Consider the following 57671-nt stretch of genomic DNA (forward strand, 5'->3'; position numbering starts at 1 on the left):
AGGAACCAGCGGTCATGGCTGATGACGAAGGTGTTGCCGGGGAATTCCAGCAGCGCGTCTTCCAGCGCACGCAGGGTTTCGATGTCCAGGTCGTTGGAGGGTTCGTCCAGCAACAGCACGTTGCCGCCCTGCAGCAGGGTCTTGGCCATGTGCAGGCGGCCGCGCTCGCCGCCGGACAGCGAGCCCACCATCTTCTGCTGGTCCTGGCCCTTGAAGTTGAAGCGGCCGATGTAGGCGCGCGACTGGATCTCCACGCCGTTGATGTTGAGGATGTCCAGGCCGCCGGAGACTTCCTGGAACACGTTGTGGTTGCCTTCCAGCTTGTCGCGGCTCTGGTCCACATAGGCCAGCTTGACGGTCGGGCCGATGCTGATGGTGCCCGAATCCGGCTTTTCCTGGCCGGTGATCATCTTGAACAGCGTCGACTTGCCGGCGCCGTTGGGGCCGATGATGCCGACGATGGCGCCCGGCGGCACCAGGAAGCTCAGATTGTCGATCAGCAGGCGGTCGCCGAACTTCTTGGAGACGTTCTTGAACTCGATGACGCTGTTGCCCAGGCGCTCGCCCGGCGGAATGAAGATCTCGTTGGTCTCGTTGCGCTTCTGGTAGTCGACCGATTGCAGTTCGTCCAGGCGCGCCAGGCGCGCCTTGCCTTTGCTGCGGCCGCCCTTGGCGTTCTGCCGCGACCACTCCAGTTCCTTCTGGATCGCCTTCTGGCGGGCTTTTTCCTGGTTCTCTTCCTGCTTCAGGCGCTCGTCCTTCTGCACCAGCCAGTCGGTGTAGTTGCCCTTCCAGGGGATGCCGCGGCCGCGATCCAGTTCCAGGATCCACTCGGCGGCGTTGTCCAGGAAGTAGCGATCATGGGTGACCGCCACCACGGTGCCGGTGTAGCGGGCCAGGAACTGTTCCAGCCATTCCACCGACTCGGCGTCCAGGTGGTTGGTCGGTTCGTCCAGCAGCAGCATGTCCGGCTTCTGCAGCAGCAGGCGGCACAGCGCCACGCGACGCTTCTCGCCGCCGGACAGCTTGCCGACCACGGCCTCCCACGGCGGCAGCCGCAGCGCATCGGCGGCCACTTCCAGCTGATGCTCCAGCGTATGCGCGTCGCCGGCGGCCAGGATGGCCTCCAGGCGCTGCTGCTCGGCGGCCAGCTTGTCGAAGTCGGCGCCTTCCTCGGCATAGGCTTCATAGACGCGATCCAGCGCGGCCTGCGCCTGCAGCACTTCGCCAACGCCTTCCTCGACCGCTTCGCGCACGGTCTTGTTCGGATCCAGCTCCGGCTCCTGGGCCAGGTAGCCGACCTTGATGCCGGGTTGCGGGCGCGCCTCGCCCTCGAAGTCCTTGTCCACGCCGGCCATGATTTTCAGCACGGTCGACTTGCCGGCGCCGTTCAGGCCCAGCAGGCCGATCTTGGCCCCCGGGAAGAAGGACAGCGAGATGTCCTTGATGATCTGGCGCTTCGGCGGCACGGTCTTGCTGACGCCGTTCATGGTGTAGATGTATTGCGAGGACATGGGGGTAAAACTCCACAGGCGGGCAGCGGCGGCCTGGAGCGTGTCGTGTACTTTGGAGTGCTTTATCCGAGTGTCTGGGGCGCTGCGAGGCAAGGCGCGGGCCGCCGCCAAGGCTGGCCGCCTTGGCAAGGACCGCAACACCGCCTTGCAGCGTCCCAGGCGCGCGGGAAAGTGCTTCAAAGTGCACAACACGCTCTAAGCAGGGGCCGCGAAAGGAAATCGGGATAACCGGGATTATCGCGGATATGGGGGTGGCGCGCCAATTTGCCAGCCGTGGCCCGTCCGCTGCCGGTTCGCGGGTCGGGAAAGGCGGCCCGGGCAGGCGGCACGCCGGAGCCGGGGGCCTGTCCCGGGACCGGAACCGTTACAATCCAGGACCCTTACCCCTGCCCTCTGGAGTGACGATGTTCCCGCGCGACGCCCGTATCGAAGGTTATGACCCTGAACTGGCTGCGGCCATCGCCTGCGAGGCCCAGCGGCAGGAAGACCACGTCGAGCTGATCGCCAGCGAGAACTACGCCAGTCCGCGCGTGCTGGAAGCCCAGGGCAGCGTGCTGACCAACAAGTACGCCGAGGGCTACCCGCACAAGCGCTACTACGGCGGCTGCGAATTCGTCGATATCGCCGAGCAGCTGGCCATCGACCGGGTCAAGCAGCTGTTCGGGGCAAGCTACGCCAACGTGCAGCCGCATTCGGGCTCGCAGGCCAACCAGGCCGTGTACCTGGCGCTGCTGAACCCCGGCGACACCATTCTGGGCATGAGCCTGGCCCACGGCGGCCACCTGACCCACGGCGCCAAGGTCAACGTGTCCGGCAAGCTGTTCAACGCCATCCAGTACGGCGTCAACGACCAGGGCCTGATCGATTACGACGAAGTCGAAAGGCTCGCGCTGGAGCACAAGCCGAAGATGGTGGTGGCCGGTTTCTCCGCCTATTCGCAGAAGATCGACTGGGCGCGGTTCCGCGCCATCGCCGACAAGGTTGGCGCCATCCTGTTCGTCGACATGGCGCACGTCGCCGGCCTGGTGGCCGCCGGCGTGTACCCGAATCCGATCGAGCATGCGCACGTAGTCACCTCGACCACCCACAAGACCCTGCGCGGTCCGCGTGGCGGCATCATCCTGTCCAGCCGGCAGGGCAGCGGCGAAATGGGCGAGGAAATCGAGAAGAAGCTGCAGAGCATCGTCTTCCCCGGCATCCAGGGCGGCCCGCTGATGCACGTCATCGCGGCCAAGGCGGTGGCCTTCAAGGAAGCGCTGGAGCCGGAATTCACCGCCTACCAGCAGCAGGTGGTGAAGAACGCGCAGGCGATGGCGAAGACGATCATCGCCCGCGGCTACAAGATCGTCTCCGGCGGCACCGAAAACCACCTGATGCTGGTGGACATGATCGGCAAGGAGGTCAGCGGCAAGGACGCGGAAGAGGCACTGGGCAAGGCGCACATCACCGTCAACAAGAACTCCGTGCCGAACGATCCGCGCAAGCCCTTCGTCACCTCCGGCCTGCGCATCGGCACCCCCGCGGTGACCACCCGCGGCTACGGTGAGCAGGACTGCGTGGACCTGGCCAACTGGATCTGCGACGTGCTGGACAATCCGAAGGACGAAGCGGTTATTGCCCGGGTGCGCGAGAACGTCACCGCGCAGTGCCGCAGGTACCCGGTGTACGGATGAGAGCGAGGAACGAGTGATGAGAAACGAGAAACGAGTGATGAGAAGCGAGGATCGAGTGGAGGGGAGTGAGAAACGAGTAGAGGCGGTGTTTCCTGCCCCTCGATGCGCTGTTGCTTTCACTCGTTACTCACTCCTCGTTCCTCGTTTCTCGCTTCTCGTTCCTTCCACTCGTTCCTGACCCCATGCACTGCCCCTTCTGCCAGCACACAGATACCCGCGTCATCGATTCGCGCGTCTCCGAAGACGGCGCGACGATCCGGCGCCGGCGCGAGTGCGAGGCCTGCGGGGAGCGCTTCAGCACGCTGGAGAACATCGAAATCAAGCTGCCGGCGGTGATCAAGAGCGATGGCCGCCGCGACACCTTCGATGCGCGCAAGCTTCGCGCCGGTTTCGACCGCGCGCTGCAGAAGCGGCCGGTGTCCGAGGAACAGATCGAATCGGCCGTGCGCGCGGTGATCCACCAGATGCGCATGAGCGGGGAGCGCGAACTGCCGTCGCGGCGCATCGGCGAATTCGTCATGGCCGAACTGCGCAAGCTCGATCACGTAGGCTACGTGCGTTTCGCCTCGGTCTACCGCAGTTTCGAGGACGTGGCCGATTTCCGCGAGGAGATCGAGAAGCTCGAACGCGACCTGCCCACCGCCAGCGGCCAGTTGCCGCTGCTCGGCGGCGATGTGGTGCCGTTCGACAAGAACATCGACAAGAACAAGAAGCGCTGACCGGCTTGGAAATCGACTATCTCTGCGATCGGCCGGTCCTGATTCCCGAGCTGGCGCGGGCGCATGTGGCCGCTTTCGGCGCGCTGCTGCCGGACTGGACGGTGGCCCAGGCCGAGGACGAGTTGCGCAGCCATACCCGGCGGCGCGCCATCCCCACCACCTGGGTGGCGATGGAGGGCGAACAGTGGCTGGGATCGGTCAGCCTGCTGCAGAACGATCACGATGACATCCGCCAGTATTCGCCATGGCTGGCCAGTCTCTACGTCTGCCCGCGGGCGCGAAGCGGCGGGGTCGGGCGCGCGCTGGTGGCGCGCTGCGTGGAGGAAGCCGCTGCGCTGGCGGTGCCGCGGCTGTACCTGTATTGCACCGATGCGCTGACCGACTATTACCGCGCGCTCGGCTGGCGCATCCAGGACCGGCTGTTGCTGGGGCCGTTGTCGGTTGCCGTGATGGCCATCGAGCCGGCGCGCTGACCGGATGGGACGCGGCGCGCCTCTGCCTTGCTCCGGTTCGGAACCGCGCCAGCCGGTTCCGTTACCCTTGCGGACCCGGCGCTGTACGCAGATGGTGGCGGGCCGACGCATTCGGCGACAACAGGCTGCAAGAACATGACGACCGTGACTGAAGCGACATTCACCGCCTTCGACCATCAGTGCATGGCGCGCGCGTTGCGCCTGGCCGAACGCGGCGCCTACACCACCCGGCCCAACCCGATGGTGGGCTGCGTGATCGCCAGCGATGGCGAGGTGATTGGCGAGGGCTGGCACCAGAGGGCCGGCGAGGCGCATGCGGAAGTGCTGGCGTTGCAGGCCGCTGGCGATCGCGCCCGCGGTGCCACCGCCTACGTGACCCTGGAGCCCTGCGCGCACACCGGCCGCACCGGGCCCTGTGCCGATGCGCTGGTCGCAGCCGGGGTGGCGCGGGTGGTCGCCGCCATGCGCGATCCGTTCCCGCAGGTGGACGGCGCCGGCTTCGACCGGCTCCGCGCCGCCGGCATCGAAGCCTCGTCGGGGTTGATGGAAACGCAGGCGCGCCACCTCAATCGCGGCTACCTGTCGCGGCAGGAACGCGGCCGTCCCTGGTTGCGGGTCAAGCTGGCCACCAGCCTGGACGGCCGTACCGCCATGGCCAATGGCGATTCCAAATGGATCAGCGGCGAGGCCTCGCGGCTGGATGTGCAGCACTGGCGCGCGCGCGCCGGCGCCATCCTGACCGGCGCCGGCACCGTGCTGGCCGACGACCCTTCGCTGACGGTGCGGTTGGGCGACGGCACGCCGTTCGAGCCGCCGCTGCGGGTGGTGCTGGACCCGGGCCTGGCCACGGTGGCGCGGGGGCGGGTGCGCGAGGGGGACGCCCCAACGCTGTATGTGCACACCGCCGACGCCAAACCGCCGCGCCAGATCGACGCGCAACGGGTGGTGGCGCCGGCCCAGGGCAGCAACTTCGACCTGCTGGCGGTGTTGCAGCTGCTGGCCGCGCGCGGCATCAACGAAGTGCAGGTGGAAGCCGGCGCCACCCTGGCCGGGGCATTCATCGCCGCCGGGCTGGCCGACGAAATCCTGCTGTATGTGGCGCCGGTGCTGCTGGGCGACCGCGCCCGGCCGCTGTTCGGCGGGCTGGGCATCGACACGATGGCCCAGCGCACGCAACTGGAGATTGTCGACGCGCGCACGATTGGCGAGGATCAGCGTCTTCTGCTGCGGCCGCTTGCCGGCCGCTGAACCTCTGCGATAGCGACCATGGCCACCTTCAAAGACCATTTTTCCGGCATCGCCAAGACCTACGCCGCATCGCGGCCGGGTTATCCGGCCGCGCTGTACGACGCCATCTCCGCGGTCGTGCCCGCCAGCGCGCGGGTCTGGGAACCGGGCTGCGGCAGCGGCCAGGCCACGCGTGCGCTGAGCGAGCGTTTCGCGCATGTGTTCGCCACCGACCCCAGCGCCCAGCAGATCGAGCATCACTGGGCCAATCGCGAGCATCCGGCCAATGTGACGCTGGCGGTGGAAACCGCCGAAACCACCTCGCTGCCGGACAGCAGCGTCGGCCTGATCGTGGTCGCGCAGGCGCTGCACTGGTTCGACCGTACCCGCTTTTTCGCCAGCTGCGAACGGGTGATGCAGCCCGGCGGGGTGCTGGCGGCGTGGACCTACCAGGACATCGTGTTCACCGACGATCTGGCGCCGGCCGCCGAGGCCCTGCGCGACGATATCGACCGCTACTGGCCGCCGGAACGCGACGACGTCGATATCGGCTATACCGACTATGCCTGGCCGTTCGCCGCACTGCCGGCGCCGTCGATGTGGCTGACCGCCGAATGGAATCTGGCGCAGCTGCTGGGTTATTTCGGCAGCCTGTCGGCGACGGTGTGCTTTCGCGCCGATACCGGCCAGGACCCGGTCCAGCTCCATGCCCCGGCACTGGCCGAGGCCTGGGGCGATCCGGCACAGGTGCGCACGATGCGCTGGCCGCTGGTCCTGCATCTGCGCCGCAAACCGACCCTGGAAGAGCAGGCTGCGAAAGAGCAGGCAGCCGGGCCTTGACCGCTTTCGGTTTTCGGGCGCCGAATCCCGCCTCCGGTCGGAAACGGAACGGTTTGTTCAGCCTGCGCCGGCGGGCCGCTCTGGCGGGCAGTGCTAGAATGCCGGCGCCGGTTGTCCGGCATACCAGTAACGTCTTCAGGGCGGGGTGAGATTCCCCACCGGCGGTAGGCAACGCATTCCCCGGAATGCCTGCAAGCCCGCGAGCGCCTTCCCTGCGGGAAGGGTCAGCAGATCCGGTCCGATGCCGGAGCCGACGGTTGCAAGCGGCGGTTCGCGCCAGTCGCTCGCTAGAGTCCGGATGAAAGAAGACGGCAACGCCGCAACTGCGCGCTGGCGCGGCTGCGCGCGCCTGCCTCGCGCCTGTGGAGGCGTTTTTCGCTTTCTTCTGCGGGAAACGTCGATATGCAGCTCCTTCTGCCAAAACCCGGACACTCATGTGCGGGGAATCGTGAAAGAACACCGCTTCGCACCGGCATTCGCCGTGCCATGACGGGGGTGCGCTGATGTTCACTGGCATCATCGAAGGCGTCGGCGCGCTGGCCAAAGCCGAACCGCTGGGTGGCGACGTGCGGCTGACCGTGACCACCGGCACCCTGCCGTTTACCGGCGTGCGGCTGGGCGAGAGCATCGCCGTCAACGGCGTCTGCCTGACCGTTGTCGCTTTCGGCGAAGACTGGTTCCAGGCCGATGCCTCCAACGAAACGCTGGCCCTGACCACGCTGGGCGCGTTGAAGTCCGATGCGCAGGTCAATCTGGAGCGCGCCATGCAACCGACCGACCGGCTGGGCGGCCATCTGGTCAGCGGCCACGTCGACGGCGTCGGCCATGTGCTGTCCATCCACGAGGATGCGCGCGCGCAACGCTGGCGTTTTGCCGCACCGGCGCCGCTGCTGCGCTACATCGCCAGGAAGGGCTCGATCTGCGTGGACGGCGTCAGCCTGACCGTCAACCAGGTCGATGCCGAAGGTTTCGAAGTGGCGCTGATCCCGCACACCGTCGCGCATACCGCGTTTTCGCAAACCGGCGTTGGCGATGCGGTGAACCTGGAAATCGATCTGGTCGCCCGCTATGTCGAGCGATTGCTGCAGGGTTCCCCGGCGCCCTGACAGGACACGTACCGTCATCCCAGCGTGCCGGGATGATGGGCAGACAATCCCTTCCTGGAATTCCCATGCCTTTCGCCCCGATTCCCGAACTGCTCGAAGAAATCCGCAACGGTCGCATGGTCGTCATCGTCGATGACGAAGATCGCGAGAACGAAGGCGATCTGATCATGGCCGCCGAGCTGGTAAAGCCGTCGGACATCAACTTCATGGTCACCCATGCGCGCGGCCTGGTCTGCCTGTCGCTGACCCGCGAGCGTTGCGCGCAACTCGGTCTGGCGCCGATGGTGCAGAACAACACCGCGCAGTTCCATACCAATTTCACCGTCAGCATCGAGGCCGCCGAAGGCGTCACCACCGGCATTTCCGCCTACGACCGCGCGCACACCGTGCGCACCGCCGTGCGCCCCGATGCCAAACCCAGCGACCTCAGCCAGCCGGGCCACATCTTCCCGCTGATCTCCCAGCCCGGCGGCGTGCTGACCCGCGCCGGCCATACCGAGGCCGCCAGCGATCTGCCGATGCTGGCGGGATTGGAACCGGCCGGCGTGCTGGTGGAGGTGCTGAACCCCGATGGCAGCATGGCGCGGCGCCCGCAGCTGGAAGCGTTCGCGCGCGAGCACGGCTTGAAGATGGGTTCCATCGCCGACCTGATCGCCTACCGCCTGGCGACCGAGCACACGGTGGAACGCCTGGATGAGCGCGACATCGAAACCGAGTTCGGTCCGTTCCGGCTGGTCACCTACCGTGACCGCATTGCCCATGATCTGCACTTTGCGCTGGTGCGCGGCGCACCCGACAGCGCCACGCCCACCCTGGTGCGCGTGCAGGTGGAGAACCCGCTGGCCGACCTGCTGCACTGGCAGCGGGAGGATTTCGGCGTGGCCGGCACCGACGCGCTGCGCGCGATCGCGGCCGAAGGGCAGGGCGTGATGGTGGTGTTGTCGGCGCCGCGCAACACCGAGGCACTGTTGGCGCGGCTGCGCGCCGAACCCTCCGCCAACCGGCCGGAAACCGGTGCGCATGCCAAGGACGTGGGCCACTGGCGGCGCAACGGCGCCGGTGCGCAGATCCTGGCCGACCTGGGCCTGGGCAAGCTGCGCGTGCTGGGCACGCCGCGTCGGCAGGTCGGCCTGGCCGGGTTTGGCCTGGAAGTGGTGGAGTATGTGGTGGCTTGAGCGGGGCCAGGGACCAGAAGTGAGGAGCGAGAAACGAGGAACGAGAAACGAGAAACGAGAAACGAGAAGTGAGAAGTGAGAAGTGAGAAGTGAGGAACGAGAAACGCTCACGCCCTAGCCCTCCCTTGACCAGCCATTTGACTGTTGAAGTGCCTCGCAAGGAGGCTGTTTACCTGCTGGCTCAGCAAGGGGCCTGTTCCTAGGGCTGCCTCCCGCCTCCCGCCTCCCGCCTCCCGAGTCCCGAGTCCCGAGTCCCGAGTCCTGTTCCTCGTTTCTCACTCCTCGCCCCTCACTCCTCAATCCTCACCCGTCCCCCGGCTCCCCTTCCCCCGCCTGCTAAACTGCACAACCCCAAGGAACCCCAAGCCCCATGTCCCACTACGAAGGCGATCTGCGCGCCCCTGAAGGCGCCCGCTTCGCGATCATCGCCAGCCGCTGGAATCCGCGCATCGCCGATGTGCTGGTGGCCGGCGCGCGGCAGAGCCTGGCCGGCAACGGCGTGGGCGAGGACGCCATCGATGTGATCCGCGTGCCCGGCGCCTGGGAGATTCCGGCCGCCGCCGCGCGCATCGGCGCCGCTGGCGGCCATGCGGCGATCATCGCGCTGGGCTGCGTGATCCGCGGCGACACCCGCCATTACGAGCATGTCGCCGACGGTTGCGCCGAAGGACTGATGCGGGTACAGCTGGATTACGGGATTCCCGTACTCAACGGTGTGCTGGCGGTCGAACGCATCGAGGATGCCGAAGCGCGGGCCGGCGGCAGCCACGGCAACAAGGGCGAGGAAGCCGCATTGGCGGCCATCGAAATGGCGCAACTGCTCGAGCAGTTGTCTTGAACCGCGCTGCACAGGAGCGACCGTGAGCCGACATCATCATTCCCACCGCAAGGACGGCGTCGACCCGGTCACCCGCGCGCGTGCGCGCCGCCGTGCGCTGCAGGCGCTGTACGCCTGGCAGGTGTCCGGCGGCGAAATCGGGCAGGTGATCGCCCAGTTCGCCCATGAACAGGCGCACGAAATCGCCGACCTGGAGTACTTCGAGGACCTGGTGCGCGGGGTGGTCAGGCACCGGGCCGAACTGGATGAGGCCCTGCTGCCGCACCTGGACCGCGGCGTCGAGGAAGTGGACCCGATCGAACGTGCGGTGCTGCGCATCGCCGCCTACGAACTGCGCCACCGTATCGATGTGCCGTACCGGGTGGTGCTGAACGAGGCCATCGAGACCTCCAAGCGCTTCGGCGCCGAGCACGGCCATACCTACGTCAACGGCGTGCTGGATCGCGCCGCGCTGGAGTGGCGGCCGGTCGAGGCCGGCAACAAAGGCCGCTGAACCCTCAATGGGTGCGGTGCGAGCGCTGTCCCTGGCGCTCCTACCAACAGGCGGCTCCGTTATTCTCTGGCGATGAATCCTGGCGAGTTCGACCTGATAGCCCGCATCCGTTCGCGTATCGCTGCGCGCGCGGACGTGGTGCTGGGTATCGGCGACGACGCGGCGCTGCTGCAGCCGCCGGCGGGCATGCAACTGGCGGTTACCGCCGATACGCTCAATGCAGGCGTGCACTTCCCCGAATCGGCCGCGGCGGCCGATATCGGCTGGAAGGCGCTGGCGGTCAACCTGTCGGATCTGGCGGCGATGGGCGCGCGCCCGGCCTGGTGCACGCTGTCATTGTCGTTGCCAGTTTCCGATCCGGCCTGGGTCGATGCCTTCCTGGACGGGTTTCTGCCGCTGGCGCAGGCGCACGGTATCGGCCTGGTCGGCGGCGATACCACCCGCGGCCCGTTGTCGATTTCGGTGACCGCCATCGGCCTGGTCGAAAGCGGCTGCGCGCTGCGCCGCGACGCAGCGCAAGTCGGCGATGATGTCTGGGTCACCGGCACGCTGGGCGACGCCGGTGCCGCGCTGGCGCAACTGGATGCGTCCGAACCCGAGCCGTTCCTGCGTTCGCGGCTGGATCGCCCGACGCCGCGGCTGGCGGCCGGGCAGGCGTTGATCGGCCTCGCCCATGCCTGCGTCGATGTCTCCGACGGCCTGCTGGCCGACCTGGGCCATATCTGCGCGCGCAGCGGTGTCGCGGCGCAGGTGCAAGTGGCGGCGCTGCCGGCCTCCGCGGCACTGTTGCAAACCTTCGCCGTCGCACAACGCGCCGAATTCCAGGCCGGCGGTGGCGACGATTACGAACTGTGTTTCACCGCGCCCGCCGATGCGCGCGAACGCATCGAAGCGCTGGCGCAGATCCTTGACCTTCGCTTCACCCGCATCGGCATCATCCGGACAGGACAGGGTGTCCTGGCTGTCGATGCGCAAGGCAACCGCTGGCAGCCGTCGCGGCAAGGCTACGATCACTTCGCCTGACGGGGCCGTGATACCTGGAGCAAATGCAGCTAGGTGTTTCCCGCGCCCTTGATGGTTTACTCCCGCACAGGCGCCAGCCCAGCGCCGTCAGAATTCCTGCAAAAGTCGCCCGGCACCTGATGCGGAGACGCGCCTGCAAATGCGCGGATGTGGTGCTCGACCGCATGGTCGACGCCAGCGGAGCTAGCTTTGCCCATGTCGATGCCCGCGTCACGGTTCGATGCATTGATATTACGTTGTGGGAGCGACGCGAGTCGCGACGTTGATGCATCCGTCGCGACTCGCGTCGCTCCCACAAGCTTCCCATCGCCTCGGGTTCCCAACGGATGTGAACAAGCTGGGTTCGACGTGTGGGGACGGTCGTCGGCTTGCGAATACCCTCTACTGATTCGCCACCGGCGACCGTGCGGCCAACGCCGATCTGCCTCGCTCGGTCAGTCGCGCGGTGGTGCGGGCGCCATCGGTTTCCAGTTGCACCCAGCCGGGCCCGGGCGTGCCGCCGATGGCGTCTTCGCCCAGCCATGCCAGCGCGCGCAGCAGCGCGCTCATGCGCACATCCAGGCGCTTGCACAGCCGCGACAGCGAAACGCCTTCGGCATGCCGCGCAAGTTCGGCCAGCACGGCCTGCGCCAGCGGATCAGCGGACAAGGGCGGCCGGGATGTCGCGCGGCGCCGGCGCGCTGGCGTCGGGCCGGGGTTGGTGCGGCGTCGCGATCACCGGGATCGACTTGGAGGTCGGCGTGCGCGCTTCATCGGCAAAGCTGGACAGCGGTACCAGCGCATTGGTCTCCGGGTAGTACGCCGCCAGGCAGCCGCGCGGAATGTCGTAGGCCACCAGCATGAAACGCCGGGCGGTACGGCGCACGCCGTCGTCGGCCAGGCTCTCCAGATCGACCCAGTCGCCGGCGCCCAGGCCGAGCGCGGCGATGTCGTCGCTATGCGCGAACACGACCCGGCGTTCGCCGAACACGCCGCGGTAGCGATCGTCCAGGCCGTAGACCGTGGTGTTGTACTGATCATGCGAGCGCAGCGTGCTGAGGTTGAATACCGGCATGTCGGCGCGGCGCACGCGGGCGCGATGGATCGGGTTGTCGGTAGGCACCGGATGCGGGTTGAACACCGCGCGCCCGGCGGGATTTACCCAGATGCGGTCGCGCGCGGTATTGGGCAGGCGGAAGCCGCCCGGCACGCGCACGCGCGTGTTGAAGTCGTGGAATTCGTCGAACGTGCGGGCAATCAGGTCGCGGATGCGGTCGTAGTCCTCGGTCAGCCAGCGCCAGCGGATGGCGTTGCGCGTACCCAGCACCGCTTCGGCCAGCCGCGCGACGATGGCCGGCTCCGACAACAGCCCGTCCGCAGCCGGCGGATTGATGCCTGCGGACAGGTGCACCATGCTCATCGAGTCCTCGACGGTCACCGCCTGCGGGCCGCCGGCCTGCACGTCGATCTCGGTCCGTCCCAGGCACGGCAGGATCAGCGCTTCCCTGCCATGCACCAGATGGCTGCGGTTGAGCTTGGTGGTCACATGCACGGTCAGATCGCAGTTGCGCAACGCGCGGTGGGTGGCGGCGGTGTCCGGCGTGGCGGTGGCGAAGTTGCCGCCCATGCCGAAAAAGACCTTGGCGCGGCCGTCGCCCATCGCCTCGATCGCGCCGATGGTGTCGTAGCCTTCGGCGCGCGGTGGCTCGAAGCCGAACACGTCGCGCAGCCGGTCCAGGAATTCCTGCGGCGGCTTTTCGTAGATCATCATCGTGCGATCGCCCTGCACGTTGCTGTGCCCGCGCACCGGGCAGGCGCCGGCGCCAGGGCGGCCAAGGTTGCCGCGCAGCAGCAACAGATTGACGATCATGTGGATGGTGGCCACCGAATGCTTGTGCTGGGTGATGCCCATGCCCCAGCAGGCGATGACGCGTTCGGACTGCAGATAGATGTCGCCGGCGCGGCGCAGTTGCGCTTCCGCCAGCCCCGATTCCTCGACGATGGTCGGCCACGGTTCGGCTGCGACATCGGCGGCGAAGGCGTCGAAGCCGGTGGTGTGCGCGGCGATGAAGTCGCGGTCGAGCAGGGAGGCATCGCCGCGCGCCAGCGCCTCGGCATCGCGCTCGAGCACATGCTTGATCATGCCCTTGATCGCGGCCAGGTCGCCGCCGATCTTCAACTGGAAGTAGTCCGACGAGATCCGTGTCGAACCGCTGTGCAGCATCTCCAGTTTGTCCTTGGGATCGGCGAAACGCTCCAACCCGCGTTCGCGCAGCGGATTGAACGACACGATCGCCGCCCCGCGCTTGGCCGCGTCGCGCAGTTCGCCGAGCATGCGCGGATGATTGGTGCCCGGATTCTGGCCGAAGATCAGGATCGCGTCGGCCTGCTCGAAGTCCTGCAGCGACACGGTGCCCTTGCCGACCCCGATCTGCTGTTTCAGCGCCACGCCGGACGGCTCGTGGCACATGTTGGAGCAGTCCGGGAAGTTGTTGGTGCCGAAGGCGCGCACGAACAACTGGTACAGGAACGCCGCCTCGTTGCTGGTGCGGCCGGAGGTGTAGAAGATCGCCTGGTCGGGCGAATCCAGGCCGTTGAGATGCCGCGCGATCAGCGCGAAGGCCTGGTCCCATTGCACCGGCAGGTAGCGGTCGCTGGCGGCGTCGTAGCGCATCGGCGTGGTCAGCCGGCCCTGATCCTCGAGCCAGTGGTCGCTGTAGCCGGCCAGCTGCGCGACCGTGTAACGGGCGAACAGTTGCGGACCGGCGCGGTGCCGGGTCGATTCGGCAGCCACCGCCTTGGCGCCGTTTTCGCAGAATTCGAAGGTGGAGGCATGGTCGCGGTCGGGCCAGGCGCAGCCGGGGCAGTCGAAGCCGTCGGGCTGGTTCATCGACAGCAGCGTCCTGGCACCGCGCACCGCCACGTCCTGCGCCATCAGGTGCTTGGCCACGCTGCGCAGCGAATCCCAGCCGCCTGCCGGGCCGTCGTATTCGCGGATGGTCTTCTTGGTCATGGCGTTCTCGAACCGCAGGGGCTGTCGCTCATCGTTGCCGCGCCGGTGCGGTTTTCAATGGCCGGATGGATGCGCGCCGTCCGGCCGTTCCGGCAGCAGGCGTTGCGGGTGGGTATAGACGGCGTGGCCGTCCTGGCGCGCGAAACCGATCAAGGTGAGGTTGGCGCGTTCGGCCAGCGAGATCGCCAGCGCGGTCGGCGCCGATACCGCCGCCATCAGCGCGATGCCGGCGCTGGCGGTCTTCATCGCCATCTCGTAGCTGGCGCGGCTGGTGACCACCAGGAAACCGTTGCCCGCATCTTCGCCCGTGCGCAGCATCGCGCCGATCAGCTTGTCGAGCGCATTGTGGCGGCCGATGTCCTCGCGCAGCAGGCGCAGGCTGCCGTCCGGCGCCGCCCAGCCGGCGGCGTGGGTGGCGCCGGTGCGTGCGTTGAGCGCCTGCGCAGGCTGCAGTTCGCGCAACGCGCGCCGCAGCGCGGCGACCTGGATGCGGACATCGGCGCGGACCGGCGCCGGCTGGCGCAATGCGGTTTCCAGCAGTTCGCTGCCGCAGATGCCGCAGCCGCTGCGCCCGCCCAGGCCGCGCCGGCGTCGCTCCAGCGCGTCGGCGCGGGCTTGTGGAATCGTCAGCCGGATTTCCACGCCCTCCAGCGATGGCTCGATCCGCTCGATTGCGATCTCGGCGACAGCTTCGACGATGCCCTCGCTCAGCGCGAAGCCAAGTGCAAAATCCTCCAGGTCCGCCGGCGTGGCCATCATCACCGCGAACGGCTGGCCGTTGCAGACAAACGCCACCGGCACTTCCTCGGCAATGTGATCGGCAAGCCGACAGCGTTCGCCCTGGCGCCAGCGTTCGACCGGGCGCAGAGCGCTGCCGGGAGAGGGCGGCGTGGGCGCTGGTGGGGAAGGTGTAGTGGCGTGGGTCTTCATCGGCCTCGACTCAACGGACAGAAGCCGCGCCAGCCGCAACCGCAGGCAGCCGCCACGGCGATCCATGGCGGCTTGCGGCAGCAGCGAAGCGCCATCGATCGCGCCGCTCTTGCTGTCGCTCCGCCAGGGGCCCGGGTCCGGCGCTTTCTTCGCGTCCCGAATTCCGGGTCCCGTGCTTCAGCCGAGGGCTGATCTGTCCCGGCAGCATGCGCTCAACCATATCCATGGCGCTGTTGTACACCTGCGCAGGCGGCAGGCACAGACCCCTGTTGGTCTTCACGCCCGCCGCGCGTTGCCGGATGGCAGGCGCAGCAAGACTTTGCACAGGTTCTCAGGGCAGCACCTTGCCCGGATTGAGGATACCGTCGGGATCCAGTGCGGCCTTGACCGCGCGCATCGTCGCCAGTGTGGCCGGCTCGAAGGCATCGCGCATGAATTCGCGCTTGGCCACGCCGATGCCGTGCTCGCCGGACAGCGTGCCGCCCAGCGACAGCGTCAAGGCGAACAGCCGCGGCAACGCCGTCTGCGCGCGCAGGCTCTGCGCTTCATCGTCGGGGTCGAACAGGATGTTGACGTGCAGGTTGCCGTTGCCGGCATGGCCGAAGGCGACGATGGGTAGCGCGTACTCGGCGGCCATCGCTTCGACCCCCGCCACCAGTTCCGGAATCCGCGACACCGGCACCACCACGTCCTCGTTGATCTTGCCGCTGGCGATCGTGCGCAGGGCCGGCGACAGCGACCGGCGCGCGGCCCACAGCTTCTCCCGGGAGGCGTCATCGGGCGCATCGTCCAGCGCGATCAAACCTTCGCCGTTGGCGGCGCCGGCGATCGTTTCCAGCGCGTACGGCAGGGTTGCCGCATCGCCATCGGTTTCGATCATCAGCAACGCGCCGGCATCGGGGATATCCGCGCCGCCGACCTCGCGCGCCAGCCGGATGCAGGCGCGATCCATGAATTCCAGCATCGATGGCGTCTGCGGCTGGGCCATGATGCGTGCGACCGCCGCCGCCGCGCTGGACACGTCCGTGTACAGGGCACGCAGGCTGCCGTGCTGCGCCGGCAGCGGCAGCAGCTTCAGTGTGGCCTGGACGATCAACGCCAGCGTGCCTTCGCTGCCGATCAGCAGATGGGTCAGGTCGTAGCCGGTGGCATCCTTGCTGGTCAGGCTGCCGCAGGTAATCGGTTCGCCGCTGCCGGTGACCGCGCTCAGTCCCAGCACATTGTCGCGGGTGGCGCCGTACTTGACCGCATGCGGGCCGCCGGCGTTGCAGGCCAGATTGCCGCCGACGGTGGAGATGTCGGCGCTGGCCGGATCCGGCGGCCAGAACAGGCGGTGCGGCGCCAGCGCACGCTGCAGATCGCCATTGAGCACGCCCGGTTCGACGATGGCGTAGCGGTCGTGCGGATTCACCTCGAGGATCCGGTTCATCCGCTCGAACGACACCACCACACCGCCCTGGTACGGAATGACGGCGCCGGTGCTGCTGGTGCCGGCGCCGCGGGCGACCAGGGGAACCCGGTGCGCGCGGCAGGCGCGCACCAGCGCGATGACCTGTTGGCGAGTGCCCGGCAACGCCACGCCGGCGGGAAGCGCATAACGCTTGGAATTGTCTTCGCCATAGGCGCGCCGGGAAACGTCGTCGGTGCGCCAGTATTCGCCCAGCAAGGCGGACAATTCGGCATCGAGCGCAGAGGAAGGCGTGTTCACCTGGGCATTGTAGGGGCAGGAACGCCGTCCCCGGCGCAGCTGCCGTCGGAGGCCGCTGCTGCAATGGCGCTTCGCTAGATATCGTCGGCGCGGAAGGCGTCTTTGATCCAATGCAGTTGCGGCGCATCGGGAGCGCCGTCGGCTTCGACCACATCGAAACGGCAGGGAGCCTGCCGGTATTGCGGATGCCCGGCCAGGAACAGCTGCGCCGCGCGGACCAGCTTGCGCCGCTTGGCCAGGTTCACCGACGCGGCGCCGCCGCCGAATGCGGACGAGCGGCGGTAGCGCACTTCGACGAACACCACCGTGTCGCCCTCGCGCCCGCTACCGTCCAGCATGACCAGATCCAGCTCGCCGGCGCGGAAGCCGGCGTTGGCGGCGATGGGCCGCAGTCCGGCGCGGATCAGGTAGCGCTGGGCTGCGGTTTCGGCGGTATTGCCGCGGGTCTTGCGGTCAACCGCCATCGGCGACCGGCACCGTGCGCCCGCCGCTGAACGTCGACCAGGCCGGTGCCCGCATCACATTGCCGAAACCGTCGATCTGCAGGGTGCCGGTGGCGCCGCGCAGGTCGGCATTGGCGTTGACCGCCAGTTGCTCCAGATAGGCGGTCAGCAGCCAGGCGTCGTAACCGAACGCGAACAGGCGCGCAGCCGGCCCGCGCGCGGTCGGCAACTGCTCGCCGACTACGCTGGCGGCAGGCAGCCCGGCCACGCCGCGCGAGGTCCAGAGCTCGGTCGGGAAAATGATCCCGTCCAGCGCCATGTCCTCTTCCGCCTTGCCGGTGCCCGACAGCAGTTGCGAGGTGCCGACGCGGCTCTTGCCGCCCAGCCCGGCGAATGCCAGCTGCGGGGTAATCGCGCGCGCGGTGGCGCCCTTCACCGCCAGGAACACCGCATCCACGCCAGCTTGCGCGGCCGCCGTCAGCGCCGTGGACAGATCGCCCGGGGCATCGCCCACGCTGAGCGCCTGCACGATGTTGCCGCCGCGCTCGCGGAAGCGTTCGCCGAACGCCTGCGCGGCGCGGCGGCCGCTATCGTCGCTGCCGCCAATCACCAGCGCATTGCGGCGTTCGCGGTTGAGCAGGTATTCGGCAGCGGCCACGCCGTCGTCTTCCGGCGCCAGCGAAAAGCCCGCGTTGCCCGGCGGCGGCGGGGTGGCGCCGCGATTGAGCACCAGCGCCGGCACCGCCAGTTCGGGCCTGGCGAACAGTGCGCTGACCTCGTCGCGGCCCAGCGGGCCGAGCACGAAATCGGCGCCGGCGGCCACCGCACGGTCGTAGGCGGCCACCGCGCCGCCGGCCGAGCCGGCGGTGTCGAAGAAATCGATCTGTGGCCGGCGGCGGCGTTCGCCGTAGTAGCCGGCCAGCAGGCCGTCGCGCACCGGCGCGGCGGCGGTGGCCATCTCACCGGACAGCGGCAGCAGCACCGCCAGCTTGAGCGGCGGCCGATAGCCGTCGCGTTCGGCCGGCGGGCGGTTGCCGGCATTGAAACGCCATTGCTCGCCGCGGTCGAACGGACGCGGCAGCGGCAGCCCGCGGCGCAGCAGCGCGCGGCCGGCGAAGTTGTACATCGGGTCGCCGACCGGCAGCGCGGCGGCATCGCGCGCCAGTGTGGCGTCGTCCAGGCCCGACAACAGGCGTTCGATCTCGCGCGCGTTGTCGATCCGCGCCTGGCCGGTCAGCTGGGTATCGCCTGCGGCCAGCGCCGCGGCGGCGGCAAAGGCCGGATCCAGGTTGAGCGCCGGCTTGGCCGGGCCGCTGACCTGGGTGGTGGCGCAGGCGGCCAGCAGTACCGTCAGCAACAGGGGAAAAATCCTTCCGAATCGCTTGTCCATGGGCATAACTCAGCGGCCGTAGGTGGGAACCGGCTACGATTCTACCCTTGCGGAAGGATCGTCACTTAAATGACTGCTGGAACTCTGTTCATCGTCGCCACGCCCATCGGCAACCTGGCCGATCTGTCGCCGCGCGCATTGGAGACCCTGCGCGGGGTGGCCGCCATCTGCGCCGAGGACACCCGCCGCAGCGGCCAGTTGCTGTCGCACTTCGGCGTCAACAAGCCGTTGCTGGCCCTGCATGAGCACAACGAGGATGCGCTGGCGCAGCGCCTGGTCGCGCGGCTGGCGGCGGGCGAGTCGCTGGCGTTGATCAGCGATGCCGGCACGCCGCTGGTCAGCGACCCGGGCTATCGCCTGGTCCGCGCCGCGCGCGCGGCCGGCGTGCCGGTGAGCCCGGTTCCCGGCGCCTGCGCGGCGATTGCCGCGTTGAGCGTGGCCGGATTGCCCAGCGACCGGTTCGTCTTCGAAGGCTTCCTGCCGGCCAAGGCGTCGGCGCGGCGCGAACACCTGGCGCGGCTGGCCGGTGAAACCGGCACGCTGGTGTTCTACGAGTCCTCGCACCGCATCGCCGAATCGCTGGCGGACATGCGCGCGGCTTTCGGCGACGACCGCCCGGCGGTCATCGCCCGTGAGCTGACCAAGCTGTTCGAGACCGTGCTCGATGGCACGCTGGCCGAACTGCAGGCCAAGGTCGAAGTCGACGACAACCAGCGCAAGGGCGAGTTTGTGGTCGTCGTGCAGGGCGCCGGCGATGATGCCGAAGCGCAGTTGGCCGAAGGCCGGCGCGTCTACGCGATGCTCAGCCAGCATCTGCCGCCGTCGACCGCGGCCAAATTGGCGGCCGACATTACCGGTGCGCCGAGGAAAGCCTTGTACGGGATGAAGGACCCGCCGTGAAATCTGCGGGCCCGCATTGAGTTTCCGCCGTTGAACGCCGGCACCGTCTTTGTCGCCTTTCTGCGCCTGGGCCTGACATCCTTCGGTGGCCCCATCGCGCATCTTGGGTATTTCCGCGACGAGTTCGTCGTGCGCCGGCGCTGGCTGCCGGACTCCGAATACGCCGAGTTGGTGGCGCTATGCCAGTTCCTGCCCGGACCGGCCAGCAGCCAGGTCGGTATGGCCATCGGCCTTCGCCAGGCCGGCTTGCGGGGCGCGCTGGCGGCCTGGTGCGGGTTCACCTTGCCATCGGCCTTGCTGATGATGGCGTTCGCGTTCGGAATCCTGCGCTGGGGCCAGGGTTTGCCGGCCGGCGTGTTGCATGGCCTGAAGCTGGTGGCGGTGGCGGTGGTGGCGCAGGCGGTGTGGGGAATGACGCGGATGTTCTGCCGCGATGCTGCTTCCTGGCTGCTGATGCTGGCCGCTGCGGTGGCGATGTTGCTGTGGCCGCAGGCGACGACGCAGCTGTGGGTGATTGCCGTTGGCGCGCTCGTCGGCCAGTTCTGGTACCGGCGGATGCTGCCGGCAGCGGGGCCGGGATTTGCGGTGGCTGTGTCGCGCCGCTGGGGAGGCGTGGCGCTGGCGTTGTTCGCCGCATTGTTGCTGTTGCTGCCGGTAATGGCGGAGCGCAGCCCAAACGCGACGCTGTCGGTGTTCGATGCGTTCTACCGGGTCGGTTCGCTGGTGTTTGGTGGCGGTCATGTGGTGCTGCCGCTGCTGCAGGCCGAAGTGGTGGCGCCCGGCTGGGTCGCGGCGGATGAATTCCTCGCCGGTTACGGCGCGGCGCAGGCGCTGCCGGGGCCGTTGTTCGCCTTTTCCGCATTCCTGGGCACGGCGATGTCGGCCGGACCGGGCGGCTGGGCCGGGGGATGGTTGTGTCTGGTGGCGATATTCCTGCCGTCGCTGCTGCTGGTGATAGGCGTACTGCCGTTCTGGTCGCGCATCCGCCAATACCGTTGGATGCAGGCGGCGCTGGCCGGCGTCAACGCCGCGGTGGTGGGGCTGCTGCTGGCCGCGCTCTACGACCCGCTATGGACCACGGCAGTGCGCGACTGGCACGACGTGGCGCTGGTGATGCTGGCGGCTGCCGCCTTGATGTGGGCCAGGTTGCCGCCCTGGTGCGTGGTGCTGGCAATGGCGGCGGTGGCGTTAGCCGTGGGACTGGCCTTCCCCTGAACCTGTCCGCGCGCAACGCCGCGCTGGCGGTGTCCAGCGTGCGACAATGCGCATGGCGGAGTCGGCCAGACAGTCGCGTCATTGGAAACAATGCCGAGGAAAGTCCGGGCTCCACAGGGCACGGTGCCAGGTAACGCCTGGGCGGCGCAAGCCGACGGAAAGTGCAACAGAAAGATACCGCCGATGGCCCTGTCACCCCTGTATCGCCCAGTCATGTCCGGACTTGGCGGCGCGCGTAGCGCGGCGACCAAGTCCTCCCTCGGGGTTTGAGGGAGAGCTCGGGTACTTGGCGACGCGCGTAGCGCGGCGACCAAGTCCTTCCCTCGGGGTTTGGGGGAAAGCTCGGGTACTTGGCGACGCGCGTAGCGCGGCGACCAAGTCCTCCCTCAGGGTTTGAGGGAGAGCTCGGGTACTTGGCGGCGCGCGTAGCGCGGCGACCAAGTCCTCCCTCAGGGTTTGAGGGAGAGCTCGGGTACTTGGCGACGCGCGTAGCGCGGCGACCAAACCCATCCCTCAGGGTTGGAGGATGGTTTGGCGATACAGGGGTGGCAGGGCACAGGTAAGGGTGAAATGGTGCGGTAAGAGCGCACCGCGAGTCCGGTAACGGACCGGCACGGCAAACCCCACCGGGAGCAAGACCAAATAGGGAGGCTATGCTGCGGCCCGCAGTGCCTCCGGGTAGGTTGCTTGAGCGTAGCGGCGACGCTGCGCCTAGAGGAATGACTGTCCACGACAGAACCCGGCTTACCGGCCGGCTCCGCCGCTTTCATTGACGCTTGCGTCAATGAAAGCCCCACGATGCGTTCGCATCGCGGGCCCCAGGCTGGTGCTTCCACACCCCACTCGCGGCGTTGCCGCGAGTCGCCCCTGACTCAGGGGCTAAAAAACGTTTGCGGTAGTTCTTTTTTCGCCCAGGAAAAGCCCAAACTTTGCTTTGCAAAGTTCGGGCCCCGCGATGTCCTTCCACACCCCCGCTCGCTGCGCGAGCGCGCCCCTGACTCAGGGGCTGAGCAGCAGAACGTGGCGAAACATGCCCGATGCTCTGCGTCAATGAAAGCCCCACGATGCGTTCGCATCGCGGGCCCCGGCTGGTGCATCCAGACCCCACTCGCGGCGTTGCCGCGAGTCGCCCCTGACTCAGGGGCTGAACAGCGGAACGTGGCGAAACATGCCCGATGCTCTGCGTCAATGAATGCCCCACGATGCATTCGCATCGCGGGCCCCGGCTGGTGCATCCAGACCCCACTCGCGGCGTTGCCGCGAGTCGCCCCTGACTCAGGGGCTGAACAGTAGAACGTGGCGAAACATGCCCGATGCTCTGCGTCAATGAAAGCCCCACGATGCATTCGCATCGCGGGCCCCAGGCTTGTGCTTCCACACCCCACTCGCGGCGTTGCCGCGAGTCGCCCCTGACTCAGGGGCTGAGCAGCAGAACGTGGCGAAACATGCCCGATGCTCTGCGTCAATGAAAGCCCCACGATGCGTTCGCATCGCGGGCCCCAGGCTTGTGCTTCCACACCCCACTCGCGGCGTTGCCGCGAGTCGCCCCTGACTCAGGGGCTGAACAGCGGGCATGTCGAAGCCTTGCCCGACCATCTTCATTCATCTCTTTCCAACTGTGGGAGCGACGTGAGTCGCGATGGGGCTTTACCGGTAAAGCTCCATCGCAACACACCAATGCCGGCATGCCGGCACCACTCCCGCAGGATTTCAACAATCACATGGCCGCGTAGGGCGGGTCTGGAGCCGCGCCATGCAAAAAAGCCCGGTGCATCGAAGCGCTTTCGACACAGATGGAACGGGTATGGCGGGGAAGACATCCCGCTATTTATCTGCACTTGCCTGTGTCCAACCACCTTTGGGCGACACGGTCGCAACTGCCGTCGCTCTACCGGATTCCCTTCAATAATCGCCGGTGCGCAGCGTGGTTTCGCCTTCGAACATGCCGTCGAGACCGAAACGGCGTTCGCTGATCCAGCCGCGGCCGTCGTGACCGATGGCGATCAGCGTGCTGGCGCGGGTGCCGTAGACGGCGTTGTCGATGAATGCGGGGGAGAGCAGGCGCTCGCGTTCCAGGCCGATGCCGGTATCGGGCAGGTCTTCATCAGCGGCCGGGGTCCGGTCGGCCAATGCCTGCCACAGCGGTGACACTTCGTCCGAATCGCTGGCGACCCAGGCCGCCAGCCTGCGGCTCAGCCCCTGGGTCTTGGGCCACGGCTCGTCCAGATCCCCGTTCGACAGGCCATGGATGCCGGCAGCCACCGTCCGCTGGCGCGGGAATGGATGATTGCTGATGAAGCGGCAGCCGTCGGCATCGGCCAGCAGCAGATTGAAAGGCGCGTAGGCCGGGGCATGCGCCAGCAGATCGTTGGCGAATTCGTCGACGCTGCGCGCCTGCTGCAGGAACCCGCTGACCAGGCCGCCGCGCGATGGCGCCTGCGCCAGCGCCACCCGCGGGTCGCGGACGTTGGTGACCACCGCCAGCCGGCCGCGGTCGTCGATGCCGGCCCAGGTACCGCCTGACACCAGATCCCTGCCGGCCAGTAACGATGGCTCATCCGGCCAGCGGGACAGCGCCGCGGTCGGCCGCTGATGGAATTCGTCGCGGTTGCCGGCCAGCAGCAATCGCCAGCGCGGATGGAAGTTCCAGGCCAGGGCTAGGACGCACATGGCCGGATTCTGGACCCGCAGGACGGCTACGGCCAGTGGTGCGTCGCAACATCGCTTGAGACGCGCGTGAAGCTCTGCTCACGTCGGTGAATCATCGTCGAATCTCAAAATTTGAGACTAAACAGTGACTTGTGGATAAGCCTTGAACAATTCTATGAAGTTGCCTGCAAGCCATTGATACACAAGACGATTTCTTTGCTATCCGGCTGTTGACAACCCTGTGTGCGGTGCTAATGTGGGTATATGTGGGAAAACCGGGTTTTAAGTGGTTTTTCGTGTTTCAATTAACGCCTACAAGCGAACGGGCAGGGTGCAACGGCAGTGTTTCAAGGCGAGACCGCCATCACAGTTGACGACAAGGGCCGGATGGCGGTGCCCACCGCCTACCGCGAACTGGTCGCGCGCGAGTGCGGCAACCGCCTGGTCATCGCCTACAACCCGTTCGAGTCCGGTTCGCTGTACCTGTACCCGGAAAAGGAATGGCAGCGGGTCCGCGACTCGGTCAATGCCCTGCCCAGCACCCGCGCCGCCCACCGTGCGCTGCAGCTGAAGCTGGTCGGTGCCGCCACGCCGGTCGAACTGGACGGCAACGGCCGCATCAGCATTCCCGCCAGCCATCGCAGCGCGGTGGGTATCGAAAAGAAAGCCGTGCTGCTGGGCATGGGCGACAAGTTCGAACTTTGGAGCGAGCAGGCGCACCACGCGCAGATCCGCCAGACCATCGGCGACGACGATCTGAGCGACCACATGCTTGAGTTGAGATTGTGAGCAAGGGTGACGGCACGCGGCAGTCCGCGCAGGCCGCTCACCTTCCAGTGCAGCATTTGCCGGTGATGTACGCGCAGGTCATGGAAGGGCTGCAGGTGAAGGAAGACGGGACGTATCTGGACGGCACGTTCGGGCGTGGAGGGCACGCGCGCGGCGTGTTGCAACAACTGGGCCCGGGAGGCCGTCTGCTGCTGATGGACAAGGATCCTGAAGCGATCGCGCATGCCGAACTGACGTTCGCGGGCGATGACCGCGTCGTCATCCGGCGCGGCAGTTTTGCCGCCATCGCCGACTGGGACGCCGCCGCGCAGGGCCTGGACGGCGTGCTGCTGGATCTGGGCGTGTCGTCGCCGCAGTTGGACGTGGCCGAGCGCGGTTTCAGTTTCGGCAAGGACGGTCCGCTGGACATGCGCATGGATCCGGAAGCCGGCGAAAGCGCCGCCGACTGGCTGGCGCGCGCCGACGAGCGCGACATCGCCGATGTGCTGTGGACCTATGGCGAAGAGCGGATGAGCCGGCGCATTGCCCGCGCCATCGTTGCCCGCCGCGCGGAAACGCCGTTGACGCGTACGGCAGAGCTGGCCGATCTGATCGCCGCGGTGATGCCGCGCGGCAAGAAGCAGGACATCCATCCGGCCACCCGCAGCTTCCAGGCCATCCGCATCCATATCAACCGCGAACTGGCGGATCTGGAAACCGGCCTGGACGGTGCGCTGGCGCGGCTCAAGCCGGGCGGGCGCCTGGCGGTGATCAGCTTCCACTCGCTGGAAGACCGCATCGTCAAGCGTTTCATCGCCCAGCACGCCAAGGCGCCGCCGGGCAATCGCCGGTTGCCGGCGCCGGATGCCTTCGTGCCGACCCTGCGCGCCATCGGCGATGCGCAGCGCGCGCTGCCCGAAGAAACCGCCGCCAACCCGCGCGCGCGCAGTGCGGTGCTGCGGGTGGCCGAAAAGCTGGGAATCGGGAGTCGGGAATCGGGAATCGAAGAAAGCAAGAGCGCAAGCAAAGGCTCGAGGCGGGCTGCCGGACGCGGCGCGGCGCGGCTTTCCCGATTCCCGACTCCCCGCTTTCAACAGCCGAATGGCTGGTCTTCCCGTTTCCCGGCGCTCCAGAGGAGCGCGCCATGACCCGCGTGCTGCTGGCGGTGCTGATCGTCGCCACGGTCGCTTCGGCGATCGGGGTGATCTATGCGCGCCACCGCCACCGTTTGCTGTTCGTCGAGCTGTCGCGGCTGGAGCGCGATCGCGATGAGCTGAACATCGAGTTCGGCCGGTTGCAGTTGGAACAGGCGACCGTGGCCGAAAGCAACCGCATCGACCAGATTGCGCGTACGCGCCTGGGCATGAAGTTCCCCGAAGCCGCGGATGTGGTGGTGGTGCGCCCATGAACGCGTCCAGGAACATGCCGCCGCGCAATATGCCGCCGATCAAGAACCGCAACCGCGCGCGCTTCAACCTGCGCGGACGGCTGGCACTGGTTGTCGGCGCACTGGGCCTGTGCTCGTTCAGCCTGGTCGGACGCGCCGCCTATGTGCAGCTGATCAACAACGATTTCTACCAGCGCCAGGGTGATGCGCGGTTCCTGCGCGAAATCCCGATTCCGACCTCGCGCGGCATGATCACCGACCGCAACGGCGAGCCGGTGGCGGTGTCTTCGCCGGTCGAATCGGTGTGGGGCAATCCGCAGGAACTGCTCAAATTTCCCGAACGCCTGCCGGAACTGGCCCAGGCGCTGGATGTGCCGGCCGATCATCTGGTCAACCGGCTGTCGCAGCGCGCCGACAAGGAATTCATCTATCTCAAGCGCCGCATCAATCCGGACGAAGCGCGCCGCATTCTCGACCACCGCATCCCCGGGGTGTTCTCGCAGCGCGAATTCCGCCGCTTCTACCCGCAGGGCGAGGCGATGGCGCATGTGCTGGGCTTCACCAACATCGACGACCAGGGCCAGGAAGGGCTGGAACTGGCATTCGACGAATGGCTGCGCGGCACGCCCGGGGCCAAGAAGGTGATCCGCGACAACCGCGGGCGCATCGTCGAGAACGTCGATCTGCTGCGCGCCGCGCAGCCGGGCAAGGATCTGACTCTCAGCATCGATCGCCGCATCCAGTACCTGGCCTACCGCGAACTCAAGCGCCAGCTGCTGGAACTTGGCGCCAGCAGCGGTTCTGCGGTGGTGCTGGACGTCGCCACCGGCGAAGTGCTGGCAATGGTCAACCTGCCGACCTACAACCCCAACGCGGTCAACGCCGGCAAGCCCGATGCCCGCCGCAACCGCGCGGTCACCGATGTGGTGGAGCCGGGCTCGACGATGAAGCCGATCACCGTGGCCGCGGCGCTCAAGGCCGGGCTGGTGACGCCGGAAACCCGCATCGACGTCTCCCCCGGGCACATGGCGCTGGGCCGCTACACCATTCGCGATTTCCGCAACTACGGCGTGCAGACCGTCACCGGCCTGATCACCAAGAGTTCCAACATCGGCGCGGCGAAGCTGGCGGCCAGGCTGCCCAACGACTACTTCTACGAAACCCTGCAGAGCTTCGGCTACGGGCAGAAGCCCGGCAGCGGCTTCCCCGGGGAGTCGGCCGGCGTGCTGATGCCGCCGGCGCGCTGGAACGGTCTGCAGAAGGCGACCATGGCCTACGGCTACGGGCTGAGCGCGACGCCGCTGCAGATTGCGCAGGCGTACGCGGCGCTGGCCAATGGCGGCAAACTGATAGCGCCTACCTTCGTCAAGGGCCAGCGCAACGAGGCCCGGCAGGTGCTGGACCCGGCGCACGCGCAGCAAGTGCTGAAGATGATGCAGACGGTGACCGAACCCGGCGGCACCGCAACGCAGGCGGCGATCCTGGGTTATCACGTTGCCGGCAAGAGCGGCACCGCGCGCAAGGCCAGCGGCGGCGGCTATTCGCGCCGTTACGTGTCGTTCTTCGCCGGCGTGGTGCCGGTGGAGAACCCGCGCTTCTCGATGGTGGTGGTGGTCAACGATCCCGAACCGGACCGTGGCTACTACGGCGGCGCGGTGTCGGCGCCAGTCTTCCACAACGTAATGGAAGGCGCGCTGCGGCTGATGGACGTGCCGCCGGACGATATCGAAACCTGGCTGGCCGCGCAGGCCGCAGGCGAGGCGAAACTGGCCGCGCGCAGGCCGGCGGAAGCGCCGGCGCCGATCAGCATCGAGCAAGCCAACGATGCCGCCGCCTATGACGACACCATCCCCGCCGCAATGGCGGACCCGGCGGCGGACTCCGGGGTGCTGCGATGAGGCGGATGATGGCGCTGACCGAACTGCTGCCGGATGTCGACGCGCCGCGCGATATCGTCGTGCGCGGCCTGGTCCAGGACAGCCGCGCGATCGAGCCCGGCGACGCGTTCGTGGCGATCGCCGGTTTCGGCGCGCACGGGCTGGGCTTCGTCGACCAGGCCCGGCAGCGCGGCGCCAGCGCGATCCTGTTCGAACCGCCCGCGCCGGCCGGAATGGACGTTCCCAAGGACGCCATCGCGGTGCCGGATCTGCGCAAGCGCATGGGCGGGCTGGCGGACCGTTTCCACGCCTATCCGTCGCGCGAGATGAACATGGTTGCGGTCACCGGCACCAACGGCAAGACCTCCACCGTGCAGTTGCTGGCGCAGGCCTGGCATATCCGCGGCACCCGCTGCGGCAGCATCGGCACGCTGGGCGCGGGCATGTACGGCGAAGTGGTGCCGACCGGATTCACCACGCCGCTGGTGTTGCAGATGCATGCGCTGCTGGCGCAACTGCGCGATACCGGCGCCAAGGCGGTGGCGATGGAAGTCAGTTCGCACGCGCTGGACCAGGGCCGCGTGGATGGCGTGCATTTCGATGTCGCCGTATTCACCAATCTGACCCGCGACCATCTCGACTACCACGGCGACATGAGCAGCTACGGTGCGACCAAGGCCAGGCTGTTCGCCTGGCCCGGTCTGAAGTCGGCGGTGGTCAACCTGGACGACGACTACGGCCGCGAACTGTTCGCGTCGCTGCCGGCCACCGTGCAGGCGATCGGGGTCAGCTCGCGCGGCCAGGCCGAGGCGGCGTTGCGCGCCGATTCGCTGCGTCTGGACGCCAGCGGCATTTCCTTCGAACTGGACAGCGGCGGCGAATCCCACCCGGTGCAGTCGCGGCTGCTCGGCCGCTTCAACGTCGACAACCTGCTGGCGGTGGCCGGCGCGCTGAACGCATTGGGCGAAGCGCCGGCGGAAATCGCCCGCACGCTGTCGCGCCTGCAGCCGATCCACGGGCGCATGAACCGCTTGGGCGGCGAGAGCGGCGACGGCGACCGCAATGGGCGGCCGCTGGTTGTCGTCGACTATGCGCACACCCCGGATGCGCTGGATCAGGCGCTGTCCAGCCTGCGCGAACATGCGCACGGCCGCTTGATCTGCGTGTTCGGCTGCGGCGGCGAACGCGATGCCGGCAAGCGGCCGCAGATGGCCGCCAGCGCCGAACGCTGGGCCGACCGGGTGATCGTCACCGACGACAATCCGCGCAGCGAAGACGGCGACCGCATCGTCGCCGACATCATGGCCGGCTTCGCCGAGCCGCAAAAGGCGGTGGTGCTGCGCGACCGCGCGCGCGCCATCGCCGACGCGATTGCCGAGGCGGGCAACGACGACATCGTGCTGATTGCCGGCAAAGGCCATGAGCCCTATCAGGAAATCAATGGCGTGAAGCATCCGTTCGACGACACCGCAGTCGCGCGGCAGGCGCTGGATGCGCGCTTGCCGCGCAGCGATACGCAAGCGGTGCGGCCGCAGGATGCGGGGGAGCGGCCATGAAGCGGCTGCCCCTTTCCCTGTTGGCGCACTGGGCCGGCGGCGACCTGCGCGGCGATGATGCGTTGATCGGCGCGATCGCCAACGATACCCGCGCGCTGCACCCCGGCAGCCTGTATGTGGCGCTGCGCGGCGAGCGTTTCGACGGCCATGATTTCGCCTACGACGCGGCCATGCGCGGTGCGGCGGCGGTGCTGGTGGAGCATGCGGTCAAGGTGGACCTGCCGCAGGTGATCGTGGCCGACAGCCAGCTGGCGCTGGCGCGCATCGCCGCGGGAATCCAGCAGGATCACGTCGAGAAGGTGGTCGCCATCACCGGCAGCAACGGCAAGACCAGCGTCAAGGCGATGGCGTTGTCGATCCTGCAGCGCGCCGGCGTCGCCTATTCCAATCCCGGCAATCGCAACAACGAGATCGGGCTGCCGTTGGCGGTAATCGACGCGCCGGACGATGCCGACTTTTCGGTTTACGAAATGGGCGCGGGCAAACCCGGCGATATCGCCTATCTGACCGACATCGTCGCGCCCGAAGTGGCGCTGGTGAACAATGTCGCGCCGGCGCACCTGGAACGGATGGGCTCGCTGCTGGGCGTGGCCGAAACCAAGGGCGCCATCTATGAAGCGCTGCCGGCCGACGGCGTGGCGGTCATCAATGCCGACGACGCGTTCGCCGAATACTTCGCGCAGCGCGCTTCCGGCCGGCGGATCATCCGCTTCGGACTGGAATCCACGGCCGATGTGAGCGCGCGCGATATCCGGACGAGCGGGCAGGGCTCGCGCTTTGTCCTGACCGCGCCGCCGGGCGAGGCCGACATAGACCTGCACCTGCCGGGGCGGCACAACGTGATGAACGCGCTGGCCGCGGCGGCGCTGGCGTTGGGCTGCGGCGTGTCCCTGCCGGTGATTGCGGCGGGATTGACCGCCGCGCAGCCGGTGGCCGGACGCCAGATCGCACGCAGGCTGGTCAATGGCGCTGTGCTTATCGACGACAGCTACAACGCCAATCCCGGTTCGCTGGCGGCGGCCATCGATACGCTGGCGGCAGAGCCGGGGCCGGCATGGCTGGTGCTGGGCGACATGCGCGAACTCGGTGCCGATGGCCAGGCGCTGCATGCGCAAGCCGGGCAGCGCGCCAAGGCCGCCGGCATCGCGCGCCTGTATGCGCTGGGACCGTTGAGCCAGGCCGCCTGCGCCGCATTCGGCGAAGGCGCGCGCCATTTCGACAACCACAAGGCGCTGGCCGAGGTCCTGCTTGCCGATCTTGCGATTGCCGGCGGCGGCGGCGGCGATGCCGCGCCGGCCAATCTGCGTGTGCTGGTCAAGGGATCGCGCGGCAGCGCGATGGACCGCATCGTGACCGCACTGCTGTCCGCTGGGGAGGACAAGACACATGCTGCTTGAACTGACGCGCTGGCTGCAGAGCCTGGAGAACTTCTTCGCCCTGTTCGGCTACCTGACCTTCCGCGGCATTCTGGCGGCGCTGACGGCGCTGTTCCTGTCGCTGTGGCTGGGGCCGGCGGTGATCCGCAAGCTGGCCCAGTTCAAGGGCGGCCAGCCGATTCGCCAGGACGGCCCGCAGACGCATTTCTCCAAGGCCGGCACCCCGACCATGGGCGGGGCGCTGATCCTGATCACGGTGCTACTGTCGGTGCTGCTGTGGGGCGACCTGCGCAACCGCTACGTGTGGCTGGTGCTGGCGGTGATGATCGCCTTCGGCGTGATCGGCTGGTACGACGACTGGATCAAGATCGTCAGGCGCGACCCGAACGGGCTGAAATCGCGCTGGAAATACCTGCTGCAGTCGATCTTCGGCCTGGCGGCCGGCATCTTCCTGTGGCAGACCGCCGATGTGGCCGCGGCGACCACCTTCTATATCCCGCTGTTCAAGACCATCGCCCTGCCGCTGGCCGGGCTGGGCTTCATCGCCATCGCCTACTTCTGGATCGTCGGCTTTTCCAATGCGGTCAACCTGACCGACGGCCTGGATGGCCTGGCGATCATGCCGACGGTGCTGGTGGCCTGCGCGCTGGGCGTGTTCGCCTACGCGTCGGGCAATGCGGTGTTCTCCAGCTACCTGCAGATTCCGCAGGTGCCGGGCGCGGGCGAACTGGTGATCATCTGTGCGGCCATCGCCGGCGCCGGGCTGGGCTTTCTCTGGTTCAACACCTACCCGGCGATGGTGTTCATGGGCGATATCGGCGCGCTGGCGCTGGGCGCGGTGCTGGGCACCATTGCGGTGATCGTGCGGCAGGAACTGGTGCTGGTGATCATGGGCGGCGTGTTCGTCATCGAAACGCTGTCGGTGATGATCCAGGTCGCCTCATTCAAGCTCACCGGCAAGCGCGTGTTCCGGATGGCGCCGATCCATCACCACTTCGAGTTGAAGGGTTGGCCCGAGCCGCGGGTCATCGTCCGCTTCTGGATCATCTCGGTGATCCTGGTCCTGGTCGGCCTGGCGACGCTGAAGGTGCGCTGATGAACGACTCCCTGCGCCAGGCGACGCGACTGGAGGCCATCGGTGGCCGCTACGACCCGTGGCTGCTGGGCGCGGCGCTGGCGCTGGCGTGCCTGGGCGTGGTGATGGTGGCGTCCAGCGCCATCATGATGGGCAGCACGCCGTTCCATTACCTCAGCCGGCATGTGGTGTTCCTCACCGTGGGCATCGGCCTGGCGGTATGGGCCATGCGCACCGAGCTGAAACTGGTCGAGCAGTACAACCGCCTGTTGCTGCTGGCCTGCTTCATATTGCTGTTGATGGTGTTCGTGCCCGGGCTGGGCGTCAGCGTCAAGGGCGCGCACCGCTGGATCAACCTGGGCGTGTCCAACTTCCAGGTCGTGGAAGTGGTGAAGGTGCTGTTCATCGTCTGGCTGGCCAGCTACCTGGTGCGCTTCCGCGACGAGGTCAATGCCACCTGGCCGGCGATGCTCAAGCCGCTGGGCGTGGCCGCCGGGCTGGTGGTGCTGCTGCTGCTGCAGCCGGATTTCGGCTCGGCGTCGCTGCTGCTGGCGATCACCGCCGGCATGCTGGTGCTGGGCGGGGTCAACATGCCGCGCATGTTCGGCCCGGTGCTGGTGGGGCTGCCGCTGCTGGCGGTGGTGGCCATCGCCGAACCCTACCGCGTCCGCCGGCTGACCTCGTTCTCGGACCCGTGGGCCGATCCGTTCGGCAGCGGCTACCAGCTGACCAATGCGCTGATGGCCATCGGCCGCGGCGAGTGGTTCGGCGTTGGCCTGGGCGGCTCGGTGCAGAAGCTCAACTATCTGCCCGAGGCGCATACCGATTTCATCCTGGCCGTGATCGGCGAGGAGCTGGGCTTTGCCGGCATCTGCCTGGTCATCGGCCTGTATGCGCTGCTGGTAGGCCGCGCGCTGTGGGTGGGCCTGCGCTGCGTGGAGATGCGCCGCCACTTCGCCGGCTATTGCGCGTTCGGCATCGCCTTGTGGATCGGCCTGCAGAGCTTCGTCTCGATCGGCGTCAACCTGGGCCTGCTGCCGACCAAGGGCCTGACCCTGCCGCTGGTTTCCTCCGGCGGTTCCAGCGTGCTGATGACCTGCGCGGCGATGGGCCTGCTGCTGCGGGTGTCCTACGAACTGGAGCGCACCCAGCGCCAGGTGGCGTTGCGTGGCGACCTGATGCAAGCGGCGGCGGCACCGGAAACGGCGCCGGCGGAAGCGGCGGCGCCTGCGCCCGCACCGGCGGTGCGCGGCACCAGCCGCCTGCGTCCGCGCATCGAGCCCACGTTCGAGAGGATCGCATGACCGCGCGCACGCTCCAGCGGCCGATCATGATCCTTGCCGGCGGCACCGGCGGGCACATCTTCCCCGCGTTGGCGGTGGCCAGGGTGCTGCGCGCGCGCGATGTGCCGGTGGTCTGGCTGGGCGCCGACGGCGCAATGGAAACCCGGCTGGTGCCGCAGCACGGCATCGAACTGGACACGCTGGCGATCTCCGGCCTGCGCGGCAAGGGCGCACTGGCATTGCTGGCCGCGCCGATCCGCGTGCTGCGCGCGATTCGCGCCGCCGGCTTCGTGCTGCGCCGGCGCCAGCCGCGCGCGGTGGTCAGCTTCGGCGGCTTTGCGGCCGGTCCAGGCGGCGTGGCTGCGCGGTTGATGCGCACGCCGCTGCTGGTCCATGAGCAGAACCGCGCACCCGGTTTCACCAACCGCATCCTGGCCAGGGTTGCGCGACGCGTCCTGACCGGCTTTCCCGGCGCGTTTCCGCAGCGCGAGGAATACGTGGGCAACCCGGTGCGCAACGAAATTGCGGCGCTGCCGGCTCCGCGGGAGCGGCTGACCGGACGCCAGGGCCCGCTGCGCCTGCTGGTGCTGGGGGGCAGCCAGGGCGCGCGCGCGCTGAACAATGCGCTGCCGCGGGCGATCGCGGCGTTGACCGGGAGCGCCGCATCCGTCGACATGCAGGTGCGCCACCAGTGCGGCGAAAAACTGCGCGAGGAAGCGATGCAGGCCTATGCCGATGCCGGCGTGGAGGCCAGTGTCGAAGCCTTCATCGCCGACATGGCGGCGGCCTATGCATGGGCGGATCTGGTGGTGTGCCGCGCCGGCGCATCGACGCTGGCGGAGCTGTGCGCGGCCGGCGTCGGCAGCGTGCTGGTGCCGTTTGCGCAGGCGGTCGATGACCACCAGACCCGCAACGCCGAATTCCTGGTCGAACGCGGCGCCGCCGTGCTGCTGAAGCAGGACGAGCAACTGCCCGAACGCCTGCAGGCGGTACTGCGGGATCTGGCCGGCGACAGCGGCCGGCGCCTGGCGATGGCCACCGCCGCGCGCGATCTGGCCAAGGTCGATGCGGCCGAACGCATCGCCGACATCATTCTTGAGGAAGCCGGGACCGGGGACCGGGGACCGGGGACCCGTACCGACCCTCACTTTTCGTCATCTTCCACATCGACTGTAGATCACCACCATTCCATGTCGCCTTGCCTTTCGCTTTTCCCCAGTCCCCGGTCCCCGGTCCCCGGTCCCGGCTCCGTAGGAGCCAAGCCATGATGGCCGCCGCGCGCGAACGCCGCCTGCAACATACCGGCAATCTCGCCAGCGAGTTCCGCCGCGTCCATTTTGTCGGCATCGGCGGCTCGGGCATGAGCGGCATTGCCGAGGTGCTGTGCACGCTGGGCTATGAGGTGTCCGGTTCGGACAATGCCGACAATGCCGCCACCCGCAGGCTCGCCGCGCTGGGCGCGCGGGTCATGCGCGGGCACAACGCCTCCAATGTGCTGGGCACCGATTGCGTGGTGGTGTCCAGCGCAATCAAGCCCGACAACCCGGAACTGATGGAAGCGCGCTCGCAGCGCATTCCTATCGTGCCGCGGGCGATGATGCTGGCCGAACTGATGCGCTTCCGCCGCGGCATCGCCGTGGCCGGCACCCATGGCAAGACCACCACCACCAGCCTGACCGCGGCGGTGCTGAGCGAAGGCGGGCTGGATCCGACCTTCGTCATCGGCGGCCAGCTGCTGGCCGCTGGCGCCAACGCCAAACTCGGCGATGGCCAGTGGCTGGTCGCCGAAGCCGACGAAAGCGATGGCAGCTTCCTGCGCCTGAATCCGCTGATCTCCATCGTCACCAATATCGATGCCGATCATCTGGAGAACTACGGCAACGATTTCGAACGGGTCAAGGCCGCCTTCGCCGAATTCCTGCAGCGGTTGCCGTTCTACGGGCTGGCGGTGCTGTGCATCGACGATGCGGAAGTGGCCGCGCTGGCCGCGGAAACGCCGCGCCATGTGATGAGCTACGGCTTTGCCGAAAATGCCGACATCCGTGCCGAAGACGTGAACCAGGAAGGTTCCCGCATGCGCTTCACCCTGCGCCTGCCCGAGGACGTCAGCATCGCGGTCAGCCTGGCGCTGCCGGGGCGCCACAACGTGCAGAACGCGCTGGCGGCGGCGGCGGTGGGCTGGCAACTGGGCGTGTCGCCGGAAAACATCGCCGCGGCGCTGGAGAAGTTTGCCGGCATCGGCCGCCGCTTCAACGACCTTGGCGAAATTGTTACTGCCAGCGGTGCGCGCGTGCGGCTGGTGGACGACTACGGCCATCACCCCAACGAACTGGCCGCGGTCTTTGCCGCCGCCCGCGGCGGCTGGCCGGACAAGCGGTTGGTGGTGGCGTTCCAGCCGCATCGCTACAGCCGCACCCGCGACCAGTTCGATGCATTCGCGGCGGTGCTGTCGGAAGTGGATGTGCTGGTGCTCAGCGAAGTCTATCCGGCCGGCGAAACGCCGATTGCCGGCGCCGACGCCAAGTCGCTGGCGCGCGCCATCCGTGCACGCGGCCGCAACGAACCGGTCGTGGTCGGGCAGGTCGCGGATCTGGCGAGCGTGTTGCCGGATGTGCTGCGCGATGGCGATCTGCTGCTGTTGATGGGCGCCGGCGACATCGGCCATGTCGCCCAGCAGATCGCGGCGCACGGATTTGCAGGGAGCCGGACCGAATGAGCCAGTACGCATTCCCGCCGCTGCGTGCGACCGACCCGGCTGCCTTCGGCCGCGTCGCGGTGTTGCTGGGCGGCACGTCCAGCGAAGCCGAGGTCTCGCGCGATTCCGGCCGCAACGTCCTGGAAGCGCTGCGCGCGCGCGGCGTCGATGCGACCGCGGTCGACGGCATTTCCGCGCTGGCCCAAGCGCTGGTGCAGCGCCGCTTCGACCGCGTGTTCAACATCCTGCACGGCCATAAGGGCGGCGGCGAAGACGGCATCGTGCAAGGGCTGATGGAAGCCTTCGGCATGCCCTATACCGGCTCGGACGTGCTGGGGTCGGCGCTGAGCATGGACAAGGTGCGCACCAAGCAGGTGTGGCTGTCGCTGGGCCTGCCGACGCCGCGCTACGTGCGCCTGCTGAGCGGGGAGGATGTGCATCAGGCCGCCGCCACGCTGGGCTTGCCGGTGATCGTCAAACCGGCCAACGAAGGCTCCAGCGTCGGCGTGACCCGCGTGTTCTCCGATGCCGACCTGGAAGCTGCGGTCGAACTGGCCGCACGCTACGACGGCGAACTGCTGATGGAGCAGCTGATCGAGGGCGATGAACTCACCGTGGCCATCCTGGGCGATGTCGCGCTGCCGTCGATCCGCATCGTGCCCAAGGGACAGTGGTACGACTACCACGCCAAATACGTGGCCGAGGACACCCAGTACCTGTGTCCCGGCCTGCAGGGCCAGGACGAAGCCGAGATCGGCCGCATCGCGCTGGCCGCATTCCAGGCTGCCGGCTGCAAGGGCTGGGGCCGGGTGGACGTGATGCGCGACCGCGCCAGCGGAAACTTCTACCTGCTCGAAGTCAACACCGCGCCCGGCATGACCAGCCACTCGCTGGTGCCCAAATCCGCGCAGCAGGCCGGCATCGGTTTCGAGGAACTGTGCTGGCGGATTCTGGAGCAGACGCTATGAGGCCGGGACCGGGGACCGGGGACCGGGGACCGGGGAGGCAGCCGCGCGGCGCCTCCTTGTTCGGGACATGCGGACGGTGTAGCCGTGCGCATGGCTTCGCTGTTCCCGGTCCCTGGTCCCCGGTCCCCGGTCCCGTCGCTTGCGGAGCAAGCGAATGAACGCCGCCCTGCGCATCCTTGCCTGGCTGCTGGCGCTGGCGCTGGTCGCGCTGCCGGTGGTGGCCGTGGTCAACGGCTGGATTGGCGCCGAGCGCTGGCCGCTGACCAAGCTGCGCGTGCATGGCGAGTTCCAGCGCGTGGACCCGGTGCAGTTGCGCGCGGTGGTGCTGCCGTATGCGCAGCGCGGCTTTTTCGCGGTCAGCCTGCAGCAGGCGCAGGACGCCATCGAAAAGCTGCCATGGGTCGAGCGCGCGGACGTGCGCAAGCGCTGGCCGGACGTGATGGAGATCAGCATCGTCGAGCACAAGCCGTTCGCGCGCTGGGGCGAAGACCGGCTGCTGTCCGAGCACGGCCGGCTGTTCCCGATTCCCAAGCAACTGGACGGCCTGGCGCTGCCGCAGCTGGGCGGGCCGGATTCGCAGGTGCAGGAAGTGGTCGCGCTTTACAACGAATCGCGCCAGCTGTTCGCGCCGCTGGGCATCGAAGTGCGGAGCCTGCTGATGGATCGCCGCGGCAGCTGGTCGCTGTTGCTGGGCAACGGTACCGAAGTGGTGATCGGCCGCGCCGATGCGCGCCCGCGCCTGGCCCGTTTCGTACGCATGCTGCCGCATCTGCTGTCGCGCCAGCCGTCGCCGCTGGTGCGCGCCGATCTTCGCTACACCAACGGCTTTGCCCTGGTATGGGGCGAAAAGCCGGGAATGGGGAATCGGGAATCGGGAATGGGAGGAGCGACGGCCAACGCCGCGACCGCCGCCTCCCTTCCGGCCCACCCAACGGTCCCGGACTGGTCTCCCGCATTTTCCATTCCCGATTCCCGATTCCCTATTCCCGGCCTTAAAACATGAATCGCAAAGGCGACAAATCGCTGATCGTCGGTCTCGACATCGGCACCTCCAAAGTCACCGCATTGGTGGGCGAGTATTCGCCCGGCAATCCCATCGAGGTGATCGGCATCGGCTCGCACGAATCGCGCGGGCTCAAGCGCGGCGTGGTGGTGGATATCGAATCCACCGTGCAGTCGATCCAGCGCGCGGTCGAGGAGGCCGAGCTGATGGCCGGCTGCGAGATCCGCTCGGTCTACGCATCGATTTCCGGCGCGCACGTGCAGTGCAAGAATTCTCCCGGCATCGTGCCCATCCGCGACGGCGAAGTGACCTGGGGCGATCTGGATCGGGTGCTGGAAGCGGCCAAGGCGGTGGCCATCCCGGCCGACCAGAAGATCCTGCACGCCATTCCGCGCGAGTACGTGCTGGACGATTCGCAGGAAGGCATCCGCAATCCGGTCGGCATGACCGGCGTGCGCCTGGAAGTGCACGCGCACCTGGTGGTCTGCGCGCAGTCGGCCGCGGCCAACATCAGCAAGTGCGTGCAGCGCTGCGGCCTGCAGATCGACGATCTGATCCTGTCCTCGCTGGCCTCCAGCGTGGCGGTGCTGACCAGCGACGAGCGCGAACTGGGCGTGGTGCTGGTCGACATGGGCGCCGGCACCACCGATCTGGCGGTGTTCGTGCAGGGCGCGATCTGCCACACGGCTTCGTTGCCGATCGCCGGCGATCACGTCACCAACGACATCGCCCACATGCTGCGCACGCCAACGCCGGAAGCCGAGCAGATCAAGGTCCGCTACGCCTGCGCGCTGGCGCAGCTGGCCACCGCCGAGGAAAGCATCCAGGTGCCCAGCGTGGGCGATCGTCCGCCGCGGCGCATGCCGCGCCATTCGCTGGCGCAGGCGGTGCAGGGGCGCTACGAGGAAATCTTCGAGATGGTGCAGGCCGAACTGCGCCGCTCGGGCTTCGAAGAACTGGTCCGCGCCGGCATGGTGCTGACCGGCGGCGCTTCGAAGATGGAGGGCGTGGTCGAACTGGCCGAGGAAATGCTGCAGATGCCGGTGCGCGTGGGCATCCCGCAGCACGTACAGGGCCTGGGCGAGGTGGTGGGCAATCCGGTGCACGCCACCGGCGTGGGCCTGCTGCTGATGGGCAGCCAGATCGAACACCCGCGACGGCCGTCATTGCCCACCGGCAAGGCCGGCAGTTTCTTCAACAAGTTGAAGAACTGGTACCGCGGGGAGTTCTGAAGGAGCGAGAAGTGAGTGGAGAGGAGCGAGAAGTGAGGAGAAGCGTGCTTGCGAGAAGTTTTCCCACTTCTCACTCCTGGCAGGAAGAGGCGAAGGCGAAGGCGACAAGGCAACACCCGATTCACCCAGCAACACATAACTAAATAAGAGGACAACGGACATGGCACATTTCGAACTGGTTGAAAAAATGGCTCCGAATGCGGTGATCAAGGTCATCGGCGTCGGCGGCGGCGGCGGCAATGCGGTCGCGCACATGGTCAGCGGCAGCGTCGACGGGGTGGAATTCATCACCGCCAACACCGATGCGCAGGCGATCAAGAACTGCGGCGCCAAGTTGCAGCTGCAGCTGGGCGGCAACGTCACCAAGGGCCTGGGCGCGGGCGCCAACCCGGAAGTCGGCCGGCAGGCGGCGCTGGAAGATCGCGAGCGCATCATCGAGGCGCTGGAAGGCGCCGACATGGTGTTCATCACCGCCGGCATGGGCGGCGGCACCGGCACCGGCGCCGCGCCGGTGGTCGCGCAGCTGGCCAAGGAAATGGGCATCCTGACCGTGGCCGTGGTCACCAAGCCGTTCCCGTTCGAGGGCCGCCGGCGCATGCAGGTGGCGCTGAAGGGCATCGAGGAGCTGTCGCACCACTGCGATTCGCTGATCACCATTCCCAACGAGAAGCTGATCACGGTGCTGGGCCGCAACGCGACGATGATCCAGGCGTTCCGCGCCGCCAACGACGTGCTGCTGGGAGCGGTGCAGGGCATTGCCGATCTGATCGTGCGCCCGGGCCTGATCAACGTCGACTTTGCCGACGTGCGCACGGTGATGAGCGAAATGGGTCTGGCGATGATGGGCACCGGTTCGGCACGCGGCGACGACCGCGCGCAGGCCGCGGCCGAGAGCGCCATCCAGAATCCGCTGCTGGACGACGTCAACCTGTCCGGCGCCAACGGCATCCTGGTCAACATCACCGCCGGCCCCGACTTCACGATGGCCGAGTTCGACGAAGTGGGCCGCACCATCGAAGGCTTCGCTTCCGAGGACGCCACCGTGGTGCTGGGCACCGTGCTGGATCCGGACATGCAGGACGAGGTGCGCGTGACCGTGGTCGCGACCGGCCTGAACCGTGCCGCCGTGCGCCAGCCGGTGCGCGGCGATCTGGGCGGCAGCCAGCGCGAGCCGATGCGTGCGCCGATCAAGCTGGTCCGCGACGGCACCACCGGCATGCCCATCCACGACGCCGTCGCCGGCATGGACCCGGTGGCCGATGCGGTCGGTTCGCTGGGATTGCGCCGCGGCGGCGGTTCCGTGGCGGCCAGCGCACCGGCCTCGGCGCCGGCTGCGGCGGAACTGCCCAGCGACTACCTGGACATCCCGGCGTTCCTGCGTCGCCAGGCCGACTGACCGAGTCCCTGATTCGCCAGCCGGATTGATTGGAGTTACCTGAAGCAGTCCCCTCCCTTGCGCAAGCAGGGAGGGCTGGGGAGGGTAAGTCAGGGATGACTGCTCGAGTTCCTGATGCAGCCCCCTCCCTTGCGCAAGCAGGGGAGGGCTGGGGAGGGGTAAGCCGGGGCCGTTGACGGTTCGGCATCGTGATCTGTCGAGTGCGGACTTCGCACCGCTCGGTAGTCAACGAGAGCCGGACTGCCAAGGCGCCGCGGGCCCTTCTCCGCCCCTCGCCTGCCTACCGCAGGGGAGGAAGCAAAGCCATGTCCCTTCGCTGCCGGGTCGTCCGGCCCGGCAGCATTTTGTTTCCGGCAAGGCTGAAAAGAGCCCTACCAGCGGATTGTTTCGGTAGTGGGACACACCGGATCTTCCGTTAAGATTCAGCTAATTGCGTGCTATTCTCACCGCTCTCGCAGCACCTCCCACGTCCGAGCCAATGGCCCAGCAACGCACCCTCAAGAATGTGATCCGCGCCACCGGCGTGGGCCTGCACAGCGGCGAAAAGGTCTACATGACGCTGCGGCCGGCTCCGATCGATGCCGGCATCATGTTCCGGCGCGTGGATCTGGACCCGGTGATCGAAATTCCCGCCAGCGCCGAGCTGGTGACCGAAACCACGCTATGCACCGGCTTGAGCCGCGAAGGCGCCAAGGTGCAGACGGTCGAGCACCTGATGTCGGCGCTGGCCGGCCTGGGCGTGGACAATGTCTATGTGGAACTGTCCTCGGCCGAGCTGCCGATCATGGACGGTTCCGCCGGTCCGTTCGTGTTCCTGCTGCAGTCCGCCGGCATCGTCGAACAGAACGCGCCCAAGCGCTTCATCCGCATCCTGCGCCCGGTCGAAGTGACCGACGGCGACAAGGTCGCCCGCTTCGAGCCCTACGACGGTTTCCGTATCGGTTTCACGGTCAAGTTCGATCACCCGATGATTCCGGCTTCGCAGTCGCGGGCCGAGGTGGACTTTTCCACCGGCGCCTACATCAAGGAAGTGGCGCGTGCGCGCACCTTCGGCTTCATGCGCGATCTGGAATACATGCGCGAGCGCAACCTGGGCCTGGGCGGTTCGATGGACAATGCCATCGTGCTGGACGAGTTCCGCGTGCTCAACGACGACGGCCTGCGCTACGCCGACGAGTTCGTGCGCCACAAGATCCTCGACGCCATCGGCGATCTCTATCTCGCCGGCCGCCCCATCCTGGGGGCCTATGAGGGCTACAAATCCGGCCATGCGCTCAACAACAAGCTGGTGCGCGCACTGATGGCGGAAACCTCGGCCTGGGAAGAGGTGAGCTTCGACCCGGCCCAGCGCCCGGCACCGGTCGCCTACGGCAATCCGGCGCTGGCCGGCTGACCGCTGGGCCAGCGCCCAGAACCTGTTCGCGATCTCCGGCGGCACGTCAGGGGCTGCCTTGCGGGGCGACGTGACTCGCGATGAAGCCTCCGTCATGACCGACCGGGGCGGGCATGCCCGCGCCACTCCCGCAAGGATTTTGGTCTTGCAGAGCCGGGTTGGCTGGCCGCTGCTTCGCCCTGGACCTGCGGGCGGTTACGGGATCGCGCACAGATCTTCCGGCTATTCCTGAACAGGTAACCCGGTTTCCGAGGCCCGCGGTGTTGCGATTACGCAATGCCGGAAATGTGACTCGTCACATCGGGCATTTCTGAATTTAACACAAAAATAACGAATGACTAACGACCGGATCGCCTTCCGCCGGTAGTATGCGTTGGCCTGTGCGCCCGGGACTTAACGTTTCCGGCCGCCGCGCCGGTGGTCGGGAGTGGTATCCGGTTCCGCGGAGACGGAATCGTTCAGGGATGCCAGGACAGCTGACAGCGCTTTGCGCGCAGTTTCCGAAAGTGGGTTGACCGCACGTTGGGCCGGTTGTGCTGGGCTGAGCGGCGTGGTCGAGGTTTTGATGGTCACTTCGGTGGCCTTCAGTCCGATGGATTGGGCCGCGTTGATAAGTTCGGGTGCGGCAAGGCGCAGTTTGGCCCGCCACACAGGGGAGTCGACGATAAAAACGAGCCGCCGTCCATCCGCGACATTCGCCAACCGGCAATGCTGCGACAGGGCCGGGGGTAAACAGGGGCGAAGTTGCTGTTCCAGAGCGTCGAGCCAGAGGGCCCGCCGCACCGGGTCGGTGGCGGCATCCGACATCGCTGCCTGCAGGGCAGGTTGCGGGGTGCTGGCGGGGCGACGCGTTCTGGACTTCGGATCAGACATCGGTATCTATGACTTTTCAAAACATCGCTAACAATACACGCGCCTGGTTGGCCGAATCGCTGACAAGAAAATCAAACCAGGTACGTGGCGTCTTCATCGCGCGGCCGTTGGCCAGCGCAGGTTTTCTTCTCATGGCAGGGTTGGTGGCCGGTGTCGGCGGCCGCAGCGCGCTGGGGATGGCCCAGGTGTCGATGCTGCAGGCCAGCGCCGAGCAGCGCGACAGCGAGCTTGCCCAGGTCCGCCGCGGCGCCCAGCAGGAAATCAACGCCATGGCCGCGCGTCTTGGCGAGCTGCAGGCCCAGGCCAACCGTCTCAACGCATTGGGCGACCGCCTGACCCGGGTCGGCCAGCTGCAGGACGGCGAATTCGATTTCAACGAACCGGTCGGCCTGGGCGGCAACGACGTCAGCTACGACATGAAGCCGGCCGAACTGCAATCCGGCGTGGAGCGGCTGGAGCGCCAGTTCGCCGCTTCCGGCCAGCAGCTGTCGGTGCTGGAAGCGCTGCTGTTCAACCGCGAGCTGGACAAGAACGCCACCCCGTCGCGGATGCCGATCGCCAACAGCTACATCACCTCCGGCTTCGGCGGCCGCGCCGACCCGTTCGGCGGCGGCGGCCAGTACCACAAGGGCATCGACTTCAAGGCCAGGGTCGGCGACCCGGTGCTGGCGGTGGCCGATGGCGTGGTCAGCTTCGCCGGCGTCAAGGGCGGCTACGGCAACGTCATCGACGTGGACCATGGCAATGGCTACATCACCCGTTATGCGCACAACTCGCGGCTGACGGTGAAGGCCGGCGACCTGGTCCGGGTGGGTCAGGAGGTGGCCAAGGCCGGCTCCAGCGGCCGTTCCACCGGCGCGCACGTGCATTTCGAAGTCTGGGAGAACGGGCGCGTGGTCAATCCGCGCAAGTTCCTCGGCGACGGCCCGACGCCGGTGGGTGCAGTGAAGCGAGGGTAGAGCGGGCCTTTGGCCCGCCGTTGCCGTCCAACCGGCCTTCGCAGCCGCCGCTGGATCGCTAGTGTTTGGCGCGTGAATCTCTCTCCCAGGGGCGATTCTGATGATGGTTCCTGTGCCGCCGCGATGGCAGTGGCAGGCCACGGCCTACCCTACTTGATTCCCCCGGAGCCGCCCCAAGCTACAATAGGCCGTTGCCAGACAGGGCGCATTGCGCCCTGTTTCGTTTTGGGCGCCAGGGGTGATTGCTGGTGCGCCCCCGACGCTCCTTTCCAATCCGGTTCCCTACATGATCAACAACTTGCTTACCCGTGTCTTTGGCAGCCGTAACGAGCGCCTGCTGAAACAGCTCCAACGCAGCGTCAGCAAAATCAATGCCCTTGAACCGGAGCTGCAGCAGCTTTCCGATGAGCAACTGAAGGCCAAGACCCCCGAATTCCAGCAGCGCATCCAGGCCGGCGAGCCGCTGGACAAGGTGCTGCCGGAAGCCTTTGCGGTTTGCCGCGAGGCCAGCCGCCGCGTGCTGGGCATGCGCCACTACGACGTCCAGCTGATCGGCGGCATGGTCCTGCACCTGGGCAAGATTGCCGAAATGCGCACCGGCGAAGGCAAGACCCTGGTCGCCACGCTGCCGGTCTACCTCAACGCGCTGGAAGGCAAGGGCGTGCATGTGGTCACCGTCAACGACTACCTGGCCCGTCGCGACTCGGCGTGGATGGGCAAGCTGTACAACTGGCTGGGCCTGAGCGTCGGCGTGGTCTACCCGGGCATGCCGCATGGCGACAAGCACGCCGCCTACGCCGCCGACATCACCTACGGCACCAACAACGAATTCGGTTTCGACTACCTGCGCGACAACATGGCCATGGCCAAACAGGACCGCTACCAGCGCGGCCTGCATTACGCCATCGTCGACGAGGTCGACTCGATCCTGATCGACGAAGCGCGCACGCCGCTGATCATTTCCGGCCCGGCCGACGAATCGCCGGAACTCTACATCCGCGTCAACCGCATCGTCCCGCAACTGGTCAAGCAGGAGAGCGAGGAAGCAGAAGGCGATTACTGGGTCGACGAGAAGGGCAAGCAGGCCCATCTGTCCGAAGCGGGCATGGAACACGCCGAGGAGCTGCTGCGCCAGGCCGGCATCATCAGCGCCGAAGACAGCCTGTACGGCGCCAACAACCTGTCGGTGGTGCATCACCTCAACGCCGCGTTGCGCGCGCACGCCATCTACCAGCGCGACGTGGACTACATCGTGCGCGATGGCGAAGTGGTGATCGTCGACGAATTCACCGGCCGCACGCTGCCGGGCCGGCGCTGGTCCGACGGCCTGCACCAGGCGGTCGAGGCGAAGGAAGGCGTGCCGGTGCAGCGCGAAAACCAGACGCTGGCCAGCATCACCTTCCAGAACCTGTTCCGCATGTACAAGAAGCTGTCCGGCATGACCGGTACGGCCGACACCGAAGCCTACGAATTCCAGAGCATCTACGGCCTGGAAGTGATCGTCATCCCGACCAACCGCCCGACCGTGCGCAAGGACTGGCCGGATCAGGTGTTCCTCAACCGCACCGGCAAGTTCAACGCGGTGCTGGCCGACATCCAGGACTGCTACGCGCGCGGCCAGCCGGCGCTGGTGGGCACCACCTCCATCGAAACCTCGGAGCTGCTGTCCGAGCACCTGCGCAAGGCCGGCGTGCCGCATGAAGTGCTCAACGCAAAGCAGCATGAGCGCGAAGCGCACATCGTCGCCCAGGCCGGACGTCCCAAGGCCATCACCATCGCCACCAACATGGCCGGCCGCGGTACCGACATCGTGCTGGGCGGGTCGCTGGAAGCCGAGCTGGAGCAGTTGCCGGACGACGCCAGCGAACTGGACCGCGTCCGCATCAAGCGCGAATGGCAGAAGCGCCATGACGAAGTGAAGGCCGCCGGCGGCCTGCACATCATCGGCACCGAACGCCACGAGTCGCGCCGCATCGACAACCAGCTGCGCGGGCGTTCCGGCCGCCAGGGCGATCCGGGTTCGTCCCGCTTCTACCTGTCGCTGGAAGACAACCTGATGCGCATCTTCGCCTCTGACTGGGTGCAGAAGGCGATGAAGCTGATCGGCATGAAGGAAGACGACGTCATCGAGGACCGCCTGGTCAGCCGCCAGATCGAGAAGGCGCAGCGCAAGGTCGAAGCGCACAACTTCGACATCCGCAAGAACCTGCTGGATTTCGACGACGTCAACAACGACCAGCGCAAGGTCATCTATTCGCAGCGCGACGAGCTGCTGGAAGCCGACTCGGTCAAGGAGAACATCGACGGCATCCGCGGCGACGTGGTGCAGGATATGGTCGCCCGTTTCGTGCCGCCCAGTTCGGTCGACGAACAGTGGGATCTGACCGGCCTGGAGCGCGAGCTGGCCGAGGAGGCCGCGCTGGAACTGCCGGTCAGCCGCTGGCCGCAGGAAACCGAGGAACTGGACGCCGAAGCCATCGAGCAGCGCGTGCAGGACGCCATGGCGCAGCACTTCGACGCCAAGGAAGCGGCGATCGGCGCCGAGACCATGCGCGCGCTGGAAAAGCACATCATGCTGACCGTGCTGGACAGGAACTGGAAGGAGCACCTGGCGCGCATGGACTACCTGCGCCAGGGCATCCACCTGCGCGGCTATGCGCAGAAGCAGCCCAAGCAGGAGTACAAGAAGGAGGCGTTCGAACTGTTCTCCAGCATGCTGGAGCAGGTCAAGCGCGAAGTGGTGACCCTGCTGGCGCGCGTGCGCATCCGCAGCGAAGAAGAAGTCGCCGCGCTGGAAGCGCAGGAGCGCGCGCTGGCCGAGGCCAAGGCGCGGCAGCTGAACTTCCAGCACGAAGACGCCGGCGGTTACGGCGCCGACGAGGAAGCCGCCCAGGCGCAGGCCGCCGCGGCCGCCGCCCAGGGCGGCTACGTGCAGTCCGCCCCGCAGACCGTCCACCGCGACGGTCCCAAGGTCGGCCGCAACGATCCCTGCCCCTGCGGCAGCGGCAAGAAGTACAAGCACTGCCACGGCCAGTTGGGCTGATACCGGGCGCAGCCCGTGCTTTCCATCGCCGCCGCCATCGCGCAGCTGGTGTTGCGCCCCCCTCACCCCAACCCTCTCCCCCGCGAGCGGGGGAGAGGGGGCTAAAAGCAAATCGGGATGCTTCCGCCGCACGCGTACGCCCTTGCCCTTTTCCTCTCCCCCATACATGGGGGAGAGGATGCCGAAGGCAGGTGAGGGGGGAGCGGAGTCGGTAGCGTTGCGGAAGAGGCGCATGCCGCGTTCGCAGTGCGGCCACGTGGTGCCCCGGCAGCCGCACACGGTCACGGAAACCCGCAGCGAGCGCGGGTATTCCGCACAAACCAATTGCGTTTCGCCGCCGAATACCGGCAAGCTTCGGTCATGTCCGACGAAAAACCGCTCAGGTCCATCCATGTCGTGGCCGGTGTCATCACCGACGCCCGCGGCCGCATCCTGCTGGCCCGGCGTACCGAGGGCCGGGATCTGGCCGGACGCTGGGAATTTCCGGGCGGCAAGCGCGAACCGGGCGAGACGCCAGAAGATGCGCTGATCCGGGAACTGCAGGAAGAACTGGGCATCACCCCCAAGGTTGGCCCGGCGCTGATCAACGTGCCGCAGCATTACCCCGACAAACGCCTGCGCCTGGACGTACGCTACGTAACGGCCTGGGAAGGCCATCCGCGCGGCCACGAAGGACAAGCGCTGGCCTGGGTGGCGCCGGACAAGTTGCCGCGCTACGACATGCCGCCGGCGGATCGTCCGGTGGTGGCGGCGCTGCTGCACCCGGATCGCTATCTGGTCACACCGGAACCGGGCGACGATGATGCCGGCTGGCTGGCCAGCCTGCAGCAGGCCATCGACAGCGGCATCCGCCGGGTCCAACTGCGCGCGCGCGGCATCGATGGCGCGCGTTGGCGCAACCTGGCCAAGGCGGCGGTGCGGCATTGCCGCAAGGCCAAGGTGGAGGTGCTGATAAACGCCGATATCGAACTGGCCCGCGAGCTGGGCACCGGCGTCCACCTGCGCGCGGCCCAGCTTGCGGAGCTGTCGGCGCGGCCCCTGCCGGACACGGCAGTGGTCGCGGTGTCCTGCCACAACGCCAAGGAGCTGCAACGGGCCGAAGCCATCGGCTGCGACTTCGCGGTACTCGGCACCCTGAAATCCTCCGCCAGCCACCTTGGCGTCGCACCGTTGGGTTGGGATGGATTCGCGAAACTGCGAGAAGCGGTATCGCTGCCTATTTACGCCATCGGCGGCATGAGCGCAGACGACATAGGACAAGCGCGCCAGCACGGCGCCCAAGGCGTCGCCGCCATTCGCGCACTGTGGCCGGTGGCGTTGGCGACGGTCTGATCGGGGGCGCAAGCGTTCCGCCATCTGCAGTGGAGCGGGAAGTGCGCAGCCCGTGCTTTTCACTCCAACGCGCGCAGGACATCTTCGGCAACCGTATCAGGCTGCTTCAGCATGTCGTGGTTCCAATAGCGTTTGTCCCGGTAACCCTGCGACGCCAGCCAGGCGGTACGGGCCGCGTCCGATTCCGCATTGTCCAGATGCTGGCCGCCGTCGATTTCGACAATCAAGCGCTTTTCGAAACAGACAAAATCGACGCGGTAATCGCCAAGTGGCTGCTGGCGCCTGAACTTGGGCGCCTGCAAGCGGCCTGTGCGCAGCAACTGCCAATCTTCCGCTCCGCATCGGTGGCGCCGGTGCGCATGCGCCTGGCCAGGGGAGCCGACCGTGGGGGACGGATTTATCCTGCCATCGCGCTGGCCAGCACCCGGTAGCGCGCGTCCAGCTCGGCCACTGCGGTTTGCAGGTGAGCGATGTCGCCGTCGTTGATCACCACATCATCAGCCAGCGCTAATCGCTGGGCGCGGCTGGCCTGGGCGTCGATCATCCGGTCGGCTAGCTCGGCGTCGATGCCGTCACGCTGCATCAGCCGCGCTTTCTGGGTGGCGACCGGTGCGTCCACCACCAGAATCCGGTCCAGCCATGGGTAGCGGGCGCGGCCGCCGCCTTCGGTCAACAACGGCGCCATGGCCACCGCGTACCGGCCTGGCGCGTTTTCGCAAAGGACCCGCATGCGTTCGCGGATGATCGGATGCAACAGGCCCTCCAGCACGCGCCGCTGCGCATCGTCGCCGAATACCCGCGCGCGCAGCGCGGCGCGGTCCAGCCGGCCATCGGCCTGCAGCACGTCATTGCCGAAATGCGCCACCACGGCGGCCAATGCCGGTTGCCCGGGTTCGACCGCTTCCCGCGCAATCAGATCGGCATCCACCACGACCACATCGTGCGCGATGAAGGCTTTTTCGATGGCGCTCTTGCCGGACGCAATGCCGCCGGTCAGCCCGATGATGTAATCGCTCATGCCGGGATTATCGCTGAGTCACAATAGTCGTGCGGACCTTGGAAAGCGCGGAGTCGACGCTGCGTCCCCTCTCCGGCAACGAGAGGGAGCTTCGCCAAACTGAACGGATGGAGCTATTCGTCCTAACTTGACAGCCGACCTCAAGTAATGAAAACGTATATATTTCATCAACACCAAAGGCCGTCGAGGTCGTCGTCATGTCGAAAGAAGCCGTGTTCACGATGAAGCTGGAACCCGAATTGCGGGATCAGTTCATGGCCGAGGCCGAGGCGGCGCATCGCCCTGCCTCGCAGGTGGTGAGGGAACTGATGCGCGAGTTTGTTCAACGTCAGCGCCAAGCGCGGGAGTACGACGAATTCCTGCAACGCAAGGTGGAAGTGGCCCGGAGTTCGGTGCGGTCGGGGAAAGGCCAATCCAACGATGAGATCGAAGCCAAGTTCGCCGCGCGGCGTTCCAAGGTGTCGAATCAGGAGTGAGGGTGCTCTGGACGCCAGAGGCTGAGCAGGACCGCGACACCATCTGGGATGCGATTGCGGCCGACAACCCGCCCGCCGCGGTTCGGATGGATCAACTTTTTAGCCAGGCCGCCGCAAAGCTGGCGAAATTCCCGATGCTCGGGCATGCCGGAAAGATCCCCGGCACTCGCGAATGGATTCCTCACGAGAGCTACCGACTGGTGTATGAGATCGCGAACGACGAAAGCGCCCTATGGGTGCTGGCCCTGGTCCATACAGCGCGCCAATGGCCCGCGGTGAGGGACTGAGCAATCAACCGCTTGACCGTTCCTGTCACTTCTAGGAATCCGAGAGGAGCGGCCATTTCGCGGGAGAGGGTGCCCGCGAAGCGGGGGAGAGGGGACGGGCGCAGCCCGTGCTCTTCATCCCGGCCGCAAGAATGTGCAGCTGGCGCTACGACCTAACGCAATCCGGCATATCGCAGGTAAGCGCCTACTATCTGCTCGCCCCAGAAGAAGACTATCCAGCCGGCGATGGCCAGGTAGGGGCCAAAGGGGATGGGGGTGGCGCGGTCGCGGCCTTTGGCGGCCAGCCAGATGGAGCCGATGATGGCGCCCACCAGCGAGGAAATCAGGATGGTCGGCAGGATGCCGTTCAAGCCTACCCAGGCGCCTATGGCGGCCAGTAGCTTGAAATCGCCGTGGCCCATGCCTTCCTTGCCGGTGATCTGCTTGAACAGCCACCACACCGACCATAGCGATACATAGCCGGCCACCGCACCCAGCACGGCGGGCTTGGAAATCATGTACAGGTTGTCGGTGCTGGCTATCAACCCCAGCCACAGCAGCGGCAACGTCAGCTGGTCCGGCAGCAGGCGGGTGCGCAGGTCAATGCCGGACAGCGCAACCAGAAAGCAGCTCAGCAACGCGGCGCCAAAACCCTGCCAGCCAAAGCCGAAATGCCAGACCGAGGCCAGCGCCAGCGCCGCGGTCAGCAGCTCCACCAGCGGGTACTGCGGGGAAATAGGCGCCTTGCAGTGGCGGCACTTGCCGCGCAGTACCAGCCAGCTGAACAGCGGGATGTTCTCGAACCACGACAGCTGGTGCTTGCAGTGCGGGCAATGCGAGCGCTCCACCACGATGCCCGGTGGCGGCGGGTCATAGATCTCCGGTTGCTCCAGGATCTCGCGTGCATCGCGCTTCCACTGCCACTCCAGCCGGGGCGGCAACCGCAGGATCACCACATTGAGAAAGCTGCCGACCAGCAGGCCAAGGGTGGCAACGACCGGATAGCCGATGCCGGGGTTCTGATCCAGGAATGCCATCGGGTGAGTTTAAATGGTCGAGGCCAATTTGAAGATGGGCAGGTACATGCCTATCACCATGCCACCGACCAGGATACCGATGATGACCATGATCATCGGTTCGATCAGGCTGGCCAGCGCATCGACCGCATTGTTGACTTCCTGTTCGTAGTACTCGGCCACTTTGAACAACATCGCGTCCAGCGCGCCGGCTTCCTCGCCGATGGCGGTCATCTGCACTACCATATGCGGGAACAGATTGGTTTGTTTCATTGCCATATTGACGGGATAGCCGACCGCCACGTCGTCGCGGATACGGAACACCGCTTTTTCGTAGACGGTATTGCCGGTGGCACCGGCAATGGTGTCCAGCGCTTCCACCAATGGTACGCCGGCCTTGAAGGTTACCGCCAGCGTACGGGAGAAGCGGGCAATGGCTGAGTTATGCATGATCTCGCCGATTACCGGTACTTTCAGAATTATCCGATCCAGGAAATGCTGGAACGCAGGTGAGCGCTTCTTGAAAAAAATAAAGGCAAAGATGGCACCAATAGTTATGGCCAAAACTAGCCACCACCATTTCACCATCACGCGAGAAGCACCCACAATCAACTGAGTAAATGCAGGTAGTTCCGCACCGAAGTTCTTGAACACTTCCTCAAACTGCGGTACTACGAATACCAGCAGGATGGCACTGACGATAATAGCCACCGCGATGGTCATTGCTGGGTAGAACAGGGCCTTCTTGATCTTGCCCTTCAGCGCTTCGATATTCTCTTTGTAGTTGGCAATGGTTTCCAGTACCACTTCCAATACACCAGCGCCCTCGCCAGCCACCACCAGCCCACGGTACAGCTCATCGAACTGCACCGGATGCTTGCTGATGGCTTCTGACAGCGATGAACCGCCCTCGATATCGGTGCGGATGGTCTCGACCATCTTCTTCATCCGCACGTTCTTCTGGCCACCGGCGATGATTTCCAGCGCCGAAATCATTGGCACGCCGGACTTCATCATCGTCGCCATCTGGCGGCTGAAGAAGGCGATTTCCTTTGCGGAGACGGGCTTGCCGGCCGAGCCGAACAGCGGCTTGGGCTTGGGCTTGACTGTGCCTGGGGTGATGCCCTGGCGGCGCAGTTCGGCGCGCAGCAGGTTCGCATTACGCGCCTCGGTTTCACCCTTCATCTTGACGCCGCGTTTGTCGGTACCTTCCCAGACAAACGGGACCAGAAGCTTGGTATCGCGGGTAGTCGGCGCGGTGGTCCGCGCGGATTTCTTGGCGACGCTACGTGTGACGGCCATCGGATTCCCCTACCGGCATCCCCCGCCGGACGTTATTACCGCATGGTAACGGTTTATTGACGGAAGGGAACCACCCCGATGTGACGCCCAGCAGGGTTTGCGTAGGTCGGCCTCACGTGGCCGACGGTATGGTATGCGTCGGGGCATAACCCGACCTACGAGGATGACGCCGTAGGTCGGCCCCACGTGGCCGACGGTGTGGTATGAGTCGGGGGCGTGGCCCCGACCTACGTGCGCGTTCGCGCCCCCTCAATCCTTGGTAACCCGATTGATCTCAGCCAGGCTAACGATGCCGTTCCTGGCCTTCATCAACGCCGACTGGCGCAGGTCGCGGATGCCGGCCTTCCTGGCCACTTCGGCAATCTGGATGGCACTGCCGCCTTCCAGCACGATTTCGGCGATCTCATCGGTCATCGGCATCACCTGGTAGATGCCGGTGCGGCCCTTGTAGCCTTCGGTGCATTCGTCGCAGCCCACCGCCTCGTACAGCTTGAAACCGGTCTGGATTTCCTCATCGGTAAAGCCTTCAGCCAGCAACGCATGCGGCGGCAGGTCCACCGGCCGCTTGCAGCGATTGCACAGGCGCCGGGCCAGGCGCTGGGCAATGACCAGGGTCACCGAACTGGTGATGTTGTACGGGGCAATGCCCATATTCATCAGGCGCGCTACGGTCTGCGGGGCGTCGTTGGTATGCAGGGTGGACAGCACCATATGGCCAGTCTGCGCGGCCTTGATGGCGATCTCGGCGGTTTCCAGATCGCGGATTTCGCCGACCATGATGATGTCCGGGTCCTGGCGCAGAAAGCTGCGCAGCGCCGCGGCAAAGGTCATGCCGCGCTTGACGTTCTGCTGCACCTGGTTGACCCCGGGCAGGCGGATTTCAACCGGGTCTTCGACGGTGGAGATATTGCGCACCTCGTCGTTGAGGATGCCTAGCGCGGTGTAGAGCGACACCGTCTTGCCGGAGCCGGTGGGGCCGGTGACCAGCACCATGCCGTACGGCTTCTGGATGGCGTCTTCAAACAGCTTCTGCTGGTCCGGTTCGTACCCTAGCTTGTCGATGCCCAGCTTGGCCGCGCTGCCGTCCAGGATACGCAGTACGATCTTCTCGCCAAACAAGGTGGGCAAGGTGCTTACGCGGAAGTCGATCTGCTTGGTCTTGGACAGGTTCAGCTTGATGCGGCCGTCCTGCGGCACGCGCTTTTCCGCAATATCCAATTGCGACATCACCTTCAGGCGTGCGGCGATGCGCTGGTTCAGCTTGACCGGCGCCTTGGCCACCTGCTTCAGGATGCCGTCTATGCGCAGGCGCACGCGATAATCGGTCTCATAGGGTTCAAAGTGGATATCCGAGGCGCCGCGCTTGATCGCATCGACCAGCACCTTGTTGACGAACTTGACCACCGGCGTGTCGTCGCCTTTGCCGTCTACCGCGGCATCCGCGGTATTGCCCAGGTCTTCGTCGGTGCCGACTTCCAGGTTTTCCAGCCCATCGTCATCATCGCCGAACGCGCTGGTCAGGTTGCTGGCGGCACTGAGCCACTGGTCCAACATACGCCGTAGCGTGTCCTCACTGACCAGAATCGGTTCCACCACCAGGTTGGTATGAAATTTTATCTCGTCCAGCGCGTGAGTATTGGTGGGGTCGGACACGCCAATGAACAGCTTGTTGCCGCGCTTGAAAAGCGGTAGTACATGGTGCTTCTGCAACAGGTCTTCGCTAACCAACCGAATGGCGCTATGCGCAGCGTCAAACGCGGTGACATCCAGCAGCGGCATGCCGAACTCGATGGCATTGGCGGCAGCCAGTTGCGAGGCGGTAACCAGCTTCTTCTCTGCTACCCACTGAGCTAGCGGTGTTTTGGCCTCGGTAGCGTTGGCCATAGCGCTTCGCGCAGCAACTTCGTCCATGGCGCCGTCGAGGACCAAGCGGCGGGCGATACCGGTAATACCTACAAGATTGGCACTGTTGCTCGTGATGGTGTTCATATACGTGAGCTCCCGCAGAGTGCGGCGATAGTTTGCGTCCCTTTTGCGACCATACCTCGCCTTTCGGGAGTAACTTTACCGCATCGGGAAGCAATATGACGGTTGTTAAAATCGATATGGATAGTATCTTCGGCGGCCCCAAGTTGCTGGTAGTAAAAGAACTGTGGTGTGCCTGAGCCGACGCTGGCATGGTCAATGCTCGGCTTGCGCCTCAAGAAGTCCTTGCTTCGTTGATACGCACACCTTCACTTCCATGCATGTCGGTACTAAGACCTATCTGCGGCCTCAATAAAATGAGAGTGGCCTTTGTTCAATGCCGGCTAGACCATTCGAGGCTGCATATGTGTCTATTTCCTTGCGAATGGCACGTAAGGCATTGGTGCGAGGGATGGGACGAAGGTCCTCTAGCCGTTTATAACCAGCACGGTCCATAACCTGCCAGAAAACCAGCTTGGCCTCACTGACTTCCTTCGCGTGCAGAAGTAGTTTGACGTGAAAGAGGGCAATGGTCGGGTCTGGACTCTGCTTCCAAGCCAGTCGTGACTGTTCAAGGGCGCGATCCCAATCACCACCCTGATGGTATGCCAATGCAGCATTGAAGCGCATCGACCATTTGGCTTGAGAGGCCTCTGGCTGTGCGGTGGCTTGGTTCACCATCTGGGTGATGGCATCCGCCAACAGAATGGCCGTGATGCGCCCACATCCATTGTTGTTACGAACCTCGACCAGGTTACTGATCGCATACTGCATGACCGAATTGAGGAAAGCAGGGGACTCACTCGCTGCCTCTTGCAATAGGGCGGGAGCACTATCCTTTTGGAGATAGCAGTTCAGCACGGTCAACTCCACTTTGCCTATGCTCGCCAACGCAGGGTCAGGATTGGAGGCAAGTCGTTGGAATGCCAAGTAGGTATCCCCTATCAGCCCTGCTTGCATTGCGGAATAGCCGAAGGCGATATGCGCACGAGCAGAGTTTGGATGCGATTCGATGGCGGCCAGGCTGATACCTAGCGATGACCTCCAGAGTTGGGCGCGCATCAGTGTTTGCACACCAAATGCCATTAAAACACACACTGCCAGAGTGCCGGCAATTCGTTGGCCCCGTATTCCTTTGCCTGCAAGCCATCGCAAAGCAGCTGCCACCAGATCAACCGCCATCAGCAGCAGGCCGAAGGCTGGCAGGTAATTGCGGTGCTCGTAGTAAAGTTCAATCGGGACGATGCTGGCTTCGATAGAGTGCGCTACCAGGAACCAGAACCAGCCGACGAAGGTGGCAGGAAGCCGCTTTTTCAGGAACCAAACGGCGACGCTAATGGCAATCAGTCCGAACAACGCCGGCAGGGTGGTGAGCGGTTGCAACAAGCCACGAGATACCGGGAAATCGTCGGTGTAAAGTCCCATGGACTGCGAGTGCGGGACCAGCAACATTCGAATGTAGCCCCATATCGCCCTGGGCTCGCTAATCAGCCGTTCAAGTGGGGTCATTCCCCAATCGAGCATGGAAGCCTGCAGCGGTTGCCATTTCCAGATGACGACTGCGACCACGACAAAGGCTGGTAGCACGATTGACAAGAGGTAGAACCAACGTAAGGCGGCCGGCCACTCACGAGGGCGCTGGAACCAACCCAATTCCACCACCAAGCAAAGCCCAGGCAATATGATGGCGCTTTGCTTGCCCTGCACACCCAGGAAAGTCAATAAGGGAATTGTGACGAACAACACAGCCAATGCGCGGGAGGTTGACCAGAGCCCAGCTTGCATTCTGTTGCGCGTGGCAGCGTACAGCCAGATCCCGAGTAGCGGGAAGAGCGTGGCGATCTGACTCATGCGCTGAACTACGTACAGTACCGTGCTTACATTGAGCGGATGTAGTAGCCAAACTGCACAGATCAGAGCGGCGACAGGCTTCGCGTGTGCCCCAAGGTGTTTATCGTGTTGTAGCAGTCGACTCAACGTAGCGTAGGCCACCCATCCGCACAGAAGGTGCAGCGTTAGATTGCCGAGTTTGAATGAGAACGAACTCTCGCCGCCTATAACCGCGTTTAGGCCCAGGCTGGCCATGGCCAGCGCGCGGTGGAATATCAGGTTCCCATTGCCGGCGGCCATGGCCCAGAAGCCAATCTCACCTTGCAACCACGATTCGACCTGGCGAAGGTGCTGGGTATCGTCGAACAGGAACGGACCATTCAACCCGGACCAGTACACCAGAACACAAGCAATACTGGCGCCGGTGAGCCATAGAACAGGGCGTAGCAGGAGCGCGAATTTCTGCATAGTGTGCTGTGAGGTAGGGGAGCCTAAAAAAGAAGGCCCCGGTGAACCGGGGCCTTCTTCGAAACTCAACAATAACTCAGTTCTTGACGCCCTGGCAGGAGCCCGGACGATACTTCGAATCAACAGTGCCGCCGCAGACCCAGTCTACCTGGAAGGTGCTGGCATTCACATTGCCGGTCAGGACGATGTTGCCTGTGGCGCCCGGAACGCGGCTCACCGCGGTAACTACGCAACCGGCATTGCTCACGCCACTCACATGCGTGGTCGACTGCGATTCAATAATGCTGGCGGTGGGGCAACTGCCGTTGTTGGAAGCCACATACTCGGAGATCGTGGTACGACCGGAAGAGGCAGCGGTGATCACTTCCGAGACTTTTGCTTTCTTAGTGTAATCGGAATAAGCCGGCAGTGCGATGGCAGCCAGGATGGCGATGATGGCGACCACGATCATCAGTTCGATCAGGGTGAAGCCCTGCATGTTCTTCTTCATAACAATTCCCCTTTCAGGATTTGGCTTGGATGGTTAAGGGACACACAAACCCCGTGTCCCTCGATATCGGACCGTGGGCGCCGTGCTTGTACACGTGCTAGGTAGGTCTTGCAGATTGCGTGCCAACTTTCGACGGCCCTTTCCCGAACGACACCCCTGTGCAGGAAAGACCCCGGACGCCGAAGTCGGGGCGGACTATGGCATCAAATTTATGGCCTGGGTATCGGGGAATTGGCGTTCAAGTTGGCGATGCATCACAGTCTGGAAAATTGCTTCCGGCAGCTACATGCGCTTACCTACCATTGTGACCTTTAACGTCACAATGTGACGCAAATAGTCACTGTGACGTCAACGGTTTGACAGTGACGCCCAGTAGGGGGCCGTGAGGTTGATCAATGGCGGTGTCGGCCGTGTCGGAGCGCGCCATCGAGTACTTCAACCATAGCTGGCCTAGAATGACGGGGCCGTCAGCTATGCGCTGGCCGCTGTCCTGAGGAAGGCATGACCCGTGACATTCTGATGATTCTTTTCGTTACCTGCTCCACGCTGGGTAGCCAACTTCTGATCAAGCATGCGCTGGTCCGACTGGCGGCACGTAGCCCGACGTTGAGCGGCATGGAATGGCTATTCGCTGCTTTGTTCTCCCCAACGGTGATTGCTGCCGTGTTGGTGCAAGGCGTCGGATTCATCGTCTGGATGGTCGTGGTCAGTAGGGTAAAGCTGGGTATCGCTTTCGCCATTTCGGGAGCTTTTTTCTACGTGCTGATGGCGGTGCTGAGTTGGGTGCTTTACGGCGAACGTTTGGCTGTTTGGCAATGGATTGGCATTGCGCTGATCTCCGCAGGCGTACTTATGGTTTCGACGTTGGGCGCCAGTAATTGAATCGGCGATGACATTACGCAATCAGCATACCTTCGTAGTCCCTGCTTACAGGCAGTCACCTCATCTGCGCGATTGTCTGGCTTCGCTGCGGGGACAGACGTTTCCATCGCCCATTGTAATCAGTACATCTACACCGTTTCCCGGACTGGAAGCGCTGGCGATGGAGTATGGTGCCGGCCTGGCCATTCATTCGCCAAATGTCGGCATTGGCCATGATTGGAATCATGCCCTGTCGCAGGCTCAAACGGATTGGGCGACGATCGCCCATCAAGACGACATCTATCTTCCTACTTTTGCAGAGAAGACCTTGGCTGCCGTATCAAAACATCCCGATGCGCGGTTGGTGATGACCGGTTACGGAGAACTTGTCGGGGGGCAGGTACGTAGTCTGACGCCCATGCTCTTTATTAAGCATTTATTGCTTGAATTGGGTT

The 57671-nt window shown here is 66.0% G+C and carries 49 protein-coding genes, 1 other RNA gene, 1 pseudogene and 1 riboswitch (2 of these 52 cut by a window edge); of the genes and pseudogenes, 35 read left to right on the forward strand and 16 right to left on the reverse strand.

Translation table 11 applies throughout. The features are described 5' to 3' along the window. Window positions 1-1514, reverse strand: partial view of an energy-dependent translational throttle protein EttA gene (gene ettA, locus CRO39_RS16480; protein WP_097123058.1) — the 5' portion only. Its footprint begins 154 nt before the window's first position; the window shows 1514 of its 1668 coding nt (coding positions 1-1514); it begins with the start codon at window positions 1512-1514; the stop codon falls past the left edge of the window. 404 nt (window positions 1515-1918) lie between these two features. On the opposite strand from ettA, the gene glyA reads away from it, so the two are divergent. The 10 genes from glyA (at window position 1919) to thiL (ending at window position 11081) form a co-directional block, all read left to right on the forward strand. Beyond that, entirely contained in the window at window positions 1919-3187 is a 1269-nt protein-coding gene (glyA, locus tag CRO39_RS16485) for a serine hydroxymethyltransferase (RefSeq protein WP_097123059.1), read from the forward strand. Window positions 3188-3369: 182 nt separating this feature from the next. Next, window positions 3370-3906, forward strand: coding sequence for a transcriptional regulator NrdR (gene nrdR, locus CRO39_RS16490; RefSeq protein ID WP_097123060.1), 537 nt, complete (start codon window positions 3370-3372; stop codon window positions 3904-3906). A gap of 5 nt (window positions 3907-3911) precedes the next feature. Next, window positions 3912-4379 carry a GNAT family N-acetyltransferase gene (locus CRO39_RS16495; protein ID WP_097123061.1) on the forward strand — a complete coding sequence of 156 codons (468 nt, stop codon included), beginning with the start codon at window positions 3912-3914 and terminating at the stop codon, window positions 4377-4379. 135 nt (window positions 4380-4514) lie between these two features. Continuing rightward, window positions 4515-5627, forward strand: coding sequence for a bifunctional diaminohydroxyphosphoribosylaminopyrimidine deaminase/5-amino-6-(5-phosphoribosylamino)uracil reductase RibD (gene ribD, locus CRO39_RS16500; protein WP_097123062.1), 1113 nt, complete (start codon window positions 4515-4517; stop codon window positions 5625-5627). Window positions 5628-5645: 18 nt separating this feature from the next. Continuing rightward, entirely contained in the window at window positions 5646-6446 is an 801-nt protein-coding gene (locus CRO39_RS16505; protein ID WP_097123063.1) for a class I SAM-dependent methyltransferase, read from the forward strand. 127 nt (window positions 6447-6573) lie between these two features. Beyond that, window positions 6574-6760, forward strand: a riboswitch (FMN riboswitch). 189 nt (window positions 6761-6949) lie between these two features. Next, complete coding sequence (locus CRO39_RS16510) at window positions 6950-7552, forward strand: riboflavin synthase (protein ID WP_097123064.1); 603 nt, start codon at window positions 6950-6952, stop codon at window positions 7550-7552. Between the two features lie 65 nt (window positions 7553-7617). After that, on the forward strand, window positions 7618-8727 hold the full coding sequence (gene ribB / locus CRO39_RS16515) for a 3,4-dihydroxy-2-butanone-4-phosphate synthase (protein WP_097123065.1): 1110 nt from the start codon (window positions 7618-7620) through the stop codon (window positions 8725-8727). 370 nt (window positions 8728-9097) lie between these two features. After that, window positions 9098-9565: a 6,7-dimethyl-8-ribityllumazine synthase gene (gene ribH / locus CRO39_RS16520; protein ID WP_097123066.1), complete on the forward strand. Its 468-nt coding sequence runs from the start codon at window positions 9098-9100 to the stop codon at window positions 9563-9565. A gap of 22 nt (window positions 9566-9587) precedes the next feature. Next, the gene (gene nusB / locus CRO39_RS16525; RefSeq protein WP_238394695.1) at window positions 9588-10058 is read left to right on the forward strand and encodes a transcription antitermination factor NusB; all 471 of its coding nucleotides are present in this window, start codon (window positions 9588-9590) and stop codon (window positions 10056-10058) included. Between the two features lie 72 nt (window positions 10059-10130). Beyond that, window positions 10131-11081, forward strand: a complete 951-nt coding sequence (gene thiL / locus CRO39_RS16530; RefSeq protein WP_097123068.1) for a thiamine-phosphate kinase — start codon at window positions 10131-10133, stop codon at window positions 11079-11081. A 381-nt stretch (window positions 11082-11462) separates the two neighbouring features. Here the strand turns inward: thiL and CRO39_RS16535 are convergent, their stop codons facing one another. The 6 genes and pseudogenes from CRO39_RS16535 to CRO39_RS16560 form a co-directional block, all read right to left on the reverse strand. After that, the gene (locus CRO39_RS16535; RefSeq protein ID WP_097123069.1) at window positions 11463-11729 is read right to left on the reverse strand and encodes a hypothetical protein; all 267 of its coding nucleotides are present in this window, start codon (window positions 11727-11729) and stop codon (window positions 11463-11465) included. Next, window positions 11719-14073 carry an FdhF/YdeP family oxidoreductase gene (locus tag CRO39_RS16540; RefSeq protein ID WP_097123070.1) on the reverse strand — a complete coding sequence of 785 codons (2355 nt, stop codon included), beginning with the start codon at window positions 14071-14073 and terminating at the stop codon, window positions 11719-11721. Before CRO39_RS16540 ends, CRO39_RS16535 begins: the two co-directional genes overlap by 11 nt. A gap of 54 nt (window positions 14074-14127) precedes the next feature. Next, the gene (gene fdhD / locus CRO39_RS16545; RefSeq protein ID WP_097123137.1) at window positions 14128-15003 is read right to left on the reverse strand and encodes a formate dehydrogenase accessory sulfurtransferase FdhD; all 876 of its coding nucleotides are present in this window, start codon (window positions 15001-15003) and stop codon (window positions 14128-14130) included. A gap of 331 nt (window positions 15004-15334) precedes the next feature. Next, complete coding sequence (locus CRO39_RS16550) at window positions 15335-16711, reverse strand: FAD-binding oxidoreductase (protein ID WP_097123071.1); 1377 nt, start codon at window positions 16709-16711, stop codon at window positions 15335-15337. Between the two features lie 74 nt (window positions 16712-16785). Then, entirely contained in the window at window positions 16786-17175 is a 390-nt protein-coding gene (locus tag CRO39_RS16555; RefSeq protein ID WP_097123072.1) for a YraN family protein, read from the reverse strand. Beyond that, window positions 17165-18430: pseudogene (locus tag CRO39_RS16560) on the reverse strand (penicillin-binding protein activator); the annotation flags it as partial. The gene CRO39_RS16555 and the pseudogene CRO39_RS16560, both read right to left, overlap by 11 nt. A gap of 183 nt (window positions 18431-18613) precedes the next feature. Between CRO39_RS16560 and rsmI the strand changes: the two are divergent. The 3 genes from rsmI to rnpB all read left to right on the forward strand — a co-directional run bounded on the left by rsmI (window position 18614) and on the right by rnpB (window position 21422). Further along, window positions 18614-19444 (forward strand): 16S rRNA (cytidine(1402)-2'-O)-methyltransferase, encoded by an 831-nt coding sequence (gene rsmI, locus CRO39_RS16565; protein WP_097123074.1) that lies wholly within the window; start codon window positions 18614-18616, stop codon window positions 19442-19444. Between the two features lie 30 nt (window positions 19445-19474). Next, the gene (gene chrA, locus CRO39_RS16570) at window positions 19475-20659 is read left to right on the forward strand and encodes a chromate efflux transporter (RefSeq protein ID WP_238394694.1); all 1185 of its coding nucleotides are present in this window, start codon (window positions 19475-19477) and stop codon (window positions 20657-20659) included. A 57-nt stretch (window positions 20660-20716) separates the two neighbouring features. Further along, window positions 20717-21422, forward strand: an RNA gene (gene rnpB / locus CRO39_RS16575) — RNase P RNA component class A. Between the two features lie 1139 nt (window positions 21423-22561). Here the strand turns inward: rnpB and CRO39_RS16580 are convergent. Further along, window positions 22562-23329 carry an NRDE family protein gene (locus CRO39_RS16580; protein ID WP_097123076.1) on the reverse strand — a complete coding sequence of 256 codons (768 nt, stop codon included), beginning with the start codon at window positions 23327-23329 and terminating at the stop codon, window positions 22562-22564. Window positions 23330-23650: 321 nt separating this feature from the next. Here CRO39_RS16580 and mraZ point away from each other — a divergent pair, with 321 nt between their 5' ends. The 15 genes from mraZ to lpxC all read left to right on the forward strand — a co-directional run bounded on the left by mraZ (window position 23651) and on the right by lpxC (window position 41317). Then, window positions 23651-24097, forward strand: a complete 447-nt coding sequence (gene mraZ / locus CRO39_RS16585; protein WP_097123077.1) for a division/cell wall cluster transcriptional repressor MraZ — start codon at window positions 23651-23653, stop codon at window positions 24095-24097. Between the two features lie 65 nt (window positions 24098-24162). Further along, on the forward strand, window positions 24163-25224 hold the full coding sequence (gene rsmH / locus CRO39_RS16590; RefSeq protein ID WP_097123078.1) for a 16S rRNA (cytosine(1402)-N(4))-methyltransferase RsmH: 1062 nt from the start codon (window positions 24163-24165) through the stop codon (window positions 25222-25224). After that, on the forward strand, window positions 25221-25484 hold the full coding sequence (gene ftsL / locus CRO39_RS16595) for a cell division protein FtsL (protein WP_097123079.1): 264 nt from the start codon (window positions 25221-25223) through the stop codon (window positions 25482-25484). The genes rsmH and ftsL overlap by 4 nt, the downstream gene beginning before the upstream one ends. 29 nt (window positions 25485-25513) lie before the next feature. Then, entirely contained in the window at window positions 25514-27361 is a 1848-nt protein-coding gene (locus tag CRO39_RS16600) for a peptidoglycan D,D-transpeptidase FtsI family protein (protein ID WP_097123138.1), read from the forward strand. After that, window positions 27358-28896 carry a UDP-N-acetylmuramoyl-L-alanyl-D-glutamate--2,6-diaminopimelate ligase gene (locus tag CRO39_RS16605; RefSeq protein WP_097123080.1) on the forward strand — a complete coding sequence of 513 codons (1539 nt, stop codon included), beginning with the start codon at window positions 27358-27360 and terminating at the stop codon, window positions 28894-28896. The genes CRO39_RS16600 and CRO39_RS16605 overlap by 4 nt, the downstream gene beginning before the upstream one ends. Continuing rightward, window positions 28893-30293, forward strand: coding sequence for a UDP-N-acetylmuramoyl-tripeptide--D-alanyl-D-alanine ligase (locus tag CRO39_RS16610; RefSeq protein ID WP_097123081.1), 1401 nt, complete (start codon window positions 28893-28895; stop codon window positions 30291-30293). Before CRO39_RS16605 ends, CRO39_RS16610 begins: the two co-directional genes overlap by 4 nt. Further along, window positions 30283-31368 carry a phospho-N-acetylmuramoyl-pentapeptide-transferase gene (mraY, locus tag CRO39_RS16615; RefSeq protein WP_097123082.1) on the forward strand — a complete coding sequence of 362 codons (1086 nt, stop codon included), beginning with the start codon at window positions 30283-30285 and terminating at the stop codon, window positions 31366-31368. The genes CRO39_RS16610 and mraY overlap by 11 nt, the downstream gene beginning before the upstream one ends. Continuing rightward, the gene (ftsW, locus tag CRO39_RS16620; protein ID WP_097123083.1) at window positions 31368-32651 is read left to right on the forward strand and encodes a putative lipid II flippase FtsW; all 1284 of its coding nucleotides are present in this window, start codon (window positions 31368-31370) and stop codon (window positions 32649-32651) included. The genes mraY and ftsW overlap by 1 nt, the downstream gene beginning before the upstream one ends. Beyond that, a complete protein-coding gene (murG, locus tag CRO39_RS16625) occupies window positions 32648-33898 on the forward strand; it encodes an undecaprenyldiphospho-muramoylpentapeptide beta-N-acetylglucosaminyltransferase (RefSeq protein WP_238394693.1) in 1251 nt (416 codons plus the stop codon). The genes ftsW and murG overlap by 4 nt, the downstream gene beginning before the upstream one ends. After that, window positions 33895-35346, forward strand: a complete 1452-nt coding sequence (murC, locus tag CRO39_RS16630; protein ID WP_097123084.1) for a UDP-N-acetylmuramate--L-alanine ligase — start codon at window positions 33895-33897, stop codon at window positions 35344-35346. Before murG ends, murC begins: the two co-directional genes overlap by 4 nt. Continuing rightward, entirely contained in the window at window positions 35343-36293 is a 951-nt protein-coding gene (locus tag CRO39_RS16635) for a D-alanine--D-alanine ligase (protein ID WP_097123085.1), read from the forward strand. Before murC ends, CRO39_RS16635 begins: the two co-directional genes overlap by 4 nt. A 154-nt stretch (window positions 36294-36447) precedes the next feature. Beyond that, the gene (locus CRO39_RS16640) at window positions 36448-37296 is read left to right on the forward strand and encodes a cell division protein FtsQ/DivIB (protein WP_097123086.1); all 849 of its coding nucleotides are present in this window, start codon (window positions 36448-36450) and stop codon (window positions 37294-37296) included. Beyond that, entirely contained in the window at window positions 37293-38528 is a 1236-nt protein-coding gene (gene ftsA / locus CRO39_RS16645; RefSeq protein ID WP_097123087.1) for a cell division protein FtsA, read from the forward strand. Before CRO39_RS16640 ends, ftsA begins: the two co-directional genes overlap by 4 nt. A 160-nt stretch (window positions 38529-38688) precedes the next feature. After that, the gene (gene ftsZ / locus CRO39_RS16650) at window positions 38689-39924 is read left to right on the forward strand and encodes a cell division protein FtsZ (RefSeq protein WP_097123088.1); all 1236 of its coding nucleotides are present in this window, start codon (window positions 38689-38691) and stop codon (window positions 39922-39924) included. A 478-nt stretch (window positions 39925-40402) separates the two neighbouring features. After that, entirely contained in the window at window positions 40403-41317 is a 915-nt protein-coding gene (gene lpxC, locus CRO39_RS16655; protein WP_097123089.1) for a UDP-3-O-acyl-N-acetylglucosamine deacetylase, read from the forward strand. Between the two features lie 393 nt (window positions 41318-41710). Here the strand turns inward: lpxC and CRO39_RS16660 are convergent, their stop codons facing one another. Then, window positions 41711-42190, reverse strand: coding sequence for a DciA family protein (locus tag CRO39_RS16660; RefSeq protein WP_097123090.1), 480 nt, complete (start codon window positions 42188-42190; stop codon window positions 41711-41713). Between the two features lie 131 nt (window positions 42191-42321). On the opposite strand from CRO39_RS16660, the gene CRO39_RS16665 reads away from it, so the two are divergent. From CRO39_RS16665 to CRO39_RS16675, 3 genes are all read left to right on the forward strand, one after another. Further along, on the forward strand, window positions 42322-43149 hold the full coding sequence (locus tag CRO39_RS16665; protein WP_238394692.1) for a M23 family metallopeptidase: 828 nt from the start codon (window positions 42322-42324) through the stop codon (window positions 43147-43149). 286 nt (window positions 43150-43435) lie between these two features. Continuing rightward, window positions 43436-46192 carry a preprotein translocase subunit SecA gene (secA, locus tag CRO39_RS16670; protein ID WP_097123092.1) on the forward strand — a complete coding sequence of 919 codons (2757 nt, stop codon included), beginning with the start codon at window positions 43436-43438 and terminating at the stop codon, window positions 46190-46192. Window positions 46193-46552: 360 nt separating this feature from the next. Beyond that, window positions 46553-47524, forward strand: coding sequence for a Nudix family hydrolase (locus CRO39_RS16675; protein ID WP_097123140.1), 972 nt, complete (start codon window positions 46553-46555; stop codon window positions 47522-47524). Window positions 47525-47583: 59 nt separating this feature from the next. Here CRO39_RS16675 and CRO39_RS16680 read toward each other — a convergent pair whose 3' ends face one another. Further along, a complete protein-coding gene (locus tag CRO39_RS16680) occupies window positions 47584-47844 on the reverse strand; it encodes a DUF559 domain-containing protein (RefSeq protein WP_238394691.1) in 261 nt (86 codons plus the stop codon). Between the two features lie 77 nt (window positions 47845-47921). Then, window positions 47922-48542 (reverse strand): dephospho-CoA kinase, encoded by a 621-nt coding sequence (gene coaE / locus CRO39_RS16685; RefSeq protein ID WP_097123094.1) that lies wholly within the window; start codon window positions 48540-48542, stop codon window positions 47922-47924. Window positions 48543-48763: 221 nt separating this feature from the next. Here coaE and CRO39_RS16690 point away from each other — a divergent pair, with 221 nt between their 5' ends. Both CRO39_RS16690 and CRO39_RS16695 read left to right on the forward strand, forming a co-directional pair. Then, window positions 48764-49018: an antitoxin of toxin-antitoxin stability system gene (locus CRO39_RS16690; RefSeq protein WP_202926339.1), complete on the forward strand. Its 255-nt coding sequence runs from the start codon at window positions 48764-48766 to the stop codon at window positions 49016-49018. 2 nt (window positions 49019-49020) lie between these two features. Beyond that, entirely contained in the window at window positions 49021-49305 is a 285-nt protein-coding gene (locus CRO39_RS16695; RefSeq protein WP_238394690.1) for a type II toxin-antitoxin system RelE/ParE family toxin, read from the forward strand. A 152-nt stretch (window positions 49306-49457) separates the two neighbouring features. Here the strand turns inward: CRO39_RS16695 and CRO39_RS16700 are convergent, their stop codons facing one another. From CRO39_RS16700 to CRO39_RS16720, 5 genes are all read right to left on the reverse strand, one after another. Beyond that, window positions 49458-50321: a prepilin peptidase gene (locus CRO39_RS16700; RefSeq protein WP_097123097.1), complete on the reverse strand. Its 864-nt coding sequence runs from the start codon at window positions 50319-50321 to the stop codon at window positions 49458-49460. Between the two features lie 9 nt (window positions 50322-50330). Next, on the reverse strand, window positions 50331-51602 hold the full coding sequence (locus CRO39_RS16705) for a type II secretion system F family protein (RefSeq protein ID WP_097123098.1): 1272 nt from the start codon (window positions 51600-51602) through the stop codon (window positions 50331-50333). A 249-nt stretch (window positions 51603-51851) separates the two neighbouring features. Continuing rightward, entirely contained in the window at window positions 51852-53591 is a 1740-nt protein-coding gene (pilB, locus tag CRO39_RS16710) for a type IV-A pilus assembly ATPase PilB (protein WP_097123099.1), read from the reverse strand. 285 nt (window positions 53592-53876) lie between these two features. Beyond that, window positions 53877-55865, reverse strand: coding sequence for a tetratricopeptide repeat protein (locus tag CRO39_RS16715; protein WP_097123100.1), 1989 nt, complete (start codon window positions 55863-55865; stop codon window positions 53877-53879). Window positions 55866-55941: 76 nt separating this feature from the next. After that, window positions 55942-56355: a pilin gene (locus CRO39_RS16720; RefSeq protein ID WP_097123101.1), complete on the reverse strand. Its 414-nt coding sequence runs from the start codon at window positions 56353-56355 to the stop codon at window positions 55942-55944. Between the two features lie 501 nt (window positions 56356-56856). Here CRO39_RS16720 and CRO39_RS16725 point away from each other — a divergent pair. Continuing rightward, entirely contained in the window at window positions 56857-57237 is a 381-nt protein-coding gene (locus CRO39_RS16725) for an SMR family transporter (protein ID WP_097123102.1), read from the forward strand. A 7-nt stretch (window positions 57238-57244) separates the two neighbouring features. Beyond that, window positions 57245-57671, forward strand: partial view of a glycosyltransferase family 2 protein gene (locus CRO39_RS16730; protein ID WP_097123103.1) — the 5' portion only. 371 nt of this gene lie beyond the right edge of the window; the window shows 427 of its 798 coding nt (coding positions 1-427); its start codon is at window positions 57245-57247; its stop codon lies off the right edge, out of view.

Origin of the sequence: Pseudoxanthomonas wuyuanensis, from assembly GCF_900215535.1 — a bacterium.
Lineage (GTDB): Bacteria > Pseudomonadota > Gammaproteobacteria > Xanthomonadales > Xanthomonadaceae > Pseudoxanthomonas_A > Pseudoxanthomonas_A wuyuanensis.

Bases quoted from the DNA above. Each gene is read 5' to 3' on its own strand.
- glyA (WP_097123059.1), top strand. From the start codon at position 1,919: ATGTTCCCGCGCGACGCCCGTATCGAAGGTTATGACCCTGAACTGGCT.
- nrdR (WP_097123060.1), top strand. From the start codon at position 3,370: ATGCACTGCCCCTTCTGCCAGCACACAGATACCCGCGTCATCGATTCG.
- ribD (WP_097123062.1), top strand. From the start codon at position 4,515: ATGACGACCGTGACTGAAGCGACATTCACCGCCTTCGACCATCAGTGC.
- CRO39_RS16505 (WP_097123063.1), top strand. From the start codon at position 5,646: ATGGCCACCTTCAAAGACCATTTTTCCGGCATCGCCAAGACCTACGCC.
- CRO39_RS16510 (WP_097123064.1), top strand. From the start codon at position 6,950: ATGTTCACTGGCATCATCGAAGGCGTCGGCGCGCTGGCCAAAGCCGAA.
- ribB (WP_097123065.1), top strand. From the start codon at position 7,618: ATGCCTTTCGCCCCGATTCCCGAACTGCTCGAAGAAATCCGCAACGGT.
- ribH (WP_097123066.1), top strand. From the start codon at position 9,098: ATGTCCCACTACGAAGGCGATCTGCGCGCCCCTGAAGGCGCCCGCTTC.
- thiL (WP_097123068.1), top strand. From the start codon at position 10,131: ATGAATCCTGGCGAGTTCGACCTGATAGCCCGCATCCGTTCGCGTATC.
- CRO39_RS16540 (WP_097123070.1), bottom strand. From the start codon at position 14,073: ATGACCAAGAAGACCATCCGCGAATACGACGGCCCGGCAGGCGGCTGG.
- fdhD (WP_097123137.1), bottom strand. From the start codon at position 15,003: ATGAAGACCCACGCCACTACACCTTCCCCACCAGCGCCCACGCCGCCC.
- CRO39_RS16555 (WP_097123072.1), bottom strand. From the start codon at position 17,175: ATGGCGGTTGACCGCAAGACCCGCGGCAATACCGCCGAAACCGCAGCC.
- rsmI (WP_097123074.1), top strand. From the start codon at position 18,614: ATGACTGCTGGAACTCTGTTCATCGTCGCCACGCCCATCGGCAACCTG.
- CRO39_RS16580 (WP_097123076.1), bottom strand. From the start codon at position 23,329: ATGTGCGTCCTAGCCCTGGCCTGGAACTTCCATCCGCGCTGGCGATTG.
- rsmH (WP_097123078.1), top strand. From the start codon at position 24,163: ATGTACGCGCAGGTCATGGAAGGGCTGCAGGTGAAGGAAGACGGGACG.
- ftsL (WP_097123079.1), top strand. From the start codon at position 25,221: ATGACCCGCGTGCTGCTGGCGGTGCTGATCGTCGCCACGGTCGCTTCG.
- CRO39_RS16600 (WP_097123138.1), top strand. From the start codon at position 25,514: ATGCCGCCGATCAAGAACCGCAACCGCGCGCGCTTCAACCTGCGCGGA.
- CRO39_RS16605 (WP_097123080.1), top strand. From the start codon at position 27,358: ATGAGGCGGATGATGGCGCTGACCGAACTGCTGCCGGATGTCGACGCG.
- CRO39_RS16610 (WP_097123081.1), top strand. From the start codon at position 28,893: ATGAAGCGGCTGCCCCTTTCCCTGTTGGCGCACTGGGCCGGCGGCGAC.
- mraY (WP_097123082.1), top strand. From the start codon at position 30,283: ATGCTGCTTGAACTGACGCGCTGGCTGCAGAGCCTGGAGAACTTCTTC.
- ftsW (WP_097123083.1), top strand. From the start codon at position 31,368: ATGAACGACTCCCTGCGCCAGGCGACGCGACTGGAGGCCATCGGTGGC.
- murG (WP_238394693.1), top strand. From the start codon at position 32,648: ATGACCGCGCGCACGCTCCAGCGGCCGATCATGATCCTTGCCGGCGGC.
- murC (WP_097123084.1), top strand. From the start codon at position 33,895: ATGATGGCCGCCGCGCGCGAACGCCGCCTGCAACATACCGGCAATCTC.
- CRO39_RS16635 (WP_097123085.1), top strand. From the start codon at position 35,343: ATGAGCCAGTACGCATTCCCGCCGCTGCGTGCGACCGACCCGGCTGCC.
- CRO39_RS16640 (WP_097123086.1), top strand. From the start codon at position 36,448: ATGAACGCCGCCCTGCGCATCCTTGCCTGGCTGCTGGCGCTGGCGCTG.
- ftsA (WP_097123087.1), top strand. From the start codon at position 37,293: ATGAATCGCAAAGGCGACAAATCGCTGATCGTCGGTCTCGACATCGGC.
- ftsZ (WP_097123088.1), top strand. From the start codon at position 38,689: ATGGCACATTTCGAACTGGTTGAAAAAATGGCTCCGAATGCGGTGATC.
- lpxC (WP_097123089.1), top strand. From the start codon at position 40,403: ATGGCCCAGCAACGCACCCTCAAGAATGTGATCCGCGCCACCGGCGTG.
- CRO39_RS16660 (WP_097123090.1), bottom strand. From the start codon at position 42,190: ATGTCTGATCCGAAGTCCAGAACGCGTCGCCCCGCCAGCACCCCGCAA.
- CRO39_RS16665 (WP_238394692.1), top strand. From the start codon at position 42,322: ATGGCAGGGTTGGTGGCCGGTGTCGGCGGCCGCAGCGCGCTGGGGATG.
- secA (WP_097123092.1), top strand. From the start codon at position 43,436: ATGATCAACAACTTGCTTACCCGTGTCTTTGGCAGCCGTAACGAGCGC.
- CRO39_RS16675 (WP_097123140.1), top strand. From the start codon at position 46,553: ATGTCCGACGAAAAACCGCTCAGGTCCATCCATGTCGTGGCCGGTGTC.
- coaE (WP_097123094.1), bottom strand. From the start codon at position 48,542: ATGAGCGATTACATCATCGGGCTGACCGGCGGCATTGCGTCCGGCAAG.
- CRO39_RS16690 (WP_202926339.1), top strand. From the start codon at position 48,764: ATGAAGCTGGAACCCGAATTGCGGGATCAGTTCATGGCCGAGGCCGAG.
- CRO39_RS16700 (WP_097123097.1), bottom strand. From the start codon at position 50,321: ATGGCATTCCTGGATCAGAACCCCGGCATCGGCTATCCGGTCGTTGCC.
- CRO39_RS16705 (WP_097123098.1), bottom strand. From the start codon at position 51,602: ATGGCCGTCACACGTAGCGTCGCCAAGAAATCCGCGCGGACCACCGCG.
- pilB (WP_097123099.1), bottom strand. From the start codon at position 53,591: ATGAACACCATCACGAGCAACAGTGCCAATCTTGTAGGTATTACCGGT.
- CRO39_RS16715 (WP_097123100.1), bottom strand. From the start codon at position 55,865: ATGCAGAAATTCGCGCTCCTGCTACGCCCTGTTCTATGGCTCACCGGC.
- CRO39_RS16720 (WP_097123101.1), bottom strand. From the start codon at position 56,355: ATGAAGAAGAACATGCAGGGCTTCACCCTGATCGAACTGATGATCGTG.
- CRO39_RS16725 (WP_097123102.1), top strand. From the start codon at position 56,857: ATGACCCGTGACATTCTGATGATTCTTTTCGTTACCTGCTCCACGCTG.